Origin of the sequence: Brevundimonas fluminis (assembly GCF_003934285.1) — a bacterium.
GTDB classification, from domain to species: Bacteria; Pseudomonadota; Alphaproteobacteria; order Caulobacterales; family Caulobacteraceae; genus Brevundimonas; species Brevundimonas fluminis.
In genome coordinates this window covers 1-57,492 of record NZ_RQWJ01000006.1, presented here as the reverse complement: position 1 = coordinate 57,492, position 57,492 = coordinate 1, and the positions used below count along the sequence as shown (strand labels likewise).

The following is a 57,492-nucleotide window of genomic DNA, read 5'->3' as shown; positions in this document are numbered from 1 at the left end:
GTCCAGGGGTGCTGACCCTCAGCGGATGGACATGAACCAGCGCCCCTGAAGGTTCAGCCAGGTCCACGGCTTCCACAGCGAGGCGCCCGGCTTCCACGAGGCGACGACGACCTCGGCGCGGCCGATCAGGTTGCGGGCGGGCAGGAAGCCGACGCCGACCTCGGACGACCAGCGTCCGTCCAGAGAGTTGTCGCGATTGTCGCCAAGAACGAGGTAGCTGCCCTCGGGCACGGCGATCACGGGCGTGTCGTCGCCGGGCGCGCCCGGGCCGAAGTCGTGGATGGTCCAGCGGCGAGCACCGTCCGGCGCGGTCTCGCGGAGACGGGTCACGGGGCGGCCGGGATCCGAAGCGCTGCGGCCGGGGCCCAGCGAGGTCTGCGCGAAGGGCAGGCCATTGACGAAGACCCGACCGGCGCGGACCTGCACGCGATCGCCGGGCAGGCCGATGACGCGCTTGATCCACGGCTCGTCCGGCCTCAGCGGGTGGCGGAAGACGACGACGTCGCCGCGCGCCGGGTGGCGCCCGAACAGCCGGTCCTCGCCGAGGGGCGGGTTCATGGGCAGGGAGGCGCCGGACCAGCCGTAGGCCCATTTCGACACCACCAGATAGTCGCCCTCGATCAGTCCGGGCTCCATCGAGGCCGAGGGGATGGTGAAGGGCTGATACGCGACCGAGGTCCAGGTGACGGCGAGGGCGAGGCCGAAGGCGACGACGCGGGCGGTTTCGACCAGTTCATGGCGGAGAGAGGCGGGCTGGGTCATGGGTACAGTCGAGCCGCCTTCCCATGCGGGGGCCAGCGAAGCCGTGTCCGGACGTGGCCGGAATCGTGTCCGGACAGGATCAGCGCCGCGCGGCGGGGCGGTGCTCGGCCGGCTGGATGCCGAGGCGGGCCATCTTGTCGTAGAGCGTCTTGCGCGGGATGCGCAGGGCCTCGGTCACGCGCTTCATGTCGCCGGCATGGGCGGACAGGGCTTCGCGGATGAGCTCCGCCTCGTAGCGGGCGACGCGGTCGACCAGACCGGGCTCGTCCCCGGACGGCGTGCGTGACGGGCGCAGGCCCAGCGCCACCTCGTTGGCGTAGTTCGAAAGCTCGCGCAGGTTGCCGGGCCAGTCGTGGTCCAGCAGTCGGCGGCGCACGGCGTCGTCGATCGCGGGCAGGGGGCGCTCCAGCCGTGCGGCGGCGCGGGACAGGAAGCGGGCGAAGAGCAGGGGCACGTCCTCGCGCCGCTCACGCAGCGGCGGCACGCGCAGGCGCACGACGTTCAGGCGCCAGAACAGGTCCTCGCGCAGGTCGCCGCGCGCGACGGCCTGGGCGGGATCGCCCTTGGCGGCGGCGAGGACGCGCAGATCGAGGGCGCGCGGTTCGGCGGCGCCCAGCGGCAGCACCTCGCGTTCCTCCAGCACCCGCAGCAGCAGCAGTTGAACGGCGCGAGGCGCAAGGTCGACCTCGTCGAGGAACAGGGTGCCCCGATGCGACTGTTCGATGCGGCCCTCGCGGCGGCGCAGCAGGCCCGAGCCGACGCTGGACTCCTGTCCCATCAGCCGCGCCTCGGCGTCCTCGGCGGGCAGGGCGGCGCACGGCACGGCGACGAAGGGCCGGTGGCGGCGGCGACCGGCGGCGTGGATGGCGCGGGCGACCGCCTCCTTGCCCGAGCCGGTCTCGCCCTCGATCAACACGTCGACCTCGGCGGCGGCCAGTTCGCGCACGGCGGCGCGCAGGGTGGTGGAGGCGGGGCTCTCTCCGCTGAGGGGGATTGAGTCCTCGGTCTCGGCGGCGAGCGCCGTGAGCCGACGGTTGTCGAGCACGAGGGCGCGCTTCTCCAGCGCCCGGCCGAGCGTCTCGATCAGGCGCTCGGAGGCGAACGGCTTGGTCAGAAAATCGTAGGCGCCGCGCTTCATGGCCTCGACCGCGTCGGCGACGTCGCCGTGGCCGGTCATGAGGACGACGGGCAGGTCGGGGTCGAGGGCGGACAGGCGCTCGGCCAACTGGCGGCCGTCCATCCCGGGCATACGCAGGTCGCTGACCACCACGCCGTCGTAGTCCGCGCTCAGGGCCTTCAGGGCGGCCTCCGCCGAGGGGAAGGCGGCGACGTCGAAGTCGGCGAGCGTCAGGCGTTCGGACAGCGCCGCGCGGAACGCGTCGTCGTCTTCCACCAGGGCGACGCGGCGGCTCATTTCGCCCTCGCAAGGACGATGCGGAAGGCGGCGCCCTTCGCCGTTGCCTCGTGGGTCAGTTCGCCGCCGAACCCGGCGACGATGTCGCGGCTGATGACCAGACCGAGCCCCACTCCGTCCGGCTTGTCGGTGGTGAAGGGCGTGAACAGACGGTCGCGCACCTCCGGCGACAGGCCGGGGCCGTCGTCGGCGACGCGGAGCACGACCTTGCGGCCCTCGGGGCGGGCGACGACCTCGATGCGGCCCGGGCCGTTCAGCGCCTCGGCCGCGTTCTGCAGAAGGTTCAGGACGACCTGTTCGAGGCGGTTGCGTTCGGCCTTCACCGACAGGCCGGCCGAAACGTCGAGGCGGACCTCCACCCCCTGCTCGCGCAGCCGGGGCGAGACCAGCAGCAGGGCGCCCTCGACCGCACGGGCGACGTCGACGGCGACGACTTCGGAGCGGGTCTTACGGGAGAAGGCGCGCAGTTCCTCGGTGATCGCTCCGACGCGTTCGGTCAGGCGGCCGATGGCGTCGAGCGAGCGGGCCGCCGCGTCCGGATCGGCGCGGGTCAGGTATTGGCCCGCGACGTCGGCATGGGTGCGGATGGCGGCCATGGGCTGATTGATCTCGTGCGCCACGCCGGCGACGACCTGCCCCAGCGTGGCCAGCTTGTTGGCCTGGACCAGCTTGTCCTCGAGGTCCTGACGGTCGCGTTCGAGCCGCCGGCGCTCGTCGATCTCGCGGCGCAGTCGGCCGTTGGCCTCGCTGAGCTCGGCGGTGCGCTCGCCGACCAGCTGCTCCAGACGGGCGCGGGCCTCCTCCTCCTCCACGGCGCGGGCGGCGGCGCGCTGGCGACGACGCAGGACGACGCCGGAGAGAGCGGCCATGAGGGCCGTGGCGAGCGCAGCCAGGACGAGGGCCGCGCCGACCGCGCGGGAGAGGGTCTGGTCCGCGGGCTCCAGCAGGTGCAGGGTCCAGTCCAGGCCGGGAATGGCCTCCGCGGCATGGGCGTAGCTGCCGGGCGGGACGTCGCGCGTCGGGCGCACCAGCCCGGACGCGGGCACGTCGAAGGGGAAGGCGCCGGTGTCCGCGCCGGCGGTCTGCGCCTCGACCAGGGTGCGGCGACGTTCGGGGGTCAGCGGGCGGGTGGCGCGGAAGCGCCAGTCGGGCACGGTGGTGATCAGCACGACGCCCGAGGAATCCGTTACCCACGTCGGCTCTCCGGCGCGCCGCCACATGGCCTCGAGCTCGTCGAACTCGACCTTGGCGACGATGACGCCGACCAGCCGGCCGGCCGCGTCCTCGATGCGGCGCGAGAGGTAGAGGCCGGGGCGGCCGCTGACGGTGCCGAGGGCGAAGAAGGCCGCCTCTCCGTCGCGGACCGCATCCAGGTAGTAGGGCCGAAAACGGTAGTTGGAGCCGACGAAACTGATCGGCTCGCGCCAGTTGGAAGAGGCGAGCGCCGTGCCGTCGGCGTCCAGAACATAGAGGACGGCGGCGCGCACCTCGCGGGCAAGGGACTCCAGCTTCAGGTTGGCGGCGTCGCGGCGCGCGGCGGTCGGCACCATGACCAGGGTCTTGAGATCGGGATCGGCGGCGAGGACGGAGGGGACGGCCCGCACGCGCTCCAGTTCGCTGCGCAGAACGGCGCCGTGGAGGGCGGCGGCGGTCGCGGCCTGCCGGTCGACCGATTGTCGGGCGTCGCGCCGCGCCAGCCAGCCGGCCCCGACCACGGCGAGGACCGCGACGACGACCCAGGCGGCGGCGAAAAGGCGCCACTGGGCGGTCTGGCTGAGCGGGGGGCGGGTCATGGCGGCATTAGGGCGGAAATCCGCACGATTGGCGAGGGCTGTGTGCGGAATTCCGCACAACCGGCGGGCCTGCGGCGGGCGTGGTGAGATGGATTTCCTCGCAGAATCCGTGGGATGGTCCGTCAGCGGGAAATTTTCGCTCCGGCGCAAGTCATCGCCGAAACTGGCCCTTCGAGATCCCGCGTCAGACGGGGCCGAGCGTAAGGGGCGGGCCGAGAGCCCGCCGGGAGGAAGAGGATCGTGCTGATCACCACCGACGGCGGAGCCGCGCCCGGCGCGCGCAGGCCGATCTACAGGACGCTCTATTTCTGGGTGCTGTTCGCCATCGTGGCGGGCGGCCTCGTCGGGCATTTCTTCCCCGAGACCGGCGAGAGCCTGAAGCCTCTGGGAGACGGCTTCATCAAGCTGGTGAAGATGATCATCGCCCCGGTGATCTTCCTGACCATCGTCATCGGCATCGCCGGCATGCGCGACCTGAAGCGCATCGGCCGGGTCGCGGCCAAGGCGTTCGCCTATTTCCTGTTCTTCTCGACGCTGGCGCTGATCGTCGGCCTCGTCATCGCCAATGTGGTGCAGCCTGGCCGCGGGCTGAACATCGATCCGGCGACGCTGGATGCCGGCGCAGTGGCGGGCTACGCCGCCGCGGCGCACGAGACGACCATTCAGGGCTTCCTGCTGGGGATCATCCCGACGACCCTGGTCAGCGCCTTCGTCGAGGGCAACATCCTGCAGACGCTGTTCGTGGCGATCCTGTTCGGCGTGGCTCTCGCGCTGGTCGGCGATGTCGGCGCGCCGGTGCAGCGCGCGCTGGAGGCGCTGAGCCAGGTCGTGTTCCGGCTGGTGGCCATCCTGATGAAGGCGGCCCCGGTCGGGGCCTTCGGCGCCTTCGCGTTCACCATCGGGGCGTACGGCATCGGGGCCATCGCCAATCTGGCGGCGCTGATCGCCACCTTCTACCTGACCTCGCTGATCTTCGTGCTGGGCATCCTGGGCCTGGTGGCCTGGGCCAACGGCTTCTCGATCTTCCGGCTGATCGCCTATCTGAAGGAAGAGCTGCTGCTGGTGCTGGGCACCTCGTCGTCCGAGGCGGCGCTGCCCAGCCTGATGCAGAAGATGGAACGCGCCGGGGCCTCCAAGTCGGTCGTCGGCCTGGTCGTGCCCACCGGCTACTCGTTCAATCTGGACGGCACCAACATCTACATGACCATGGCGGCCCTGTTCATCGCCCAGGCGATGAACATCGAGCTGACGCTGTGGCAGCAGATCACCTTGCTGCTGGTCGCCATGCTGAGCTCCAAGGGCGCGGCGGGGATCACGGGCGCGGGCTTCATCACCCTGGCGGCGACGCTGGCGGTGGTGCCCGACGTGCCCGTCGCGGGCATGGCGCTGATCCTCGGCATCGACCGCTTCATGAGCGAGTGCCGGGCCCTGACCAACTTCACGGGCAACGCCGTGGCCACCTTGGTGGTCGCGCGCTGGGAGGGCGAGCTGGACGAGTCGGCCATGCGCTCGGCGCTGGCGGCGAAGCCGAAGGGTCTGGCCGCGCGGCCCGATCCGGCGGCCGGTCCGGGCGACGACAAGGTTCTGACGGCCGACTGAGTGCGGCTGACACACGAGGCTTCGGGGAGGAAGACGATGAGACATACGCGACGCAATCGCCTGCTGGGCGGCGCGGCCATGACGGCGGCGCTGGCCTTCGCCGGGGCCGCCATGGCCCAGGACGCCGCGCCCGGCGCGCAGGACCCCGAGGTCACCGAGGTCGACGACATCGTCGTGGTCGGTTCCAACATCCGCGGCGCCCGCACGACGGCGGCCCTGCCCGTCGTGGTCGTGGACGAGGCCCAGGTCGACGCCACGGGCGCGGTTTCGGGAGACGAGCTGATGCGCACGATCCCTCAGATGGGCGACGTGCTGTTCGACAGCTCCAACAACCCGCAGACCTCGAACGCGGCCCGGGGCGACGTGAACTCGGTCAACCTGCGCTCGCTCGGGGTCGGCAACACCCTGGTCCTTCTGAACGGCCGTCGGGTGGTGCAGCACCCGACCAGCCAGGGCACTTCGGACACCGGCACGGTGCCGGTGCTGAGCTACAACTCCAACGCCATTCCCGTGGCCGGCCTGCGCCGGACCGAGATCCTGCTGGACGGCGCGGCGGCCATCTACGGCGCCGACGCCGTGGCGGGCGTGGTCAACACCGTGCTGCGCGACAACTACGAAGGCCTGACCATCAGCGCGCGGTACGGCGGAGCCGAAGGCACCAGCATGGGGGAGCTGGACGTCAACCTGTTCGCGGGAAAGAATTTCGACCGGGGCAATCTGTCGGTATTCGTCAACTACACCGACCGCACGGCGCTGCTGGCGTCGGACCAGGAGTTCACGCAGAGCGACGATCTGCGCGGTCTGTTCGCGGAGTATCCCGATTTCGCCGGTGTGACCGCGCTGGACGGCCGTTCGTCGAACACGCCGTGGGCGCGTCTGAGCGTCGGCGCCCGGCCGACCATCCGCTCGAACGGCACGGCGGTGACCAACAGCTCGGGCCAGTTCCGCTTCCAGCCGTCGGCCTTCGGCTGCGGCGTGAACGTGGGCGGCGGGGTGTGCATCTCCAGCGGCAACCACAACTTCAACACCGTCAATCGCGAGATGCGCTACGACACGCGCTTCGGCACGACGGTGCGGCCGACGGTGGAGCGGCTGAACGTCTACTTCACCGGGACCTATGAGCTGGACGGCGGGGTCGAGGCGTTCAGCGAGGTCGGCTTCTACGCGGCCGAGAGCCGCGCGGTGCAGCCGCCGGTGGTGAACCTCAACCAGATCTGGATCCCGGCCAGCAACTACTGGAACCCGTTCGGGCCGGTGACCTTCGCAGACGGGAGCGCCAACCCGAACCGGCTGCCGGGCCTGACGGGCGTGCCGGCCGGCGGTCTGCCCGTGCTGATGACCAACTATCGCTACGTCGACGCCGGCTTCCAGGAGGTGAAGGTCGAGAACTATCAGTCGCGCTTCCTCGGCGGATTGCGCGGCGAATGGGGCAGCTACGACTGGGAGACGGCGCTGTTGTATTCCGAGGCCGAGGCCGAGGACACGTCGCCTAACGTCAACATGACCCTGCTGCAGCAGCAGCTGGCCCTGTCGACCCCCGACGCCTACAACCCGTTCGGCGGCGGCTGCGTGGACACCACCAGCTGGGGCGACTGCAACCCCAGCTCGCAGGCGGCCATCGACGCCGTGACCTTCGACCTGAAGCGGATCTCACGCACGACGTTGACGATGGCGGACTTCAAGCTGTCGCGGGCCGACATGTTCCAGCTGCCGGCCGGCCCCGTGGGCATGGCCTTCGGTCTGGAGGTTCGCCGCGAGACCCAGAGCGACGACCGCGACGAGAACCTCGACGGCACCTTCACCTTCACCGACATGGTGACGGGCGCGACCAACCTGTCGAATGTGGCGGCGGTCAGCCCGAACCCGGACACGGAGGGAAGCCGCACCGTGGGCTCGGCCTACGTCGAGTTCGCCGTGCCGCTGGTGTCGCCGGAGATGGGCGTGCCCCTGATCCATTCCCTGGACGTGCAGGTCGCGGGGCGGCTGGAGCACTATTCGGACTTCGGCTCGGTCACGAGCCCGAAGATCGCCATGGCGTGGGACGTGGTCGACGGGGTGCGGGTGCGGGCCTCCTATTCGGAGGGCTTCCGCGCCCCGAACCTGGAACAGACCAACGCCACCCAGTACGCGCGTCTGGCCAGCGGCGTGGACTACGTGCGCTGCGAGGCGGACCTGAGGGCGGGACGCATCTCGAACTTCAGCCAGTGCTCGCACAACACCTCGGGCCTGTCTCTGCTGGTGGCCGGCAATCCGGACCTGGAGCCGGAGACGAGCGTGAATCAGTCCTATGGTCTGGTGTTCCAGCCGACGTTCATCCCGCCGGAGTTCGGAAGTTTCACCTTCACGGTCGACCGCTGGAAGATCGAGCAGGAGGACATCGTCGGCCTGCTGGGCGTCCAGACGGCGTTGGCCCTGGACTACTACGAGCGCGTGAACGGCGGCGAGAATCCGCTGGTGAACCGCGATCCGGTGACGCCGGACGACCTGCTGCTGTTCGCCGGCACCGGGCTGACGCCGGTCGGGGAGGCGACGTCGGTCAACGACCGCTTCATCAACCTGCAGCCGCAGACCGTGTCGGGCCTCGACCTGGGCGCCTACTGGTCGATCGAGGACACGCCGCTGGGCGGGTTCGACGTCAGCGTGAACGCCACAAGGCTCGAGGAATTCACGCGTGATCCTGGGCCGATCGTGAACATGCTGTTCGAGGCGCGGGCCAACGGCGAGATCAACGCCGGAACCACCCTGCCGGACCCGTCGGACCTGATCGGCCAGAACGGCCGGCCGGAGTGGAAGGTGTCGAGCAGCGTGACCTGGACCGCCGGATCCTGGCGCGTCGGCGCCTCTGGCCAGTACGTCAGCGGCTTCGAGCAGCCGGGGCTGCTGGGCGCCTCCGGAGAGCCGTGGCAGGTGGAGTCGCAGACGGTGTACAATCTGTACGGCCAGTACGAGTTCCCCGACACCACCCGGATCCGGCTGGGCGTGCGCGACCTGACGGACGAGGGCCCGCCGCTGGCCGACGGCGGCTATCGAGGCTCCGTGCACCAGCCGTGGGGCCGCTACTGGTACGTCAATGTCCGGCGTTCGTTCTGATCCGAAGCCCCTGACGGAAGTCCGGGCCGCCCTGTGCGGCCTGGGCGCCGCCGTGGCGGTCCTGGGCGCGTGCGCGCCCGTGGGGGCGTCGCCGTCCCCTCCGGCCGACGCCCCCACCCCCATCGACTGTCCCCGGTCGGTCGCCCGCGAGGCGCGCTGCTTCACCTTGAAGGATGAGGCCGGCGCCTGGCTGGTGATCGCCATGCCGGTCGACTGGAACGGCCGGCTGATCGTGCACGCCCACGGCGGGCCGCGCACGGGCGAACCGGCCGCGGAGGACGGGCTGGAGGATCTGGACCGGTTCGCGGTGATGGTGCGGCGCGGCTATGCCTGGATCGGCTCGACCTATCGCCGGCCCGGCTACGGCGTGCGCTCCGCGGCCGAGGACGTCGAGCGCAGCCGGAAGGTCTTCTGGAGCCTGCATGGGCGGCCGGCGATGACGCTGCTGCACGGGCAATCGTGGGGCGGCAACGTCGCGGCCAAGACGGCCGAGCTGTACGGCCGTCAGGCCGACGGGTCCCTGACCTACGACGGCGTGCTCCTGACCAACGGCGTCGTCAACGGCGGAACGCGGGCCTATCAGTTCCGGGCCGATCTGAGGGCGGTGTACCAGTATTTCTGCGGCAACCATCCGGCGCCGTCGGACCCGCAGTATCCGGTCTGGCAGGGGCTGCCGGCGGGGGCGGCGATGACGCGCGCCGAGCTGCGGAGGCGGGTGGTGGCCTGCACCGGGATCGGCCTTTCGGCAAGGGACCGGACGGCGGCGCAGACGCAGCGGAAGCGGCAGATTCTGGCCGTGACCGGGCTGCAGGAAGACGAGCTGATCGCGCACCTGACCTGGGCGACCTTCCTGTTCCAGGATCTGGTGCAGGTGCGGCTGGGCGGGCGCAATCCGTTCGACAACTCGACGCGCGTCTATTCCGGATCCGACGACGACGCGGCCCTGAACGCGGGCGTCGAGCGGTTCACGGCGGACCCCGAGGCGGTGGCGAGGCTGGCCCACGACGCCGACCTGACCGGGGCCATCCTGGCGCCGACCCTGACGGTGCACGCCCTGCACGATCCCACGGTCTTCCATTCGGCGGAGGCGGTCTATGCCGAGACGGTGCGGGCGGCCGGCAAGTCCGACCTGCTGGTGCAGGTGACGACCGACGAGGACCAGCACAGCAGGCTGGAGGATGCGACCTATCTGACGGCGCTGATCGCTCTGGAGGAGTGGATCGGAACGGGGGTTCGGCCGGACGCGGGCGGTTTTCAGGCCCGGTGCGAGGCGCTGGGACTTAAGCCCTGCCGGTTCATTGTCCGCTGAGGGACGCGGGGCGGGCACATCCGGAGGGGGCCGACGGGCGTAGCTTCGGGGCCTGGGCCAAGGCCCGGATACCCGCCAGGCGAAGGAACCATGCCGAACTCGCATAAAGACTGGAAGATACGAACCCGCGTGACGATGCGGCCCGGCGAAATGGCGATCGTGTCGGTGGAGCTGGAGAACGGCCTGTACGGCGAGATGCCGGGCGTCGACCTGTTCGTCGCATGGCAGGACGGGATCACCGAGGCCGCGGCCGAACGCTTCGCCCTGCAGCAGATGACCGAGATGTGCGGAGCGCTGTCGCAGGAAGCCCGGCGGCGGCTCGAGTCCAGCGCCAACTGACGGCGTCAGGGCCGATCTGTTCGGCCAAATCCTCCGCAGCGGCATCATTTTCACTCACACGAGCGTGAATATTGACAGTCGGGCGAGCTCGTGTCCCACTCCGCTCCGGAGCGCTGGCGATCATGACCGGCGCCAGGGAGGGAAATGAGATGAGGGCGAAACTTCTCGCGACGGCGTGCGCCGTCGCCGTGCTGGCGCCGACCGTGGCACTTGCCCAGGAACAGACCCGCGAGCGCGACGACCAGCCGACCCAGGTCGAGGAGGTGATCGTCACGGCGACCCGCCGCGCCGAGCGCGTGCAGGACGTTCCGTTGAGCATCACCACCCTGACCCAGGGCGAGCTGAACGAGCGAGGCATCGTCAACTACGACGGCCTGGCCATGGCCACGCCGGGCGTGGTTCTGAACCGCGCCTCGGCCAACTTCAACAACTTCACCGCCCGCGGAATCGCCACCAACGGCTACGGCGCCAATCTGCAGAGCACCGTGGCCATCTACGTAGACGAGCTGCCGATCTCGTCGAACGGCAACTCCACCATCCTCGATCCGGCGCTCTACGACGTCGAGCGGATCGAGTTCCTGCGCGGACCGCAGGGGACGCTGTTCGGCTCGGGCTCGCTGGCCGGCGCGCTGCGTATCCTGACCCATGACCCGGACCCGACGGGGTTCGACGCCTCGGCCTTCGTCGACTTCGGCGTGATGAACGAGGGCGGCCTGCGCCAGCGCTACAACGCCATGGTCAACGTGCCGCTGATCGAGGATCAGCTGGCGCTGCGCGTGGTCGGCTTCTCGCGGAACGAGGAAGGCTGGATCGACAACGTCGGCACCGGCATCGAGGACGCCAACACCCTGGTCCAGTACGGCGGCCGGGCCATCGCGCAGTGGGAGCCGAACGACCGGTTCGTGGCGCGCGGGATGTACTCGCGCGAGATCTCGAACCCGCATGACGCCTCGCTGACCAATCCGACGCTGGGCACCTTCGTGCGCCGGACCGACCGGCCCGACCTGTTCCAGAGCGACATGGCCAACTACAACCTGACGCTGGAATACCAGTTCGACGGCGCGCGGCTCACCAGCTCGACAACCTATTCGGACTACACGGGCCTGTTCTACGTCGACCTGGCCGGCACCTTCGCCCAGGCCTTTCCGTTCGCGCTGGACGCCGACGCCTGGGACGAGACCTTCGTGCAGGAGACGCGTCTGGTGTCCGATCCGGGCGGCCGCGTCGACTGGTCGATCGGCACCTTCTATTTCAAGAAGCGCCGCGACGTGGACTACAACTACCGGTCCAGCGAGGCCTTCCTGACGGCACGGAACCTGACCGGGCTGCCCGACGAATATTACCAACGGTTCGGCAGCCACTTCATCAGCCACGAGATCGCGGCCTTCGGGCAGATGACCTATCGCTTCACGCCCGACCTGTGGGTGACCGGCGGGATCCGCTACGGCCTGACGGACGCCCAGGGCTTCACCGAGGCCGGCGGCTACAACTCCAACTATCTGACCCTCGCCCTGTTCGGCTTCAGCAACGTGCCGGTCACCATCACGCCGATCCCGGCGGCCGAAGGCGTCAAGGCCGAGGAGGAGGGGGCGTCCTATCGCCTCAGCCTGTCGTGGCGGCCGACGCCGTCGGTGACGACCTATGCGGCCGTGTCGACCGGCTTCCGCCCGCCCATCGTCAACGCCCGCGCCGGCGCGGTCAGCACCATCGACCCGACCGACATCGTGATCCCCTACGGCGCCACGTCGGACGAGTTGATCAACTATGAGGTCGGCGTGAAAGGCCGCTGGTTCGACGGTCGGGTCTATGCCGACGCGGCGGTCTACTGGATCGACTGGAACGACATCCAGGTGCAGGCCAACCGGGTTTCGGACTCGGTGCAGTTCGCCACCAACATCGGCGGCGCGACCAGCAAGGGCGTCGAAGTTGCGGTCACGGCCGTGCCGGCCGACGGCTGGACCGTGGCCGTGACGGGGTCGTGGAACCACGCCGAGGTCGACGACCTGACGGCTCAGAAGGCCGCCATCTCCGGCGCGGTGCTGGGCTCGCGTCTGGCAGGGCCGGAGTTCTCGGGCTCGCTGCGAGTGAACTACGAATGGCAGCCGGCCGCCGGCGTGATCGGCAACGCCTCGCTGGCGATCTCGCACGTGGGCAGCTTCCCCAACGCCTTCCCGAACACGCCGGGGCGGCCGCTGATCCCGCTGGCGACCTATGACGACACGGACGAGTACACGTTCGTCAACGGCGCCGTGGCCTTCGCCTTCGACCAGTTCACGGTCGGAGCATACGTCGAGAACCTGTTCGACGACGACTCGGTCAACTACGTCCACCCGGAGGCCTTCATCGACGGCCGTTACGGCCGGGTGAAGCCGAGAACGGTCGGCATCCGCATCGGCTATGAGTACTGACCGATGACGGAGTCCTCCTCTCACCTCGTCCCGGGCGCGCGCGTCGCGCGCCCGGGCGCAGGGGCCTGGTTCGTCCTGGCCGTGCTGTGCTTCGTCTACGTTTTGAACTTCCTCGACCGGCAGCTGCTGTCGATCCTTGCCAAGCCGATCCAGGACGATCTGGGCGTCACCGACGGCCAGCTGGGCATGTTGGGAGGGCTCTATTTCGCGGCCTTCTACTGCATTCTCGCCATCCCCGTGGGTTGGCTGGCGGACCGGACCAACCGGGTCCGGGTGCTGTCGCTGGCCTGCGCGCTGTGGAGCGCGGCGACCGCCGCGTGCGGGCTGTCGACCAACTACGGACAGCTGGCGGTGTCGCGCATGGCCGTGGGCGTGGGCGAAGCGGGCGGCGTGCCGCCGTCCTATGCGATCATCTCGGACTATTTCCCGTCGGGCACGCGGGGAACGGCGCTGAGCCTGTTCAACCTCGGTCCGCCGATCGGGCAGGCCTTGGGCGTGGCGTTCGGGGCGTCGATCGCGGCGGCCTATTCCTGGCGGGACGCCTTCATCTGGGTGGGCGTGGTCGGGGTCGCGACGGCGGTCGTCGTGTTCCTGTTCGTCAAGGAGCCGAAGAAGGGGGGGCTGGACCGGCTCGAGACCCATCCGCCCGCGGACGCGGCCCCGGTCCCGCGCGCAGGCTTCTGGGCGACCTGCAAGATGTTCTTCGCCAATCCGGTGCTGCGGGGCATGGCGCTGGCCTGCGCCGCGACCCAGTTCGTCACCTATGCCTTGCTCAACTTCGCCACCCTGTTCCTGATGCGCGAGAAGGGCATGACGCTGGAGCAGGTGGCGGTCTGGTACGCCCTGCTGGTTCTGGTCGGAACGGGCGCCGGCATGCTGGTGTCCGGCCGGCTCATCGACCGTCTCGCGAAGCGGTCCAAGACGGCCTACGCCTGGTTGCCGGCGGTGGGGCTGGCGCTGGCCGCGCCGCTGTTCGCGGCCTTCGTCTGGGCGCCGACGTGGCCGTTGGCGCTGATGTTCCTCCTGCTGCCGATGGGGCTGAACTACTTCTATCTGTCGCCGGCGGTGACCCTGGTGCAGGAGGAGGTGCGGCCGGATCAGCGGGTGATGTCGGGGGCCCTGCTGCTGCTGGTCATGAACCTGATCGGCCTGGGTCTGGGCCCGACCTATCTCGGCGCGGCCAGCGACTGGTTCCGCGCCAGCCATCCCGACAACTCGTTGCAGATGGCGCTGTACACCCTGCTGCCCTTCTACGCCCTGGCCATCGCCCTCTTCGCCGGGCTGGCCGGCAAGATCCGGCGTCAGGTCGGGGAGTCCGCCCGATGATGCGCGCCCTGGTTCTCTCGCTGGCGGCGCTGGTCGCCGCCTGCGCTTCCCTGCCGGCGTCGGCCCAGCCGGTGGTGCGCGCGCCCGCGGGCGCGGTCGGCGGGCAGGCGCTGGACGGCGTCGACGCGTTCAAGGGCATTCCCTACGCCGCCCCGCCGACCGGCTGGCGCCGCTGGAAGCCGCCGGCGGGGGCGCCGACGTGGCGCGGCGTGCGCGAGTCCATCGAGTTCGGACCGGCCTGTCCCCAGCCCCTCGCGCGCGGGACGAGCATTTATGCCGCCGCCGAGCCGCCCGAGATGAGCGAGGACTGCCTGTCGCTGAACATCTGGCGGCCGCAGGGCGCGGAAAAGGCGCCGGTGTTCGTCTGGATCCATGGCGGGTCGCTGACCTACGGCTGCAGCTGCGAGCCGATGTACGACGGCGCCCGGATGGCGGCGAGCCAGGGGATGGTCGTCGTCAGCCTCAACTACCGCCTAGGCGTGCTGGGGTATCTGGCCCACCCGGAACTGAGCGCGGAATCGCGCGGAAACGTCTCGGGCAACTACGGGCTGATGGACCAGGTCGCGGCCCTGAAATGGGTGCAGGCCAACATCGCGGCCTTCGGCGGAGATCCGGACAATGTGACGGTCGCGGGCGAGTCCGCCGGCGCGCTGAGCGTCATGTACCTGATGGCCTCGCCCGAGGCGCGCGGACTGTTCGACCGGGCGATCGTCCAGAGCGGCTACATGATCTCCACGCCCGAGCTGCGCTCCAGCCGGTACGGGGACGTGCCTGCCGAAGGTATGGGCATCTGGTTGCAAGGCAAGCTGGGTCGCGCCGACCTGGGCGGTATGCGGGCCATGGACGCGCAGGAGCTGGCCACGGCGGCGGTTCAGGCGGGCTATGCGCCGTTCGGCACGGTCGACGGGGTCTGGCTGCCCGAGCAGCTGGTGACCGTCTTCGACCGGGGAGAGCAGGCGCCCGTGCCGATCCTCATCGGCTTCAACGACGGCGAGATCCGCTCGCTGCGGTTCCTGATCCCGCCCGCGCCGCCGACCGAGGCCGCCGCCTATGAGGCCGCGATCCGCGAGCGCTACGGCGATCTGGCCGACGAATTCCTGCGGCTCTATCCGTCCGGCGACATCCCCGAGAGCCTGATGGCGACGCAAAGGGACGGGTTGTACGGCTGGACGGCCGAGCGGCTGGCACGGCGGCAGACGGCGCTGGGGCAGGGAGCGTATCTCTATTTCTTCGACCACGGCTATCCGGCCGCGGACGAGGCCGGGCTGCACGCCTTCCATGCGGCGGAGATCCCTTACGTCTTCACGGCCATGGACAGGCTGCCCCCGCGCTGGCCGGCGCCGCCCGAGACGGCGGAGGAGCGGGCGTTGTCCGACGCCATGATGGCCTACTGGGGCTCGTTCGCCCGCACCGGCGTGCCCACGGCGCCCGGCCAGCCGGACTGGCCCGCCTACGGGACGACGCAAGCCTACATGCGGATCGACGGAACCCCGCAGCCCGGCCACGACCTGATGCCCGGCATGTTCGAGCTGCAGGAGACGGTGGTGTGCCGGCGGATGAAGGCCGGGGGCGTGCCGTGGAACTGGAATTTCGGCGTCATCGCGCCGGTACCGCCGCCGTCCGCGACGGCCTGCCCATGATCCAGGGGGAGATGCAGGACTGGCCCCTGACCCTCGACAAGCTGCTGGACCACGCCGCCAAATGGTGGCCGGAGCGGCAGGTGGTGACGGCGCGGGACGGCGGGCGGACCGACCGGGTCGGCTACGCGGAACTGCGGGGCCGCGCCCGGCGCGTGTCGGCGGCCCTGGCGCGGCTGGGCGTCGTGCCGGGAAATCCGGTCGCGACCCTGGCCTGGAACACCCAGGCGCACGTCGAGACCTGGTACGGCGTCATGGGCATGGGGGCCGTGTGCCACACGTTGAACCCGCGGCTGACCGAGGCGCAGCTGTCCGCCATGCTGGTCCAGTCGCAGGCCGCGGTGCTGATCGCCTCGGCCGATCTGGCGCCGCTGGCTCGCCGGGTCATGGCGCGCACGCCGTCGCTGAAGCGGGTGCTGGAGATCGACGCCGACGCCTGGACGGACGGAGGGCTGGAGGCGCTGCTTGCCGGGGCAGACGGCGAGGTGGTCTGGGGCGACTTTCCGGAGACCGCTCCCTGCGGCCTCTGCTTCACGTCAGGCACGACGGGCGCGCCCAAGGGGGTGACCTACACCCACAGGTCCAGCTTCCTGCACACCCTCCGCCAGTTGCAGTCCGACGTGATGGGGCTGGGCGCGACGGATTCGGTGCTGACGGCGGTGCCGATGTTCCACGCCAACGCCTGGGGCCTGCCGTTCGCCGTGCCGGCGGTGGGAGCGAAGCTGGTCCTGCCGGGCAAGCATCTGGACGGCGCCAGTCTGGCGCGGCTGATCCGTGAGGAGGGCGTGACCGTGGCGGTCGGCGTGGCCACGGTGTGGCTGGGTCTGGTCGACCACCTGGAGACGCACGGCGGCGAGACGCCGACGCTTCAGCGGATCATCGTCGGCGGCGCGCCGCTGGCGCCCGCGCTGATGGAGCGGATCGAGGCGCGGCTGGGCGCGGCGATCCAGATGAGCTGGGGCATGACCGAGCTGTCCCCGCTGGGCGTGTGCGCGCCGCCGCAGGACCCGAGCCGCGCGGCGCACATCTCGGGCCGTCCGGCCGTGGGCGTCGACCTGCTGATCACCGACGCGGACGGGCGCGCGCTGCCCGAGCAGCGGGGCGTGGAGGGGCATCTGCGCGTGCGCGGCGCCTCGGTGATCCAGCGCTATTTCGGCGAGGAGAACAGCGCCGTCGACGCGGACGGTTGGTTCCCGACCGGCGACCTGGCGCGGCTGGAGGCGGACGGCGGCCTGGCCATCACGGGCCGGGCCAAGGACCTCATCAAATCCGGCGGCGAATGGATCAATCCGGCGGAGCTGGAGGCCGTGGTCAACGAGAATCCCGCCGTGTCGCTGGCCGTGGTCATCGGGCGGCCCGATCCGAAGTGGGGCGAACGGCCCGTTCTGGTGGTGCAGACGCGGGCGGATCACGACGTCGGCGACGAAGCCCTGTTGGCCCCATTGCGCGGAAGGGTCGCCCCGTGGTGGATTCCCGACGCGGTGATCCGGCTGGACGAGATGCCGCTGGCCCCGACGGGCAAGATCGACAAGATGCGGTTGCGAGTGGATTATGGCGGTTGCTGAGAAGAGCGTGGCGAAGACGGCGGCGAAGCCCGGCAGGGCCCCCGCGCCGAAGCCACGCGCGCGCCGCACGAAGGTCGAGCAGCGCGCCGACAAGATGGAGCAGATCCTCGACGCGGCCGAGCATCTGTTCTCGCAGCACGGCTTGTACGGGGTGACGCTGAAGGACGTGGCCCAGCGCGTCGGCGTGCACCACACGCTGTTGAACTACTACTTCACGGACAAGAAGAAGCTGTTCGACGACGTCATCGCCCGCCGGGCCGGCATCACCAGCGCCAAGCGGATGGAGGCGCTGAACGCCTACGACGCGGCGACGAAGGGCAAACCCACCGTCGAGGGGGCGCTGCGCGCGTTTCTGGACACCGATCTGGACCTGTACAGCCAGGGCGGCGAGGCGTGGAAGAACTACGGCGCCCTGGGCGCGCTGGCGTCGAACACCACCTACGGCGCCGAGTTGATGGACTTCCACTTCGACCCCGTCGTGCTGCGGCTGATCGAGGTGCTCAAGAAGGCCCTGCCCGACTGCGCCGAGGAGGACATTTTCTGGGGCTATCACTTCGTCACGGGCGCGCTGATGCTGACCCTGGCCCGGACCGGGCGGATCAATCGCCTGTCGGGCGGACTGTGCGATTCCGACGACTTCGAGGCGGTGAAGCAGCGCATGGCCAGCTTCATGGCCGCCGGCTTCCACGAAATCTGCAAGACCCGGGCGGGATCGAGCCGCTGAGGCGCGCGATCACCGCCGACATCCACTCACCATCGGAGAGAGAGCACATGTCGCTGAAAGGGCGCGTCGCCATCGTCACGGGCGCGGGCGGAGGGCTGGGGCGCGAGCACGCCCTGTATCTGGCCTCGCAGGGGGCGGCGGTGGTCGTCAACGACATGAACGCACACGCGGCCGGCGCCGTCGCCGGGGAGATCGCGGCCAGGGGCGGTGAGGCGCTGGCGGTCGCGGCCTCCGTCACGGACGAAGCGGCGGTGGCGGACATGACAGCGAAGACCATGGACCGTTGGGGCCGCGTCGACGTGCTGGTCAACAACGCCGGCATCCTGCGCGACAAGAGCTTCGCCAAGATGGACCTGGCCGACTTCCGGCTGATCGTCGACGTGCACCTGATGGGGGCGGTGATCTGCTCCAAGGCCGTTTGGGAGATCATGCGGACCCAGGCCCACGGCCGCATCGTCATGACGACCTCGTCCTCGGGCCTGTACGGCAACTTCGGCCAGGCCAACTACGGCGCGGCCAAGATGGCGCTGGTGGGCCTGATGCAGACCCTGGCGATCGAGGGCGAGAAGTACGGCATCCGCGTGAACTGCCTGGCCCCGACGGCGGCGACCGGCATGACCGAGGGCCTGCTGCCGCCGCAGGCCCTGGAGCGGCTGGACCCCAAGCTGGTCAGCCCGGCGCTGGCCCTGCTGTGCGGCGACGAGGCGCCGACGCGGGCGATCGTCTGCGCCGGGGCGGGGCACTTCGCCCGCGCCTACGTCACCCTGACCGCCGGCCGGTTCGTCGGCGGCGGCGAGGACGCGGGGCAGACCCTGATCGCCGCGTGGGATGACGTGTCGGATCCGGAGGGCGCGATCGTCCCCGCCTACGGCTTCACCCAGGCCGAACGCGAGGTCGTCAGCGCCGAGGCGAACGCGTCCGCTTCGGGCGGCTGACCGTGATCGGGACGACGCGGCGACAGGCGGTGCTGGGGGCGGCGGCGGCGACGCCGCTGCTGGCCGGCCCCGGCGCCGCGTCCGACCCGCTTCGGGCCGCGGTCGACGCAGCCTTCGCGGACGGCGCCACCGGCGTTCTGGTCTCCCGGCGGGGTGAGGTCGTGGCGGAGCGGTATGCGCCCGACTGGCCCGGGGGCCGGCCGCGGGAAGTCGCCTCCGTGGCCAAGAGCGTCCTCGCGGTGCTGCTGGCCATGGCGGTCGAGGAGGGAGCGATACGGAGTTTCGACCAGCCCGCGGCCGACTTCATCCCGCCCTGGCGCGCAGATGCGCGGTCGGCGATCAGCCTGCGCCACCTGATGAGCATGACGTCCGGGCTGGACGATGCCGGGCTGGCGCTGCGCGGGATCAGGGGAGACCAGTTCGCGATCAACGCCGCGGCGCCCTTGCGCGACCCGCCCGGCACGCGCTGGGCCTACAACACGGCCGCCTATCATCTGCTGTTCCACCTGCTGGCGCGAGCGACGGGCGAGACCGTCGACGCCTTCGCGGCCCGTCGACTGCTGGGCCCGCTGGGCATGGGCGGAACGGCGTGGGTCACCGGTCAGGGCGTCGGCGCCGACGGGCCGGTGACCAACTGGTACAGCGCCGCCTGCACCGCGCGGGATCTGCTGGCCTTCGGGCAGATGGTGCTGAATGGCGGCCGGGGGCTGGTTTCCGTCGAGGCCCTGACGACGCTCACCGCGCCCTCGCAGGAGCTGAACCCCTCGTATGGCCTGCTGTGGTGGAGCAATGCGCGGCCGGGCTTCGACGCGTCGGGCCGGGTCGGGGGCCGCCGCTTCCCCGACGCGCCGCATGACGTGGTCGCGGCCCTCGGCGCGGGCGGGCAGGCGGTGATGGTGGTTCCGTCGCGCGGCGTCGTCGTGGTCCGGCAGGGCGATCCCCCGCGGTCTGCCCGGAACCTCGGCGACCTGCTGAGGGCCGTGCTGGCGGCGACCGGCGACGCCTGATCGCCGCGGCTCAACGCCGCGCGCGCGCCGCCAGGACCCGCATCACCGCCTCGAGGTCCAGACCGCGGGCGTTCAGCAGCAGCGTCAGGTGGTACAGCAGGTCCGCGGCCTCGGACGTCAGCTCGTCGTCGGGGCCCGCGACGCCGGCCAGCGCGGTTTCGACCCCTTCCTCGCCCACCTTCTGGGCAATGCGCTTGAGGCCTTCGGCCTTCAGGCGCGCGGTGTAGCTCGACGAGCCTGAGTCCGCGGCGCGACCGGCCACCGTCCGCTCGAGCCGGCCCAGCCGGCCGACGCCCGGCGCGTCCTCGTCGCCGAAGCAGCTGATCCGATTCAGGTGGCAGGCGTTCCCCACAGGCCGAACCTTCACGACCAGGGCGTCGGCGTCGCAGTCCGGCGTGATCGACACGGTGCGCAGCCGGTCGCCCGACGTCTCCCCCTTGCGCCAACGGCCGCCCCGCGAGCGCGAGAAGAAGGTGGCCTCGCCGCTTTCGATCGTCTCCTCGAGCGCGGCGCGGTCCATGTACGCCAGCGTCAGCACCTGCAGGGTGTCCACGTCCTGAACGATCGCGGGGATCAGGCCGCCGCCCTTGTCGAAGTCCAGCGCGTCCGGGTCGATCATGGCCTCACCTCCACCCCCGCGGCCGCGAGCTCGCGTTTCAGATCGGGGATGCGCACCGTCCCGGTGTGGAACACGCTGGCCGCCAGCGCTCCCGAGACGTCCGCCCGCTCGAACACGTCGGTGAAGTGCGCCATGCATCCCGCGCCGCCCGAGGCCACCAGCGGGATCGTCAGCCGCGCCCGGGCGGCCCCCAGCTGCTCCAGGTCGTAGCCGCGCCGCACGCCGTCCTCGTCCATGCAGTTCAGGACGATCTCGCCCGCGCCCAGGCCTTGCGCCTCGACGATCCAGTCCAGCGTCCGACGTCCCGCGCCGCGGCTGGCGGTGGGGTCGCCAGTGTACTGGTGCACCATCCAGTCGTCGCCGACCTTGCGGCTGTCCACGCCCACCACCACGCATTGCCGACCGAGCCGCTCCGCCATCTCGGCGATCAGTTCCGGTCGCTCCAGCGCCGGCGAGTTGATCGACACCTTGTCCGCCCCGTGATCCAGGCATCGCGCCGCCTGCTCCACCGTACGGATGCCGCCCGCGACGCAGAAGGGGATGTCCAGCAGGCGCGCGACGCTCTCGACCCAGCCATAGTCCAGCGTCCGTCCCTGCGGACTGGCGGTGATGTCGTAGAAGACCAGCTCGTCGGCGCCGTCGTCGCGATGGCGCGCGGCCAGTTCGGCGGCGTCGCCCATGTCGACGTGACCCTCGAAGCGCACGCCCTTCACCACCCGACCGTCCTTGACGTCCAGACAGGGAATGATCCGCCGCGCCGTCATCGCAGGGCCTCCAGCGCCTGGTCGACGGTGAAGCGCCCCTCGTAGATGGCGCGGCCGACGATGGCCCCGGCGCAGCCCGCGTCGCGCGAAGCCGTCAAGTCGGAGACGTCGGCCACCCCGCCCGACGCCTGCACCTGAAGGTCCGGCCTCCGCCGCACGACGTCGGCCAGCAGCTCCAGATTGGGTCCCGTCAGGGCGCCGTCGCGGCCGACGTCGGTGACCAGAACGTGCCGCGCGGTCCCTTCCGGAAACCGGTCCAGCGCCGCCCACAGATCGACGGACGCCGGCTCAGTCCAGCCCTTCAGGGCGGGCATCGGCACGCCGTCGCGCACGTTGACGTCCAGGGCCAGGGCGATGCGCTCGGTTCCGAACTCCGCCAGCCAGTCCGCCACCGCCCCCGGCGCCGTCACGGCCTGCGAGCCGACGACCACGCGCGCCACGCCGGCGTCGAGGAGGGCGGCGACGTCCTCGCGCGACCTCACGCCGCCGCCGGACTGGACGCGGACGTCCGCCGAGCGCGCCAGCCGGCCGATCAGTTCGTGCTGCACCGCGCGCCCCGCCTGAGCCCCGTCGAGGTCGACCACGTGCACCCATTCCGCGCCCACGTCGACGAACGCCGCCAGCCGCGCGGCGGGGTCGTGGTCATAGCGCGTCACCTGATCGAACCGGCCGTGCATCAGCCGCACGCAGCCGCCGTCCTTCAGGTCGATGGCGGGATAGACGATCACGCGGACAGCTCCAGAAAGTTCTTCAGAATGCGGGCGCCGGCGGCGCTGGATCGTTCGGGGTGGAACTGGCAGCCCCAGCGGTTCCCCGCGCGCACCACCGCCGGCACCGGTCCGCCATAGTCGGCCCGGGCCAGCGTCGCCGGACCGTCCGGGCAGACGTAGCCGTGGACGAAATAGGCCCAGGCGTCGCCGCCGACGCCGTCCAGCAGGGGGTCGTCCTTCACGATCTCCAGCCGCGACCAGCCCATGTGCGGCACCGGCCGCGACGGACCGGGCTCCATGCGGCGGACCCGGCCGGGGATCAGGCCCAGCAATTGCGCCTCGCCCTCGTCGCTGCGCTCGAACAGCAACTGCTGCCCCAGGCAGACGCCCAGCAGCGGACGCGGGAACGTCCGAACCGCTTCGAACAGTCCCAGTTCGGCCAGACGCGCCATGGCGTACCCCGCCGCGCCGACGCCCGGCAGGATCAGCCGATCGGCCGCATCGATCTCCGCCGCCGTCGAGACCAACCGGACGTCCGCGCCCAGCCGCTCCAGCGCGAACCGGACCGAGGCGACGTTGCCGGCGCCGTAGGCGACGACGGCGACCGAACTCACAGCACCCCCTTGGTCGAGGGCACGGCTTCGCCCTCGACGCGGATGGCCTGACGCAAGGCGCGGCCCAGCGCCTTGTAGACGGCCTCGGTCTTGTGGTGGTCGTCCTGCCCCGTCACCGAGACGTGGATCGCCGCGCCCAGATGCTCGGCCAGACTGCGGACCACGTGCGCCGTCAGGTCGGTGCGGTACTCCCCGATGAAGGGCGTGGCGAAGTCGCCCTCGAACATCGGATAGGGCCTTCCGGACAGGTCGATCGACACCTTCGCCTCCGCCTCGTCCATGGGCAGGACGAAGCCGTAGCGGGCGATGCCCCGCCGCTCGCCCAACGCCTGCTTCAGCGCCTGGCCCAGGGCGATGGCGCTGTCCTCGACCGTGTGGTGCGGGTCCGTGTGCAGGTCGCCCTCGCACGACAGGCTCAGCGAGAAGCCGCCGTGCGCCGCCACCTGCTCCAGCATGTGGTCGAAGAAGCCGACGCCGGTCCGGATGCGCACGGGGCTGGCTGAATCCAGATCGACGGCGCAGACGATGCGCGTCTCCTTCGTGTCCCGAACGGCCTGTCCCGTGCGATGCGGCCGACCGACGGGCGCCAGGTCGAAGGCGGCCAGCGTCCGGTCGTTGAGTTCGGCCCGGGCGAAGACCGGGAGGCGGAGGCGGTCGCCCTCCACTTCGGCGGCCACGCCCAGCCGGGCCAGCGCCGCTCGCGCGCCGGCGAGGTCGCCGGGACGGGCGGCGATCACCGGTCCGACGCCGGGCTCGACCGACATCTCGCGAGAGAGGGCTTGAACCATGCGGGTCCGCTCGTCCCTGACGCGCGCGATCCGGGCCTCGGTCTCGACCACCCTCGATGGGTCGAGCGCCTGCAGCGCCAGCCTCAGGCTGGGCTCCGGCACGGGATGCGGTTCCAGCACTTCCGCGATGCGGGCCAGCGTCGCCGCGCGCGCGATGACGGCGCCGACGCGCGCGCCGGTCAGCCCGTGCGACAGCGACAGGCTGCGAACGACCACCAGATTGTCATGTTCCCCGACGAGGGCGACGATCGAGGGCTGGTCGGAGAACTCCACCCGCGCCTCGTCCACGACCAAAAGGGCCGGCGCGACGCGCGACGCCATCTCCGCGACCGCCTCGGCCGACCCGAGACCGCGCACGATGACCGCGAGCGTCCCGGCGCCTTCCTGCGCCGCCCGATACAGCTTCGCCAGTCCGTCGAACGGCGGCGCGTCCGGCGCCTCGACCCGCAGGCCGTCGCGGGCCGCCAGCCGGAAGATCAGCTCCAGCCCATGCGACGCCCCGCGCACCGGCAGGACCAACTCGACCGGCACGCCATAGATCTCGGCCATGCGGGCGGCGACGGCGCCCGTCGACGACGGCGCGCGGTCCAGCCCCTCGGCGCTGGAGACGAGAGGAGGGAAGGGGGCGGGCAGGGTCATGCCTCGCTCCTCAGGTCGGCGGCGCGGGCGTGGGCCTCCAGTCCCTCCAGACGGGCCAGTCGCGCCGCGACCGGCGCCAGTTCGGCCGCGCCGCCCGCGGTCACGGCCTGCACCGACATAGAGGTCATGAAGCTGGCGGTGGTGATGCCCCCCAGCGTGCGCGCCCCGCCGTCGGTCGGCAGGACGTGGCTGGGACCGGCGGCATAGTCCCCCAGCGTCTCCGCCGCGTGGCGGCCGACGAAGACGGCGCCCGCGGCCGTGATGCCGTCGACCAGCTCGTCCGCGTACTCGACCTGCAGGGCGAGGTGCTCCGGCCCATAGGCGTTGATGACCTCCAGAGCCGCGTCGAGGTCTCGCACGAGGATGGCCCGCGCCTCGGCCAGCGACGCCCGGGCCACGTCGGCGCGCGGCAGGTCGGCCAGTTGGGCTTCCACCTCGGTCAGGACGTAGTCGATCGTGGCGCGGCTGGTGGAGACCAGCACCACCTGGGCGTCGGCGTCGTGCTCGGCCTGGCTCAGCAGGTCGGCCGCCGCGATCTCCGGCGCGGCGTCGCGGTCCACGACGACCATGAGCTCCGACGGTCCGGCCGGCATGTCCACGGCCGGGCCGCCGGGCAAGGCCGCCGCCTGCTTCTTGGCTTCCGCCACCCAGGCGTTGCCGGGGCCGAACAGCTTGTCGCACGTCGGGATCACGCCGTCGTCGAAGCTCGCGCCGAAGGTCAGGGCGGCGATGGCCTGGGCGCCGCCGACCAGCCAGATCTCGTCCAGCCCCGCCTCCGCGCCGGCCAGGATCATGGCGGGGTGAATGCCCCCGTCCTTCGCCGGAGGCGTCACCGCCACCCGCACCGGCACGCCCGCCACCTCGGCCGGGATCGCCTGCATCAGCAGCGACGAGAACAGCGGCGCCGTGCCGCCGGGCACATAGATCCCCGCCGACCGGATCGGCCGCCAGGCGATCCGCGAGCGCACGCCGGGCGTCGTCTCGACCCAGTCGCCGTCCCCCGGTCGCGTGGCCTGATGGAAGACGCGCACGTTGTCCGCCGCGACGCGCAGAGCCCGCACGTCGGCGGGAGGCAGGGCGGCGCGCGCTTCGGCCACCGTCGCCACGTCCAGCACGATCCGGCGCGGCGCGTGGCCGTCCAGCTTCAGCGCCCACTCCGTGACCGCCGTCCCGCCGCGTGCCCGCACGTCGTCGAGCATGGCGCGGACGCCCTCGGTCACGCGGGCCTCGGCCCGGCGTGCGGGACGGGCAAGCGCCGCGCGCCGCCCGCCTTCGTCCAGTGAGGACCAGTCGAACCGCTTCATCACATCATCTTCTCGATCGGCAGGACGAGAATGGCGGACGCCCCCTCGGCCTTCAGCTTCTCCAACGTTTCCCAGAACACCGCTTCCTGGCACACGGCGTGGACGGCGACCGCGTCCTCGCGCCCCGAGAGCGGCATCACCGTCGGGGCGCCCGCGCCCGGCAGCAGGGCCGTGATGCGGTCCAGGTTGGCGCGAGGTGCGTTCAGCATCACGTATTTGGCCCCCTGGCTGGCCACGACGCCGGCCATCCGCTCGACGATGCTGTTCAGCAGGTCGGCCAGCTCCGGCTCCGGCGCGACGGGCGAGCGGATGAGCACGGCCTGGCTGTCCAGCACCGTCTCGCGCGCCTGCAGGCCGTTGGCTTCCAGCGTGGCGCCGGTCGAGACCAGATCGCAGATGGCGTGCGCCAGCTTCAGCCGGGGCGCCACCTCGACCGCGCCCCGCATGGTGACCACTTCGGCGGTCACGCCCTGATCCGCCAGCCAGCGCTTCAGCACGCGGGGATAGCTGGTGGCCACGCGGCGCCCCTGCAGCGAGGCGGGCCCGGCATAGTCCAGCGTCGGCGGCACGGCGATCTTCAGCGTGCACCGGCCGAAGCCCAGCGGCATGACGACCTCGGCGTTCGGCCCGCCGTTGCGCCCTTCTTCCAGCACGTTCTCGCCGACGATGCCCAGATCGCAGACGCCGTCCGCGACGAAGGTCGGGATGTCGTCGTCGCGGACGCGCAGCAGGTCGATCGGCGCGTTCTCGATCCGGTACAGCAGATCGTTCGTGCCCTTCACGACCCGCAGCCCGGCGTCGCGGACGAGGTCCAGGCTGCGTTCGGACAGACGGCCGGACTTCTGGACGGCGATGCGCAGCCGCCCCTTCACGGTACTCATCTTTTCAACTCAGCGTTCGGTGGCGAGACGGTCCAGCACCAGGCGGTATCCCTGATGCGGCATCTCCTTGAGGAAGCGGGCGACCCGCACGACGGTGGTCGGACTGGCCTGGGCCTCGGCGGCGATCTCACGATAGGACTTGTTGCCGGCGTCCAGCAGACGCGCCACCTCCCACCGCTCGGCGAAGGCGCGGACCTCGGCCGGCGTGCACAGGTCGGACAGGAAGGCGTCGACCTCGTCGCGCGTCCTCAGCGACAGCAGGGCGTCGTAGAGGGCCAGCCGGCTGAGCGCCGGAGCGGCCGCGTTTCGGGGCAGGGTCTCGATCATGGCGCGTTCCACTATGCTGTAACAATGGAACGGTCAAGAGGCGTATGCGGTTGCCCGCGGGGGTGAGGCGCGGCATGGTGTCTCAATCAGAGGGGGAATGCAGATGGACTATGCTGAGGGGCGACGCCCGCGGTTCGACGTCGGTCGGGTGATCGAGCGCACGTTCGGGGCGATCGGCGGCAATGCGGTGACATTGTTGTTGGCCGCCGCGATCTTCGTGGCGATACCGCAGGGCGTCTGGGGCGTGACCCAGGTGCGGCTCATGACGACCGACGGCGTCGATTTCGGTCCCGTCAATTTCCTGACGTGGGGCGTCGGCTGGATCGTCTCGCTGGTCTGTTCCGTGATGATGCAGGGGGTGGCCACCCATGCCGCCGTCAGCGATCTGCAAGGCCGCAAGGCGACCTTCCAGCAATGCCTCGGCGTGGCGTTCCGAACGCTGCTTCCCCTGATCGGCCTCGGGATCCTCGTCGGCCTGGGAGTGATGGCGGGGATCATCCTGCTGATCGTTCCGGGCATCATCCTGATGCTCATGTGGAGCGTCGCCGCCCCGGTCCTGATCGCCGAGCGCAAGGGCGTCCTGGCCTCCATGGGCCGTAGCCGCGATCTGAGCCGGAACAACCGCGGAATGATCCTGCTGCTGTTCGTGATCTACGTGGTCGTGTCGTGGGTGTTCGGCATGGTGTTCGGCCTGTTCTCGGCCGGAGCCATGGCCGCCTCGCAGGTCGACTTCCTGTTCCTGCAGGCGGTGATCCTTTCGCCCATCGCCGCGGCCCTGCTCTCGATCCTGAGCGCCGCCGGCGTCGCCGCGCTCTACGTCGAACTGCGGACGGTCAAGGAAGGCTCGGGCACCGGACGGCAGGAGATCGCCGCCATCTTCGACTGAGACGTCAGCCGCGATCGAACTTGTCCCGGCGGCTGCGGCCCATCAGCAGCCGCCCCTCCATCTGCCCGCGCGCGGCGTGATAGTAGGCCGACAGGAAGTCCGGCGAGGGCTGGTCGCCCAGTTCGTGACCGATCTTGCGGGCGACGCGGTCGGCGATGGCGAGCAGCGTGCCGGGATCGCCCATGCGCAGGGCCTGTTCCAGCACCTGAAGCTCCTTGACGCCGTAGACGTCGAGCTGGGCGGTGGTGAAGCCGAAGCCGGAGGCGCGTCCGGCCCCCCGCTCGGCCATGTCCCCGAGAAAACGCGCCGTCGGCGTCCGGATCACCCACGTGCCCGCCACCACGTCCCCCGCCCGGAGGCGGTCGCGGTTGAACAGGGGCAGGAAGACGAAGGCCGAGCACCACAGCACGCCGGCGACGTAGACCCAGATCGACGATCCGCCGCCGGGCGCCGAGGCCAGCAGCATCAGCGGCAGGAACAACTCCAGTTCGCGCATGGCGTTGCGGACGAAGACGGCGTCGGAGGTCAGCCGCCCGCCGTTCCGCGCAGCCACTCGGAGCCCCAGCGCGCGCTTGCCGGGCGTCGCCGCGCGCGGCGACAGCTCGAACAGCAGGAAGTAGGCGTTGCGAAGCAGGAAGACGCCGACCAGCCAGATCACCGCGATGGGTTCCGCCGCCGATCGTCCCGCCGCGCCGAGCGCGAAGAAGGTGACCAGCGTCAGGGCCAGGGCGATTCCCAGAATGACGGCGCCGTCGATGCAGAGGGCGGCGAAGCGCGGTCCGGCGCCGGCGACCTGCAGTGCGAGGGGCACCCCCTCCGGCGTGACCAGGCGACGCGCCGTGAGGCCCGGGACGGCGCTCATCGGCCGCGCCACGAGGCAGGGCGCGGGCCGTAGAAGTACAGCGCCCACACGACCAGAGTCGCGCCGGCCACGCCCCAGCGGGCCCAGTCGTCGACGATGAGCTGTCGGCCGAAGCCTTCCAGAAGGCCGGCGAAGAACAGCATGACGATGACGCCGATCATCATCCGGCCGGCCAGCCGGCCCGCCTCGGCCGCCGCGTCCAGCCGCGCCCGGTCGCCGGGGAAGGCGGCTGCGAGGCCGATCCTCAGGCCCGCCGCGCCGGCCAGGATCACCGCGCCCAGTTCGGTCACGCCGTGGATGGCCAGCCAGCCGGAGAACTCGAAGCCCAGCCCCTGGCCGAAGAAGACGGCCAGCATGGCGCCGAGCATTGCTCCGTTGGAAAGGACCAGGACCACGGTGGGCACGCCGAAGGCGAAACCCAGAGCAAAGGCCATGAGGGCGACCTGGGCGTTGTGGGTGAACAGGAAGGCGGCGAAGGCCGACAGGCCGCCTTGCTCGCCGCCGTCGTAGAGCGTGGCCCGCAGCGCCTCGCGGGAGGCGGTGGGATCACGGCCCGAGGCGAGGGCGGGGTCCACGAAGCCATAGAACCAGTCCGGATCGGACCCGACCAGCCAGGCGGCCACCCCGGCGCCCAGAACCATCAGCAGCGCCATGACCAGCGTCTCGCGCCACATCGCCCGTACGGCCGAGGGCCAGCCGGTGGCGAAGAATTCGGCCACCTCGCGCCACGGCTCGTTGCGCGCGCCGTAGACGAAGAAATAGGCCCGCGCCGACAGGGTCTCCAGAAAGGCGATCAGGGCCGCGTCCAGTGAGGTCGCCCGGGCGACCGAGAGCGCCGACAGGGTCGCTCGGTACTGCACGGGCAGGGCCATCAGCTCGTCCTCGGTCAGCGAGGCGAGGCCGCGCCGCTCCGCCTTGCCGACGATCTTTTCCAGACTGAGCCAGACGTCCTGCCGCTCTTCGCGGAAGCGCTGACTCTTCAGCCGCGGTTCGGCCATGTCGTCCTCCTCACAGCAGGTCCCGGCGCTTCAGGTCGAGGTAGGCGTTCAGCGCGGCGGGGCCGAGCGCTTCCGCCCTGGCCTGGACGACGTGGGCGCCCAGACGGCGCAGGCGGGCCAGGACCAGATCGCGCTCCCGCAGCAAGGAGGCCGCCACCACGGCCCGGGTCACGTCTTCCGACGTCAGCGGCTCGGCCTCGGCCAGCGTCTCCAGTTCCTCGTCCTCCATGACGGCGAACAGGACCAGATGCTTCCTGACCAGTCGGCTGACGGTCTCGATCATCAACTCGGCCGCGGTTGAATCGGCGAACTCGGTGAACACGACGATCAGCGACCGGCGGCCGAGCCCGGCCGAGAGCGTGGTCAGACCGAGGGCATAGTTGGGCTCCTGTTCGCCGTAGTCGATGCGCGCGGCCTCGCGGTGCAGCACTGTGAAGGCGCCGACGCCGGGGAGGGCGCCGGTGTTCAGGCGCGGGCGGTCGTCGAAGCCGTAAAGGCCGGCCCGGTCGCCCGCCCTCAGCGAGACGAAGGCCAGCAGCAGGGCGGCGTGGATGGCATGGTCCACCCGGGGCGCGGCGTTGACGGGCTCGCTCATGGTTCGCCCGCAGTCGATCGCCAGCAGGACCTGATGATTGCGCTCGGTCCGGAATTCCTTGGCCAGCAGGGCATTGTGGCGGGCGGACTGCTTCCAGTCGATCGCCCGGCGGTCCATGCCGGTCTGGAAGTCCCGCAGGGCCTGAAACTCCGAGCCCTCCCCCGCATCCAGTTGAACCTTGGCGCCGAAGTGGGCGTCGCGGGCGAACATGCGCAGGGCCTCGTCCTCCAGGCGTCGAATGTCCGATCCGACCGGGGTTTCGCCCGCGAGCGGAGTACGGGCCTGCCGCCAGGCCAGGCCGAGCGGACCGCGCCAACGCAGATGGACGGCCTCCCAGCGCACCAGTCCGCGGCGCGGCGGCGAGAGGCCGAAGACGAAGACGGCCTCGGCGTCGCCCCGTACGGCGGGCGAAGCGCGCGGCACGGTCAGGCCCAGCGGACCCTCCGCCTCCAGCGCCGCCTCGACACGGCCGCGCTTCAATCCCTGGACGTTGAGCGTGAGCCGCGCCTCGCCGGCCCGGCCGACGGCGAGATAGTCGGGCGGCTCGAAACGGGGGCGGAGGACCCGAAGGCCGGGGGCCAGCGCCGCGTCGAGCAGACCGAGGGCGAGCAAAGTCAGCGGCCATGCGAGGCCGATCGGCCACAGCGCCGGCATGGCCGCGCCCACGAGCAGCGCCACCGGCGCGCCGGCGGCGGCCAGTAGGATCAGCAGACGGGTGGGATAGGCGGTCGGCACCTCGGGTTCGGCGCGATCAGCGCGGGGCCGGGACGAGGTCGATCAGGCCGGAGACGACCGCATCGACCCGACGACCCTCGATCTCGGCTCCCGGCGACAGGATCACCCTGTGGCGCAGCGCCGGCAGGGCCAGCGCCTTCACGTCGTCGGGAAGGACGTAGTCCCGCCCCTCCAGGGTCGCCCAGGCGCGGGCCGCCCGGGCCAGCACGGCCCCGGCGCGAGGCGACGCGCCCATCTCCAGATCGGGCGACTCCCGCGTGGCGCGGATCAGATCGACCACGTAGGCGGCCACTTCGTCCGACAGACGGACGCGGTCCACCGCCGCCTGCACGGCCTCGATCGTGGGCGCGTCGGCGACCGTCTGAACGCCCAGCGCCGCGGGATCCGCCATGCTGGCGCCGTGGCCGTGCCGCGCGACGATCGCCAGTTCTTCCTCGCGTTCGGGATAGGCGAGGACATGCTTGAACAGAAAGCGGTCCAGCTGGGCCTCGGGAAGGGGGTAGACGCCCTGCTGCTCGATCGGGTTCTGCGTCGCCACCACGGTGAACCGTGCGCCCAGCGGATGGGTCTGGCCGTCGATGGTGACGGCCCGTTCCTGCATGGCCTGAAGCAGGGCCGCCTGGGTCTTGGGCGGGGTGCGGTTGATCTCGTCGGCCAGCAGCAGATCGCAGAAGATCGGGCCGCGGGTCAGGCTGAAGGCCGAGGTCTGGAAGTTGAACAGGTTCGATCCCAGGATGTCGCCGGGCATCAGATCCGGGGTGAACTGGATGCGGCCGAACTCAAGCCCCAGGGTCCGCGCGAAGCTCTGGGCGATCAGGGTCTTGGCGACGCCGGGCGGGCCCTCCAGGAGCACGTGCCCACCGGAGAACAGGGCCGTCAGCATCAGATCCACCGTACGCGTCTGACCGGTGACCGCCTTCGCGATCTCATCCCGGAACCGTTGCGCCAGCGCCTGCAGTTCAGCGACCTGCATGAGTGATCTTTCCCTTCCACCTGAATAGCGATTGAGCCAGCGTCACCAGATCGGCGGCGCTGCGGGTGTTCGAGGCGCGCGCGGCGTAAGCGGCCAGCGTCTGCGTCTCTCCGGCCCGTGCGGCCAGCCGGTCCAACACGGCGTCGGCGCGATCCGCCGCAAGCCCGGTCGGAACGGCCGCGCGGCGCAGGGCGGAGCGACGGATCACCTCGACGTAGGCCGGGGCCAGCCTGTGTTCCTTGCGCGCAAGGCGGGCGAGGGCGGCCGTATTGTCCGCCAGCGTCCGCTTGCCCGGCGCGATGGCGCGGGCCGATCCTCGCGCGGGGCCGAACCGGACGGCCGCCTGCCAGCCGGTCAGCAGCGCCGCGGCCAGCAGGCACAGGGTGAAGCCAAGCAGGGGCGGCTCTAGCAGCAGACGCAGCACGCTGCGCGGACGGCTGAAGCCGGCGAGCGTCAGGTCGAACATCACGGGTCCGCCCTGCCTGAGGTGGTCCAGGACGGCGACGGCGGTCCCGGCGCCGGAGATGTCCGCCAAGGCGTGGGTGGCCAACAGATCGGGCTCGGCGGTGACGTAGACGCCGTGATCGGGGTTGCTGACCACGAGGGCGCGCCCCTGATCGTCGACCAGCACCGGAAGCCAACCGGGGCCGGAGACGGTGCGGGCGCCGTCGATCTGACCGGTGGATCCGAGGGTTCGGCCGCCCGACCGGACGGCGACGCGGGACGCGCCGGCCCGCTCGTGAATGGCCAGCGGCGGCAGGCCGTCGGGCAGGACGCGCGCCGCCAGCGGCATGGGCAGCGGTCCCAGCCGCTGGACCCAGCCGTCGTGCCTCAGCGCGGGCCCGACCTGCCATTTCGGCAGGACGACCAGGATCGATCCGTTCGAGTTCAGCAGGCGATCGGTCTGGTCGGCGCGCGCCGGTTGGTCGGGCGTGAGGACCAGCAGGCCGCCCTGATCGACGTGCGGAGGGCCGCGGAGCAGGATCACCGGCCGCTGCATGCCTCTGAGCAGCCGGACGAGACCGGCGTAGCCGACGGCGGATTTCGACAGGGCGTGGCCGCGGCCGTCATCGCCGTCGCTCAGTTCCGGCGCATAGGCGGTCAGCACGGCGACGGCCCCCAGGCACAGGGCGGCGGCGGCGATCACGGCCAGGACGACGCGCGGCGAGAAGGTCGCGGGGCCGCCCTTCATGCGCGCCAGCCGTCGAACAGGGCGAAGGCTTCATAATCCCTGCGGCAGTCCGCGAAGGCGGCTTCGCCGACGGGGCGGCCGCCGAACCGGCTGGCCTCCACCACCGCCGCGATCCGGGCGAATGTGGGCCGGGCCGTGGCCGGAAGCGCGTCCAGACGCCCGATGTCCCGCGCCGTCAGCGCCGGCCGCACGACGTTGGGGCGACGCGCGCGCAGGTCCGCGATGGAGCGGAGCAGGATGAGGTGGGCGGCCTCGGCATAGCGGCCCTCGGCCGCGAGGGCGTCGGCGTCGGCCAGGAGGGCGCGCGCGTCCTCCTCCGTCGGTCGCCAGGGTTGCGCGGCGGCCGCTGATTCCCCCCGGGCGGCCCGGCGCTCGAGGCGGACCTTCACGACCTCGCGGACGATCAGCCAGCCGATCGCGGCGGCCCCGCCGGCGACCAGTCCCCAGAACACCCACTGCAGCACCGGGGAGATCGCCACGAGGAACTCCAGAAGACCGTCCAGCCAGCCCGGCGGCCTCGGCGGCGTCGCCGCCTCGAACCGGAATTGCAGATCGGCGTCCGCCCGCAGGGCCGCGTGCGCGTCGGCCAGGCTCGGGCCGTCAGGCGCCGCTGCGCCGGCTTGGGTCGGCGACTGCGCCAACGGGACTCCCCCACACGTTCGGGTGGCACCTTGCCCAATGCCGCGCGCCGCGTCGATGGCCAGACTCACCCTGAAGTCTCATGTCGTCGTCCAGATTTGCGGATCGCCCGGAATCTGCGGCGACGCCGACCGTCGCCTTGGCCGCGATCATCAGCCGGAGCCCCCTGCGCACCCGGGAGCGCAGGCCCACGCGGCCTGGAATGCGGCGGTCGCGTTGTGGGAAGGGCCGAAAGTCCCGGCGATGGCCGGGAGTGAAGATGACTGGACGGACGGACCGTGCCGATGCCGCTCAGTGCGCCCGCGCCCGCGCCGGCGCCCGCAGGCGGGCGTGCGAGCCGGGCACGATGCCTAGTCTTGGCGATCCCTCGAGAGTTCCGCTTCGTATCGCTGGCGCGGCAGCCAGTCACGGCTGCAAGCCTGGGCGTAAAGGCGCCCTTCGGCCCGACGCGCGAAGACGACGTGTTCGCGGTCCCGGTCGAACTGCATGCCGCAAAGGCTGCTGTCGCCGGATTGGTGACGAACGGCGACCCATGTTCCGACGTCGCCCTTGAGCGACCGTTCGACCCTGAAGATGGTGGCGCTGATCGGTCGGCCGCCAGCCTCGCCCACGCGTGCGGCTCGCTCGACCCTGCCGACGAAGATGACGTCGGCCGCGTCGACCTGGGCTGCGGGATCCGGGGGAAGGCAGGTGCATGCACACGCCGGGCCGGCAGGGGCTGCAAGGCCCAGTGCGATCGCCAGCACCGCAGCCTGGATCAGATGCGTTCGCGACATTCTCGTTCTCCCTGAGCAATCGGCCATTTACCCGGACCTTCCGGCGGCGTGTCCCTTCGCCCACGCCACGCAAAACACGGTACGGAGCATTGGGAACGTCCTGACGAGCGTTGGCGGGTTCCCGCCGGTGGTGGGGCTGTCAGCCGGATGAGAGCGCGTCCTCAATGCACCGAAGAGCCGCGTCGCGCGTGCCGCCCGACACGTCGGGTCTGGGGTGATCGAAATCCCGGACGTAGATCGACCGGCGATAGCCTTCGCTGAGCGGACCTATGCACTCCATTCTCTGATAGGAGCCGCGCTCGCGCGTGTCGCCGAGGACGATGACCACCAGCGGCGTTGCCGAGGCGCGCTCAGGAATGGCGGCCCGCACGCAGTCGCGGCGTTCGGTGGTGGGGTTCGGGTCTTCCGTCACGCAGTGTCGAAACACCTCGCCGTCGAAGGAAGGCCGGCCGTAAATGAGCCGGCCGTCGGCTTCGAGCGCCTCGATCAGTCGCACGGTCCGGTCGGCGACGGGGTCTCCGGGGCCGCCTGTGGCGAGCACGACGATCTCCGCCTCAGGAGCGCGGAGAGCGTCGGGCACCGGGGTCAGCGGGGGCTGGACGAGCACCAGGGCAAGAGCGGCACGGACCATCGCCTACTCCAGTTCCGGTTGGGGCCAGGCGACGGCGCCGATGAGCCGGTTGCCATGCCCTGTTCGCCACGCGCTGAGCCGCCGCATCGGTTGGCCCCGCTCGGTCATCTGAACATGGACGACGGTGGAGTCAGGAACGGGCGGAGTCGGAGGCGGCGGGGGAATCATGGGCACGCCCGGAGGGGGAGGCGGCGGCACGTATGGAACCTCGCCCGGCCAGAAAGGTCCCGCCGCGGTGCGGCAAGGATCCTCGAGGCTCGCCTCGATCGCCTGCGCGTTCTGCGCCCGAAGGCGGCCGCTCACGGGTTCCCACCGCTCGGTGTCCGATGCGGCCGAGGGCGCGGAGCCGGGCTGGGGCGGCTGCTGGACCACCCGCGGGTCACGGTCCTGTTTCCAGAACCACCAGGTGCCGTCGCTCTCCTGCCAGACGGCCGTCCAGATCGTGTTGCCGTAGAGGCCGCCAGGCGGCGCGATCGTTCGAAACAGCACGCGGGCGTCGGGAGGGGGCGATCGCCAAGGACCATCGGGAATGACGAACTCCGCGAACAACTCGTCCTCGTACGCGAGGTTGCGAGCGCGGGCGTCGGCATAGGCGGGATCGGTGCGGACGGCTTCGAACCCCGCGATCTGCTCGGGAGACGCGACGCGGCATTCTGCGGGCTCTTGGTCCCATGCCCCCCAGGCTTGGAGGTGAGCTGGAAACTCAAAGAACATGCGCGCCCTCTTTCCCCTGACGGCCAGGCCCGCGAACCAGACCGAACACGCCTCCGCCGACCGCTCCCGCACAGGTCGTCATCAGCAGCAGGACCCACCCGGGCTCTCTCTGGTCGTCGGGAGTGCCGCCGCTCCAGAGAAAAAGTGCGCCTGAGAGCAGCCCCACGATCGCGCCCGCCAAAACGAACCACGGCAGCTCGTCGCGCCGGACGGCCTTGAGGAAGAAGAAGGAGGCCCCGCCTCCGATCAAGGTCGCGGGCACGGTGAAGAGGAGCCCGAAGAGCCCGAACACGAGCGTGCCGAAGAGCACGGCCGTCGCATCGGCGCCTGACGAGGCGCTGAGCGCCGCGCCCAGGGTGAAACTGGAGGCTAACGGGGCCGCTGCGAAACCCAGAACAGTACGTTCCACCGACATTGGTCACCTCATCGAGAGCCGACTGAAACCGGCGTTTCCCGAACGGTCAAGGTCGATGGAGGCGAACGTCAGATTGCGTCACGCCAGCGTCGAGGAGGTCGAGAGGCATGGAGCGGTCTCAGCTTCAGGGCCGCCACCCGGGGATCGCGGCCGCCATGCGCCACATCATCTGGTCCAGCTTCAGGGTGACGTCCGAGCCAGGGCCGCCGGTGTTGGTCAGTGCCGCCATCACATAACCCGAGCGCGTCTTGCACATGAAGGCGGCCGTGCCGTGGATGATGCCCGTATGCCACCAGTTGTCCCACTGGTTGATCTGCCATCCGTGGCCGTAGGCCGCGCCGGCGAACGGCCCGGTGGCCATCAGCCTCGCCGAGGCAGGACGCAGGATTCGTCCCGGGCCCTCCGTCCCGTCGACGGCCGTCACGAATCCGACCAACTCCCTGGCGCTGGCGATCCAGCCGCCGTTCGCGTCCATGCGGCGCACGTCCACCGCGGTCGGATCATCGAAGATCGTCAGCGCGCGATACTCCACCTCGCCGACGCCCCGCGCGCGGTCCCCGACGCGCATGCCCGCCGCACCGCAACGGGACAGGACGTCGCGACGAACCCAGCCCTCATAGGGTTCCCCCGTCACCTGCTCGATGACCCTGCCAAGGATGAGATAGGCGAAGTTCGAATAGCTTTGCCGTGTGCCGGGCGCGGCTTCCAGTGGACGCTCGGCCAGGGTTCTGGCGATGAGCTGACGTTGATCGAGGTCGGGGTGGGCAAAGACCGGATCACGCCCGTCGTTGGTCCACCCTCCTGCCGTGTGGTTGAGCAGGTGACGCACACGAAGCGCCCGGAGCGGCCCGGAGGTCGGGCCGAACCGATCGCCAAGAATGGACCCCGGTCCGAAGATCGTGGAGTCCAGGGTCAGTCGGCCCGTTTCGATGAGCCGCATGACGGCCGCCGCCGTGATCGGTTTGGAAAGGCTGGCGATGCGGAACCGGTGATCATGCGTCAGCGGGGCGCCGGCCTGGTCGGCCCTCCCCCAGGCCCCGACGAAGCCGAGCGTGCCGTTGCGCGCCATCGCGACCTGCAAGCCCGGCGCGCGCGTCGTGGCGAGGAAGCTCGCGGCCTCGGCGTCGATCGCTGAGTTGGGCTGACGCGCCACGACCGGCGACGCCGTCGCCGCCAAGGCAAGCCCGCCCGCCATGGCGCTTCTGCGTGTGAAGTTCATCACCCCTCCCATCGGCCTCGCGGCAACACCTGCGGCGCTCCGCTCCCCACCTGCTCCCCGACGCCGTCGATCCCGCTCGAGAGCAGAGTGGCGGGTTGCGGAAATCACACGGACTGAATCCGTGGCCGATCGAACCGTCAAGCCCGAGGGTCATGACGTCAGATTGCGTCATCAAACTCGCCCATGGCGTCGCGCTGCCGTTCAAGGCGGGGCCAGGCGGCCGACCACTTCGGCGTGATGACCGAGGCCTGCACCATCGATGCGCGGGACTTCCGTCGACGGCGCCCCCGGACGTCCCGGCCAAGCGCGGTCGGGAAGTCGACGGCGCTCGTCAGCAGGCCGCCTCGGCTTCGGCCCGTCGGGTCTCGCAGTCGAGGATCGCGCGCAGCCGCCCGGCCAGCGCCGCCCGCTCATAGGGCTTCTCGATCACGTCGAACTCGTGGAGATCGTCCAGCGCCGCTTCTCCAACGTAGCCTGAGGTCAGCAGGATCTCGAGACGCGGATGCGCGGCCCGGGCGCGACGCGCCAGCTCGATCCCGTTGACGCCTCCCGGCATGACGACGTCGGAGAACAGCAGGTCGAACGGCCGCTCTTCCAGCCGCCCGAGCGCACCCGCGGCGTCCACCGCCACTTCGCAGCGGTAGCCAAGGCTCTGGAGCATGTCGAGGCAGACGCTGAGCACGGCGGGATCGTCCTCGACGATCAGGACCCGCTCGGAGCCGCCTTGCGCCCCGCTCGCCTCGGCCTCGGCCGGCGCGGCCTCCGGGCGCCGGTCGGTCAGGGGCAGGAGCAGACGGAAGGTCGATCCCTCGCCGACGGCGCTCTCGATCTCCACCTTGCCGCCGGACTGCTGCAGGAAGCCGTAGACCTGCGACAGGCCGAGCCCCGAGCCCCGGCCGACTTCCTTGGTGGTGTAGAAGGGTTCGAACAGACGTCGCCGGGTCTCGTCGCTCATGCCGGACCCGGTGTCGGACACAGTGATCACGCCTTGATCTCCCGCGGCCGCCACCGTGATGGTCAGGACCCCTTCACCCTCCATGGCGTCTCGCGCGTTGACCGCCAGGTTCAGCAGCGCGTTCTCGAGCTGGTTGGCGTCCGCCAGGACGAAGACCGGCGTCGGGTCTGCCGACAGGTCGAGGATCACTCCCTCGCCGATCGCCTGGCGGATCAGCGGTGAGAAGGCGCGCACCAGCTGATGCAGGTCGATCGCCTCGGGATTCAGCGTCTGGCGCCGGGAGAAGGCCAGAAGCTGCCGCGTCAGGGTGTGGCCCCGATCCGCCGCCAGTTTGATCGCCTCAAGCTGGCGCCGGGTCTTTTCGTCCTCGATCCGCCGCATCAGGATGTCGGCGTTGCCGAGCACGACGGTCAGCAGATTGTTGAAGTCGTGGGCGATGCCGCCCGTCAGCTGACCGACCGCTTCCATCTTGCGCGCCTGCGACAGCTGCTCCTCCAGACGGCGCCGGTCCGTGACGTCCAGCAGGGTGCCCAGGATCTCGCCCTCGCCCTCGGCCTCGCCGGGCACCCAGACGCCCTGGTCCAGGAACGAGCGATATTCGCCGTCGGCGCACTGCCACCGGTACTCGCAGGCATAGGCGCCGGTCTCGGCGGCCTTCATCAGGCAGTCGACCACGCCCTCCACGTCATCGGGATGAATGCGGCCCAGGCCGATTTCCGGATCCTCGATGAAGCGGGCCGGCTCGAAGCCCGTCAGGGGGGTGATGCTGTCGCTGACGAACAGCGCCGCGAAGGGATGCAGGGTCGCGCGCGACGTGAAGACCACGGGCAGGGACTTCAGGATGGCGTCCTGACGCTCGCGCGTCTGGCGCAGCGCCAGTTCGGCGTTCAGCCGCGCCTCCGCGTTGGCCGCGTTCTCGCGCAGCAGGCGATGGCGCTCCTCCGCCCGGCGCGCGATCTCTTCTGTCTTCAAATGCAGGTCGGCCAGCACCGCGACCTTGGCCCGCAGGATGAACGGGTCGACGGGTTTGAAGACCACGTCCACCGCTCCGACCTGATAGGCCTGGAAGATGTGCGCCTCGTCCCGGAACACGGCGGTGACGAAGACGATGGGCGTGTCCCGCGTGCGAGGATGCTCGCGGATCAGGCGCGCGGTCTCGTACCCGTCCATCCCGGGCATGTGCAGGTCCAGCAGGATGACCGCGAACCGCTGCGTCAGCAGCAGTCGCAGCGCCTCTTCCCCCGAACGGGCCACGACCAGTTCATGGCCCAGCACTTCCAGCGCCTCCGTGGCGGCGAAGGCGTTGCGCTCATCGTCGTCGACGATCAGCACCCTGGCGCGGGCCGGGTCTCCTGCGGGCTTCCGGGCGGCCATCAGACGGCGGCCGGTTCGCGCGCGCCCAGACGCAGGGCGTCGGCCCTCTGGATCGACACGCGCATGACCGAGATCAGATAGTCGATGTCGACGGGTTTGGACACGTAATCGGACGCGCCGGCCTGGATGCACTTGGCGCGGTCGCCTTTCATCGCCTTGGCCGTCACGGCGATGATGGGCAGGTCGGCGAACTGGGCGATGGAGCGGATCTCCCGCATCGTCTCGTAGCCGTCCATGTCCGGCATCATGATGTCGACCAGAGCGATGTCGATCTCAGGGTGCTGGCGCAGCAGGTCCAGCCCGGCGCGGCCGCTTTCCGCGTAGTGCAGATCGACCCCGAACTCCTCCAGGGCGCTCGCCATCGAGAAGATGTTGCGGATGTCGTCGTCGATCACCAAGGCCGTGCGGCCGGTGAGGATGGCGTCGTCCTTCCGCGTCTGGGCCAGGCTGGCGCGCGCCGCCTCGGACAGGCGATCGGTCGGCTCGTGCAGCAGGATGGCGGCCTGTTCCAGCAGCTGCTCGGGCGTCCGCGCCAGCCGGGCGTGGCCCGAGAACACGGCCAGACGCAGACGACGTTCCTCCGCCGGGGACAGCGGCCGTCCGGCGTAGATCACGGCCAGACGCTGCGCCGACTTCAGCCAGTCGATCAACTCGCCCGGCGGCGCCACGGTCGCGTCCATCACCAGACCGTCGGTGGTCTTCAGCTTCGCCTTGGCCAGGCCCTTCAGACCGTCGAGGCGCGTGACCTGGCCGAAGGCCGACTTCAGTGCGCCGACGGGCTCTCCGGCGGGACCGACGAAGACCAGACGCCGGTCCGGGACGGCGACGAAGTTCCGCACCTCGTCCAGGCTGGCCACCACGCCCTCGCGATCGATCGGTTTCGGCGTGAAGCCGAAGGCGCCGATGGCGATGCCCAGCCCCGCCTGGTCGTCCGCGGAGATGACATGAACCGGGATGTGCCGGGTCTCCGGCGTGCGCTTCAAAAGGTCGAGCAGGGCCAGGCCGTCCATGTCCGGCAGTCCGACGTCGAGCAGGATCGCTTGCGGGGCATAGCGCCGCGCCAGCGACGCGGCGGCCACGCCCTGCTGGGTGATGATGCCCTTGAAGCCGCCGTCGCGGACCAGTGCCAGGAGGATGGAGCCGAACCGCGGGTCGTCCTCCACGATCAGGATCACGGCGTCTCCGGGCGCGATCGCGTCCCGGTCGTCGGCGATCATCTCCACGACTTCGGTCTCGTCCTCCACGTCGAGGGTGCGGACGACCACCGACTTGCCGGCGTCCCGGCCCGCCGCCGGCGCGGCGGGCGCGAAGTTCAGCGGCAGATACAGGGTGAAGGTCGATCCCACGTCGGGCTCGCTCTCCACCTTCAGTTCGCCGCCCAGCGTTCGGGTGATCTCCCGACTGATCGAGAGGCCCAGCCCGGTGCCGCCGTACTTGCGGCTGGTGGTCCCGTCCGCCTGCTGGAAAGCCTCGAAGATGATGCGCTGCTTCTCTTCCGGAATCCCGATTCCGCTGTCGCGCACCGAGAAGGCGAGCACCTGTCCCGCCTTGTTCAGGTGGTCGTTCTCGGGGCTCCAGCCGCCCTGCACGCGCTCGACGCTGAACCGGACCTGGCCGGCCGCGGTGAACTTGAAGGCGTTGGACAACAGGTTCTTGATCACCTGCTGCAGCCGCTTGTCGTCGGTGTACATCGACGCCGGCAGGTCGGGCGCCAGATCGATGCGGAACTCCAGCTTCTTGTCCTGCGCGATCTGCGCGAAGGTCCGTTCCATCTGGTCACGCAGGCCGGCGAAGCTGGTCTCGCCGATGTCCAGGGTGACGGTGCCGGATTCGATCTTGGACAGATCGAGAATGTCGTTGATCAGGCCCAGCAGGTCCGAGCCGGCGGCATGGATGTTCTTGGCGAACTCCACCTGCTTGCCCGTCAGGTTGCCCTGGGTGTTCTCGCTGAGCATCTTCGACAGGATCAGCAGGCTGTTCAGCGGCGTGCGCAGTTCATGGCTCATGTTGGCCAGGAACTCGGACTTGTACTTCGACGTCAGGGCCAGCTGCTCGGCCTTTTCCTCGAGGGCGAAGCGGGCCTGCTCGACCTCGATGTTCTTGGCCTCCACCTGCTTGTTCTGGGCGGAGAGGAGCTGGGCCTTCTCCTCCAGCTCGGCGTTGGAGCTCTGCAGCTCCTCCTGCTTGGCGCGCAGCAACTCTTCGGACTGGCGGAGGGACGCGGCCTGCTGTTCCAGCCGGTCGTTGGTGGTCTTCAGCTCCTCCTGCTGGGCCTGAAGTTCCGCGGTCAGCAGCTGCGACTGGCTGAGCAGGCCCTCGGTCCGCATGTTGGCGGCGATGGTGTTCAGCACGATGCCGACCGACTCCATCAACTGGCTCAGGAACGACTGGTGGGTCTCGGAGAACTCGCCGAACGTGGCCAGTTCGATCACCGCCTTCACCTCGCCCTCGAACAGGGCCGGAAGGACGATGATGTTCAGCGGCGCCGCCGCGCCCAGGCCCGAGCCGATCTGGACGTAGTCCTTCGGCACGTTGGTCAGCAGGATCCGTTCCTTCTCCTTGGCGCACTGGCCGATCAGGCTCTCGCCGAACCGGAAGGTCGGCGACAGGCGGTCGCGCTCAGTCGAGGCGTAGGCGGCCGCCAGGACCAGCAGCGGCTGGTCCTCGACGTCCCGGTCAGCGACGTAGAAGACGGCGTGCTGGGCGTTGATCAGCGGCGCCAGTTCAGACAGCACCATGTTCGACACGGTGGCCAGATCGCGCTCGCCCTGGAGCATCCGGGTGAAGCGCGCCAGGTTGGTCTTCAGCCAGTCCTGCTCGGTGTTCTTGAGGGTCTGATCCTTCAGGTTGCGGATCATCTCGTTGATGTTGTCCTTCAGCGCCGCGACCTCGCCTGAGGCCTCGACGGTGATGGACCGCGTCAGGTCGCCCTTCGTCACCGCGGTCGAAACCTCGGCGATGGCGCGGACCTGGGTGGTCAGGTTGCCGGCCAGCTGGTTGACGTTGTCGGTCAGGTCCCGCCACAGGCCCGCCGCCCCCGGCACCCGCGCCTGGCCGCCCAGCTTGCCTTCGGATCCCACCTCGCGCGCCACGTTGGTCACCTGGTCGGCGAAGATGGCCAAGGTCTCGATCATGCCGTTGATGGTGTCGGCCAGCGACGCGATTTCGCCCTTGGCGTCCAGCGTCAGCTTGCGCTTCAGGTCGCCGTTGGCCACCGCGGTCACGACCTCGGCGATGCCGCGCACCTGACCCGTCAGATTGGCCGCCATCATGTTCACGTTGTCCGTGAGATCCTCCCAGGCGCCGGTCACCCCCGGCACCTGCGCCTGACCGCCCAGCTTGCCCTCGGTGCCGACCTCCTTGGCCACGCGGGTCACTTCGCTGGCGAAGGCGTTCAGCTGGTCCACCATGACGTTGATGGTGTTCTTCAGCTCCAGGATCTCGCCCTTCACGTCCACGGTGATCTTCTTGGACAGGTCGCCCTTGGCCACGGCGGTGGTGACTTCGGCGATGTTCCGGACCTGGCCGGTCAGGTTGCCGGCCATGAAGTTCACGTTGTCGGTCAGATCTTTCCAGGTGCCGGTCACGCCCTTCACCTGGGCCTGACCGCCCAGCTTGCCCTCGGTGCCCACTTCGCGCGCCACGCGGGTCACCTCCGATGCGAAGGCGTTCAGCTGATCGACCATGGTGTTGATCGTCGACTTCAGCTCCAGGATCTCGCCCTTCACGTCCACGGTGATCTTCTTGGAAAGGTCGCCGTTGGCCACGGCGGTCGTGACTTCGGCGATGTTCCGCACCTGACCGGTCAGGTTGTCGGCCATCAGGTTCACGTTGTCCGTCAGGTCCTTCCACGCCCCGGTCACGCCGGTCACCTGCGCCTGACCGCCCAGCTTGCCGTCGGTGCCGACTTCCTTGGCGACGCGGGTCACCTCGCTGGCGAAGGCGTTCAGCTGGTCAACCATCACGTTGATGGTGTTCTTCAGCTCGAGGATCTCGCCCTTCACGTCCACGGTGATCTTCTTGGACAGGTCGCCGTTGGCCACGGCCGTGGTGACTTCGGCGATGTTCCGGACCTGACCGGTGAGGTTGGCGGCCATGAAGTTCACGTTGTCGGTCAGGTCTTTCCAGGCCCCGCCGACGCCCTTCACGTTCGCCTGACCGCCCAGCTTGCCGTCCGTGCCCACCTCGCGGGCCACGCGCGACACTTCGGAGGCGAACGAGTTGAGCTGGTCCACCATGACGTTGATGGTCGACTTCAGCTCCAGGATCTCGCCCTTCACGTCCACGGTGATCTTCTTGGACAGGTCGCCGTTGGCGACGGCCGTGGTCACCTCGGCGATCTCGCGCACCTGACCCGTCAGGTTGGCCGCCATGGAGTTGACGTTGTCGGTCAGGTCCTTCCAGGCGCCGGTGACGCCCTCCACCTGGGCCTGACCGCCCAGCTTGCCGTCGGTGCCGACCTCCTTGGCCACGCGGGTCACCTCGCTGGCGAAGGCGTTCAGCTGGTCCACCATGACGTTGATGGTGTTCTTCAGCTCCAGCACCTCGCCGCGCACCTGCACCGTGATCTTCTTCGACAGGTCGCCCTTGGCCACGGCCGTGGTGACTTCGGCGATGTTCCGGACCTGACCGGTCAGGTTGTCAGCCATCAGGTTCACGTTGTCGGTCAGGTCCTTCCAGGTCCCGCCGACGCCTTCCACGCGCGCCTGACCGCCCAGCTTGCCCTCGGTGCCGACCTCCCTGGCCACGCGGGTCACTTCGCTGGCGAAGGCGTTCAGCTGGTCCACCATGGTGTTGATGGTGACCTTCAGCTCCAGGATCTCGCCCTTCACGTCCACGGTGATCTTCTTGGACAGGTCGCCCTTGGCCACGGCGGTGGTGACTTCGGCGATGTTGCGGACCTGACTGGTCAGGTTGGCCGCCATGAAGTTCACGTTGTCGGTCAGATCCTTCCAGGTGCCGGTCACGCCCTTCACCTGGGCCTGGCCGCCCAGCTTGCCCTCGGTGCCGACCTCGCGCGCCATCCGGGTGACTTCGCTGGCGAAGGCGTTCAGCTGGTCCACCATGACGTTGATGGTGTTCTTCAGCTCCAGAACCTCGCCCTTCACGTCCACGGTGATCTTGCGGCTCAGGTCGCCGTTGGCCACCGCCGTGGTCACTTCGGCGATGTTGCGCACCTGACCCGTCAGGTTGTCGGCCATGGAGTTGACGTTGTCGGTGAGGTCCTTCCACGCGCCGGCCACGCCCTTCACGTTCGCCTGACCGCCCAGCTTGCCTTCCGTGCCGACCTCGCGCGCCACGCGCGTCACTTCGGACGCGAAGGAGCCCAGCTGCCCCACCATGGTGTTCACGACGCGTCCGATGCGCAGGAACTCGCCGCGCAGCGGCCGCTCGTCGTCGTCCAGTTCCATCGTCTGGGACAGGTCGCCCTTGGCCACGGCGCCGATCACGCGCGCCATCTCGGCGGTCGGATGCATCATGTCGGCGATCAGGTCGTTCACCGCCTCGACGCTGTCGGCCCAGGCGCCCGAGGCGCCCGGCAACTTCGCCCGGGCGTTGATCCGGCCCTGGCGTCCAACGGTCTCGGCCAGACGTCCGAACTCGCGGCTCATCCGGTCGTTCATCTCGACGACCTCGTTGAACGCGTCCGCCAGTTCGCCGTCCACCCCGCCCAGGTTCACGGGCAGGCGCACCGAGAAGTCCCCCCTGCGGAAGGCCCTGAGGGCGGCGAGAAGCTGTCGGTTGTCGAGCGAATCGTCGGCGATCGAAGCCATGGACATTGTCAGTACCCGTACGAAATATCCGTCGGGGTGACCTCTCACGCCTCGCGTCGGAACGGACCGCTGGTCGGCCTCTCCTGACGTCGGCGCGCGTGTTGGCTCCCCCAAACCTAACCACACGGAATGTCCCGCGGCGCAGTTCGGTTCCGTACGCGAGAGGAGAATTTGACGAGTTGCCATTCAGGCCGGAGAGGCTAGGTTCGCGCGCCATGCAGACCTTCCGCCGACCTCCGGAAGCGCGGTGACCGACTCCGGGCGCACCTCTCTCGACCCCGACCTGACGCGCTTCATCGAGAGCGCGCTGCCGTCGGTCTGGGCGCTCGAGACCCTTTTGGTGATGCGGCGCGGCGGGGCGCGCGCCTGGTCTGCCGACGCCCTCGTCACCGAGACACGCTCCAGCCTCAACGTCATGAGCGACTGCCTGCGCACGCTTGAGCGGGCGGGACTGGTGGCCGTGAGCGACGACGGGCACCGGTACCAGCCCGCCACTCCTCATCTCGCCGATCTGGTGGAGCGCCTCGCCGCCACCTATGCGGAACGACCATTCAGCGTTACCGCTGTGATCATGGCCAAGCGCTCGGACGCCCTGAAGGGCTTCGCCGACTCGTTCCGGCTGGGAAAGTGGAAGTCATGAGCCTCGGCGCGCCCGCACTCGTCTATGGATTGTGCCTGGTCACCAGCGCGATCTGCGCCGCCCTGCTGATCCGCACGTGGCGACGCACGCGCCAGCCGCTGCTGATGTGGAGCGCGGGGTGCTTCAGCCTGTTGGCGCTCAACGCCGCCTTCGTGGTGCTGGACATGGTGCTGCTGGTGGGGATCGACTTCACCCTGGCGCGGATCGCGACCTCGTTCGCCGCAGTCAGCGTGCTGATCTACGGCTTCATCTGGGAGGTCGACCGATGACCCTCCAGGCCGTCATGACCGGCGCGATCATCATGGGATACGGGGTCGCCGCGGTCTTCTTCCTGAAATTCTGGCGGCGCACCGGCGACGCCCTCTTTCTGGCCTTCTCAACGGCCTTCCTGCTGCTGGCGGCCGTGCCGCTGCTGACGCTGACCCTCGAGGTCCCGCGCGAAGAGCAGAGTCCCTTCTATCTGCTGCGCGCCCTGGCCTTCGTCATCATCATCGTCGCCATAGTCGCGAAGTCGCGACAGCCGCGGGGCTGACCGTCGGGATCCTGACCGCTTCGGGACCGCTGTCCGGCGGGAGGGCTGGTGGAAGCGGTCCTCAATCCCTCTGTAGTCTTGCGCCCGGGCGGGATTTCAGTGAAGGCCGACCGGGGTCGGTCGACCGTCAACGCCAGACGGGGCGTCGCCGGGCCGGTGGACTCCCGGCTCCGGACAGGGTTGAGTTGTCCCAAGGGTGCGGCGTCGGCGACGGCGAAGGACGCCCGGCCATGTCTCCGGGGGGACTACACACGATGACGCGCGCGTTCCTGACCTCGGTCGTCCTGCTGGCCTGTGCCGGATCCGCCGCCGCCCAGACGCCTGAACCGATCCCGCCGGGCGGCGCCCCGGCGGCTCCGGCCGCCGGCGCCCCGGCCGAAGCGCCCAAATGGGACGTGCAGAATCCGCCGGGCCCGTCGCGAGAAGTCTCGATCGACGTGACCCGCGGCACCTGGATGTCGCTGGACGTCAGCCCCGACGGCCGGACCCTCGTCTTCGACCTTCTGGGGGACATCTACGTCATGCCGATCTCCGGCGGCGAGGCGCGCGCGATCGCTTCGGGCGTGGCCTGGGACATGCAGCCGAAATGGTCGCCGGACGGCCGCCACATCGCCTTCACCTCGGACCGGGCCGGCGGCGACAACATCTGGATTATGGAAGCAGACGGCTCGAACCCGACCCAGGTGTCCAGGGAGAGCTTCCGTCTCCTGAACCAGCCGGAATGGACGCCGGACGGCCAGTTCATCGTCGGGCGCAAGCATTTCACCTCGGCCCGATCCCTGGGGGCTGGCGAGATGTGGCTGTATCACCGCTCGGGCGGATCCGGCGTGCAGATGACCGAGCGCCGCACCCAGCAGAAGGACACCGGCGAGCCGGCCTTCTCGCCCGACGGCCGCTATCTCTACTTCAGCGACGACGCCACACCCGGCACGACGTTCGAGTATTCCAAGGACGTCAACGAACAGATCTACATCATCCGCCGCCTCGACCGCGAGACCGGCGAGGTCGAGCCCTACATCACCGGACCCGGCGGCTCGATCCGGCCGACCCCGTCCCCGGACGGCCGGTCGATCGCCTTCATTCGCCGCGTCCGCTACCAGTCGACCCTCTATGTGATGGACGTCGAGTCCGGACGGGAGACGCCCGTCTTCTCCGGGCTCGACCGGGATCTCCAGGAGACATGGGCGGTCCACGGCGTCTATCCGGCCATCAGCTGGACGCCCGACAGCCGGTCCATCGTCTTCTGGGCCGACGGCCGCATCCAGCGCGTCGACGTCGCCTCCCAGGAGGTCGCCGACATTCCCTTCCACGTCGCCGACACCCGCCGGGTTCAGGACGCGGTTCGCGTTCCGGTCGAGGTGGCGCCCGACGCCTTCGAGGTGAAGATGGTCCGCTGGGCCCGACCTTCTCCGGACGGCACGCGAGTGGTGTTCGAGGCCCTCGGCAATCTCTGGATTCGGGACCTGCCGACGGGGACGGCGCGGCGGCTGACGCGTCAGAGCGACCACTTCGAACTCTATCCGAACTGGTCCCGCGACGGCCGGTCGATCGTCTATGTGACCTGGGACGACGAGGCGCTCGGCTCGGTCCGGGTGGTCCCCGCCTCGGGCGGCGTGGGCCGGGTGATCACGTCGCGGCCCGGCCACTACGTCGAGCCTGTGTTCTCGCCCGACGGGCGCACCGTGGTCTACCGCGCGACGGGCGGCGGCTCGCTGATGCCGGCCCTCTGGACGCGCGATCCGGGGGTCTATCGCATCCCGTCCGACGGCGGGGACGCGGTGCTGATCACCGATGAGGGGACGAATCCCCAGTTCGGCGCCGAGGGCGACCGCCTGTTCCTGTCCGGTCGGGACGGCGACAAGCGCACCCTGTTCTCGGTCGATCTGGACGGCGACGAGGCGCGCACGCACCTGACCTCCGAGTGGGCCAATGAGTTCGCCGTGTCTCCGGACGGGAACTGGATCGGCTGGACCGAGCGGTTCAATGCCTACGTCGCCCCCTTCGTGGCGGCGGGTCGACCGATCACGGTCAGCGCCGACGGCAAGTCCCTGCCGCAGGCCCGGGTCACGCGCGACGCCGGCGACTGGCTGAGCTGGTCCGGCGACTCCCGCCGGCTGCAGTGGTCGCTGGGGCCCGAGCTGTTCACCCGCGACCTGAACCAGGCCTTCGCCTTCGTCGACGGCGCGCCGGAGGAGCTGCCCGAGCCCGCGGAGGCCGGGATCAATCTCGGCTTCCCGGCGCCGACCGACGCGCCCGATGGCCGGATGGCCCTGACCGGCGCGCGGTTGATCACCATGAACGGCGCCGAGGTCATCGAGAACGGGGTCATCATCATCGACGGCGCCCGGATCGAAGCCATCGGGCCCGCGGCGTCCACCCCGATCCCGGCGGGCGTGCCGGTCCTCGACATGGCGGGAAAGACCATCATGCCCGGCATCGTCGACGCCCACTGGCACGGCGCCATGGGTTCGAACCAGATCATCCCCGAGCAGAGCTGGGTCAACTACGCGTCCCTCGCCTTCGGCGTGACCACCATCTTCAACCCGTCGGCCGGCACCAGCGAGATCGTGGCCCACAGCGAGCTTGCCCGGGCCGGCCGGGTGGTGGCCCCGCGCATCTTCTCGACCGGCACCATCCTGTACGGCGCGAACACCGCGTTCACCGCCCAGGTCGACGACCTCGACGACGCGCTGTCGACCCTTCGGCGGATGCGGGCCGCCGGCATCACCACGGTCAAGAGCTACAACCAACCCCGCCGAGACCAGCGCCAGCAGATCATCGAAGCGGCGCGCCAGCTGGGAATGATGGTCGTCCCCGAAGGCGGCTCGCTGTTCCAGCACAACATGACCATGGTCATCGACGGCCACACGACGATCGAGCATGCGATCCCGCTGGCCAGGCTCTATGACGACGTGCACCAGCTCTGGCGCCAGACCGGCACGGCCTACAACCCGACCCTTTCCGTGGCCTATGGCGGCAGCTACGGCGAGAATTACTGGTACCAGGAAAGCGAGGTCTGGAACCATCCGATCCTGACGCAGTATGTGCCGCGCCGCCTTCTGGACGCGCGCGCGCGTCGGCCCGTCACCCTGCCGGACAACGAGTGGAACCACGTCTCGGTCGCGCGCGAGGCGCGGCGGCTCTCCGACCAGGGCGTCGTCGTCGCCATCGGCGCGCACGGTCAACGCGAAGGTCTGGCGGCCCACTGGGAGATGTGGATGCTGTCCCAGGGCGGGATGGCGCCGCTTGAGGCCATCCGCGCCGGCACCCTGAACGGGGCCAAGGCGCTGGGCATGGACCGCGACATCGGTTCGCTTGAGGTCGGCAAGCTCGCCGACATGGTGGTGCTGGACGGGAATCCCCTGGAGAACATCCGCAACACCAGCACCGTGGCCTTCACCGTCCTGAACGGCCGGGTGTACGACGCGGGCATGAACGAGATCGCCCCCCGCCGGCGACCGCGGGCGCCCTTCTGGTTCGTCGCAGCCGACGGCGAGGCCCTGCCGTCGGATACGGCGGCGGAAACGGAGACCGACGGGGATCACGGCCACTGACGTGACGAATGGACGTGCGGCGGAGTCGCACTCGCGATCGCCGGTCCCGGCTGCTGGCCGGTGTCGCGCCTGCGGGGACCCGACGCCGTCCGGCTGGCGGCTTCCGGAGGCTCCCGACCGGGAGTGCGTGGCGGCGCCGTCAGTCTGGCGACAGAAGTCCCCGCCGGCGCAACGCGGTTTCGCGCAGACCCGTTGACCTCTCGATAAGGCAACGGGAGCACTCTTGGGCCATGGCCGCAGGCAAGTCTTCGTTGCGTTCGACACGATACCGGTGGGGCCTGGCGGTGGCCGGGGGCCTCGTGCTGGCCATCCTCGTCGCTTCCGCCGTCGAACTTCGTCGCGAATTCGGCGGGGCGGCGCGGCTTCGCGCGGAGGTGGGGCGGTCTTACGACACCCGGAGCCGAATTCAGTCGGTGTTCTCGCTGATGCAGGATGCGGAAACCGGACAGCGCGGCTTCATCATCACCGGCGATGAGCGGTTCCTCGAGCCCTACGACCGCGCGCTTCGAGAGATGGACGGAGCCCTCGCCGAGCTTCAACGCCGCCTGGCCGACGATCCCGCACAGTCGCGCGAGGTCGTCGCCCTGCGGACCCTGGTCGGCCGCAAGCGCGACACCATGGAGCGTACGGTCGAGCTGAGGACGGACGGCGACGTGGGCGCCGCCATGGCGATCGTTTCCAGCGGCGAGGGGAAGATCGCGATGGACGGCATCCGCGAGGTGGTCGAGCGGATGATCCGGCAAGAAGCCGCCGCCCTGGATCAACTGGCCCAGCGATCCGAGGGGAGGACCCGCAGGACCGAGGCGCTGGTGGCCGCCCTGTTCGTCCTCCTGATCGCCACGGCCGCGATCATCGGCTTTCTGGTCTGGCGGTTCGTCACGACGCGCACCGCTCTGATGGAGCGGCTGGCGGCCTCGGCCGCGCGGCAACAGGCGACCCTGGACAGCGCCATTGACGCCATCGTGACGCTGAACCCCAGCGGCAGCGTCGAGAGCGTCAACGCCGCGGGCGAACGGATGTTCGGCTGGCCGGCTTCGGACCTCATCCGCCGCGACGTCGGCGTTCTGATCGATCTGGCGGACAACGGCGAGGGCGCTTTCCTGCGCCGCCTCGGCGAAAGCCAGGGCGCGCTGGAAGGGGGCATCGTCCGCGAGATGACGGCGCGACGCCGCGACGGGAGCACTTTTCCCGTGGACGTGGCGTTGGGAGCCATGGACCTGCCCACTGGACGGCACCTGGTCGCGGTGGTCCGCGACATCAGCGAGCGCCGTCGGATCGAAGCGATGAAGGATGCCTTCGTCTCGACCGTCAGTCACGAACTGCGCACGCCGCTGACCTCGATCGCCGGCTCATTGGGTCTGCTGGCCGGCGGCGCGGCCGGCGAGCTGCCGGAGAAGGCGTCCCGGCTGATCGGCATCGCCCATTCCAACAGCCAGCGGCTGGTGCGCCTGATCAACGACATCCTGGACGTGGAAAAGCTGGAGTCCGGCAGGCAGCCGATGACGATGGAGGTGCTGGATCTGCGCGACGTCGCGCGGCGCTCGGTCGAGGGGGTCCAAGGCTATGCCGACCAGCTGGGGGTGGTCCTGTCGCTGGGGGAGGGCGAGCCCGCGCCCGTGCGGGGCGATATGGACCGGCTGATCCAGGTCGTCACCAATCTGCTTTCCAACGCCGCCAAGTTCTCGCCGTCGGGGGGCGAGGTCAGCGTCGGGGTCAACCCCGAGACCCGGATCGCGCGCCTCAGCGTCGCCGACCGCGGGCCGGGCATTCCCGACGCGTTCCGCGCCCGCATCTTCGGCAAGTTCGCCCAGGCCGACGCCTCGGACGCGCGGGCCAAGGGTGGAACCGGCCTGGGCCTTGCCATCGCGCGCGAGATCGCCGAGCGGCACGGCGGCCGGCTGTGGTTCGAGTCGCAGGAGGGGGAGGGCGCCACCTTCCACCTCGATCTGCCGCTGTGGAGCGACGCCCCGAGGTCCACGGGCGCGGGGCGGCTGCTGATCTGCGAGGACGATCCGGACGCGGCGCGCGTCCTGTCGGACATGCTGGCGCTGGAAGGCTATGAGACCGATGTGGCCGCGACGGCGCGTGAGGCCTTGTCGCTGGCGAGGCGCGGCGCCTACCAGGCCGCCCTGGTCGACCTGCAGCTGCCCGACGCCGACGGCGTCGGCCTGATCCGCGCGCTGAAGGCGGACAGGTCGACCCGGGGCATGCCGGTGATCGTCGTTTCCGGCGACGTCGCACGCGGCAAGGTCAGGGGGCGGTCGCTGGAGGTCGTCGACTGGATGGAGAAGCCGTTCGATCAGGATCGGCTGAGGCAGGCCATCGCGGCGCTGCCCGGGGCGGCCCGTCCGAAGGTCCTGCACGTCGACGACGACCCCGACATCCTTTCGGTCACCGCGGAAGCGCTGGGGGACACGGCGGAGGTGACGCCCGCGCGCAGTCTCGGCGAGGCGCGCGACGCCCTCGGCCGGCAGCGACCCGACCTCGTCATCCTTGATCTCGGGCTGCCCGACGGTCACGGGCTGGATCTGCTGCCCGACCTGACCGACGAAGCCGGCGCGACCATACCGGTGATCGTCTATTCCGCACAGGATCTGGACGCCCGGATCGCGCCGTCGGTGCAGGCCGTGTTGACCAAGTCGCGGATGTCGCTGACCCAGCTCAGCCGCACCGTTCACCGGCTGGCCACGAACAGGGAGGGCGAAGGGTGAGCCTGCTGCGCCTGCTGCACGTCGACGATGAAGCGGACATCCGCGAGATCGCGGCCTTCTCGCTTGAACTCGATCCGGAGATTGCCGTGACTTCCGCAGCATCGGGCGATGCGGCGCTGGAAGTGCTCCGTGCCGGAGCCGCGATCGACGTCGTCCTTCTGGACGTGATGATGCCGGGCATGGATGGCCCCGAGACGCTGCGCCGGTTGCGGGAGACGGCCGGATGCGAGGCGATCCCGGTCATCTTCATGACCGCCCGGGCGCAGGAGGGCGAACTCGACCGCTACCGCGCGCTCGGCGCCCTGGACGTGATCATCAAGCCGTTCGACCCCATGACGCTGGCGCAGCAGGTGAGGGCGGTGCTGGCCGGGGCCGGGCAGTGAGCGGCGTTCCCGAGGCGCTGCGCGCGCGGTTCGTGGAGCGCTGCCGCAATGATCTCGCGGCGCTGGAAAGCTCCCCGTCGCAGACCGAGCTTCGCGCGTTGGCGCACGGTCTGGCCGGCGCGGGCGGCACGTTCGGGCATCCGGAGATCAGCGCCGCGGCCGCTGCGATCGAAGACGTCCTGCTCGCCGGGCGTGCACCGACCGACGCCGAGACCCAGGCCCTGCGCGACGCGCTGGAACAGGCGGTCAGGCCTGGGCGCTGAAGCCCTTGCGGGTCATCGTGCCCCATGACTGGCTGCGCCGCATCCACTGCCACAGGCCCCGCAGACGCCAGACGTTGTTGAGCTGGCGATAGCCGAAGTTTTCGAGCACCGCGACGGCGGTCAGGATCAACAGGTGCCGGGCCCGCGGGAAACGGCGCAGCTCCGATTCTTCCAGCGCCAGCGCGCCCACCGAGATCACGACGCCGAAGGTGAAGCTGACGGCGAGGAAGGCGAGGAGGTAGTCGATCGAAAGGAGGCCCAACGCCCAGAAGGCGGGGATCAGCAGATAGCCCAGCAGTTCGATCACCGGCCCCAGGATGTCGACCAGCAGGATGTAGGTGAAGCCGAGCGCGCCGAGCCGGCCGTAGCGGGGCTTGAACATGACGTCCCAGTGCCGTTCGAACGTCTCCAGGGCCCCGCGGTGCCAGCGCGACCGCTGACGGCCCAGAACGCGCAGGCTCTCCGGCGCCTCGGTCCAGCAGACCGGCTCCGGCACGAAGCCGACGCGATAGGGCAGCCGCTTGTCGCGCATCAACCGGTGCAGCTTGACCACCAGCTCCATGTCCTCGCCGACGGTGCCCCGCGTGTACCCGCCCGCTTCGATCACCCGCGCGCGGCGGAACAGGCCGAAGGCGCCGGAGATGATGGTCAGGGCGTTGATCCGGCTCCACGCCAGACGGGCCATCAGGAAGGCGCGCAGATATTCGACCGTCTGCAGCAGCGCCAGGAAGCTGCGCGGCAGGCCGACCTGGATGACCCGTCCGTCGCGGATCACGCAGCCGTTGGCGATCCGCACCGTGCCGCCGACCGCGATCGTCCGCTCGGGATCCTCGACGAAGGGCCGGACGGCGCGCAGCAGGGCGTCGGGCTCCAGCAGGGAGTCCGCGTCCATCGAGCAGAAGATCGGCGCCCGCGACACGTTGATGCCGGCGTTCAGCGCGTCCGCCTTGCCGCCGTTGGCCTTGTCCACGACGATCAGCCGGGGCTGGTGCTCGGCGCCGTAGATGCCGCGGATGGGTTGATGCTCCAGCGGCTGGTCGAAGTGGCGCTGGATCGGCCGGAGCCCGTAGGCGTCGATCAGCGTCCGCAGCGTCGCGTCTGACGAGCCGTCGTTCACGACGATCACCTCGAAGCTGGGATACCGCAGCGACAGCAGCGACCGCACGCTCTGCACGATGGTCAGGGCTTCGTTGTAGGCGGGCGCCAGCAGGGCGATCGGCGGCGAGGCCTCGGCATAGCGGCGCCACAGCACCGTCGACTGGGGGATCGAGGGCCGCTGGGACAGGGCGACGGCCGCCAATCCCAGCTGGACAAGATACAGCAGGTTCTGCAGCGCCCCCGCGCCGATGACGAACCAGGCGATGGCCTGGGCGTACCCGACGAGGGTCACAAGCGCGTCGCTCATGCCGACACCCCGCGTTCGGCCAGAGCCAGCGACGCGGCCCGGCGGACGACGTCCTGATCGACGCCGGCGGCAAGCCGCAGGCTGGCCACGCCCTTTTCGCCGAGCGCGCTGAGAGCCTCGCCCGACCGGAAACGCACCCACCAGACCCCGTCGGCCAGCGCCTGGACCAGCAGCGGGGCGGCGGACACCAGCCCTATGCGTCCGGCCGCCTCGGCCGAGGCGGCGCGGACCTCCCATGCCTGGTCCGACAGGCCGGCGATCACGGCAGGCTCCGCGGCCGGATGGGCGAGCACGCCCAGGGCGCGGATGCAGGCGATCCGAAGTTCCAGGTCCGCTTCGGGGAAAGCCGCCATCAGCGCGGGCACGGCCCGATAGTCGCCCGAACGCCCCAGTGCGTCGGCGACGATGGTCCTCATGACGACCGACGCGGCCGGGTCCCTGAACACCGTCAGCGCCTGTTCGGGAGAACGGGCCACCATGGCCCTGACCACGGACTCGTAAAGCAGGGAGTCCTGCAACCCCCGCGACGACACGTCGGCCAGCAGATCCCACAGGGGCGGCGCCTGATCCAGCGCCAGAAGGGCGTTCAGCGCCGCGACGCGGAATTCCGGATCACGCGCGACGGCCAGGGCCTGGCGAAGGGCGGCGGCGTTGGCGGGATTGGGGAAGACCGCGAGGGCCTCCGCCGCGGCGATCCTGCCGGCGCGGCTGCCGCGACGCAGGCGGCGGCGCAGCCGGTCTTCCACGCCCAGTCCGGCAAGCGCAGACGTGAGACGTTCGCGCTCGTGTCCGCGGACGAGGCCGGCGATGTCGAGGATCGCCTCGGCCGTGAGACGCGCGCGCCGACTGGGGCCGTTCAGCTGGCGCGCGGCCTCGACGTGGCCGTCCATGATCTCCAGGAACAGCCGGCGCATCCGGGCCTGATCCAGCCCCAGCCGGGCGTCCCGTCGCGCGCGGACCAGACGCGCGGTGATCAACCAGACCATCCACGCCAGGGCCGCGGCCCCGAGGACGATCGAGCCCCACCACAGGAAGCCGAGCAGACTCACCAGAAACGCCAGCCCAACCCGACGTTGATCGACCGCCGGCCATAGGCCCCGCGATCCTCGTCGAGGACGCCCAGCCGCAGGGACAGCCGATCGGTCAGATCCCACTCGCCGCCGAGGGCGACTGAGGAGACGTCGGTCACGACGCCTTCGCTGGTCTCCGGCGCGTCGGCATGATCGATCCGCAGCCGGAACCGGTCGGTGACGGCCCAGCGCGCCGAGACGGCATAACCGTCCTCTCGATCCCCGTTCTCGTCCCAGACGTTGATCCAGCGCCCGGCCACGGTCGCGCGACCGTCGAACAGGTCGATCGACAGGCCGGGCTGAAGCGACGAGACCTCGCCAGCGGTGAAACGGGCGACCGACCCGTCCAGGGTCGCGCTGACGGCCGGCGCCACGCGCCAGGCGCCGCCGGCCCGTACCGCGAGTTCGGGCCGGTGGTCCGCGTCCGGGGCGCCGCCGACGGCGATCCAGGCGTCGCCGCCGACGAAGCGTCGGCCGACCTGCCCCTCCAGATAGACGTCGGCACGATCGAAACGTTCGGTGCGTTCGACGGCGCCGGACGCCGTCCAGCGGTCGCCCACCGAACGGGTGAGCGCCACGCGCGCCTCGGTCCAGTCCGACAGCCCGGCGCCGAGACGGCTCCGTGAAAGGTCGACGTCGACGCGCCCGCGCGCCGGGTCTGCGGGTGAGGCGAACAGGGCGCGCACGTCGGGGCGCTCGGGGGCCAGACGGGCCGCCTCGGCCGCGTAGGCCGCCGCCGCCCGCGGGTCGCCCCGCCGCCGCGCGATCCGGGCGAGGGCGACATGGGCGTCGACGTATTCGGGCGCCCGTGCGACGACCTGCCGCAACTCGGCCTCGGCCTCTTCCAGCCGTCCCAGATCCAGCAGCGCCAGCCCTAGCTGCAGGCGTGCGTCGACGTCGTCGGGACGGGCGACGAGGGCCGACCGCAGCTTGTCGACCGCCTGCGCCGGACGGCCGGCCCGGCGATCGGCGACCGCGGCCTCGTAGAGCGCCGTCGGGTCCTGGCGGACCTCAGCGGGGACGTCTTGCGCGATCATCATCCTGCACCTGCTGGGGGACGGCCAGGCGACGCACGCGCTCCAGCAGTTCGTCGGGAATGAAGGGCTTCACCAGATAGTCGGCGGCCCCGAGCTGGAGGGCGCCCACGACGTCGGCCTCGCGCCGCAGCGCCGTCAGCATGATCACGGGGATGGACGAGGCCTGCGGATCGACCTTCAGCCGGCGCAGAACCTCGAAGCCGTCCATGACCGGCATCATGGCGTCCAGGACCACCAGGTCGGGGTGATGTTCGCGGATCAGGCCCAGCACCTCGCCGCCGTCCTCGGCGACGATCACCAGATGGCCGTCGCCGGCCAGCTTGTGCTGCAACAACCCCCGCAACAGGGGGTCGTCGTCGGCGATGAGGACGCGCGCCATGCGTCGACTCCCTACTCAGCGCCCCCGACCGGTGGATGATAGGGGCGCCGCGGTGAATCAAGCGCTACCGCAGCGATAAAGTTCGATACCGAAGTTCGGCCGAGCCGATGAGGACGCGATCGATCCCCTGCCTCCGTCAGTGCCCCGCGGGCGCGGCCACCGCGTCGGCGTCGGCGACTTTGGCCTTCGCGGCCATGACGGCGAAGGCGACGAGGATGAGGTAGCC

Annotated in this window: 47 protein-coding genes; 19 read left to right on the top strand and 28 right to left on the bottom strand. The window is 70.3% G+C overall.

The annotated features are described in order from the left end of the window. Positions 1-18: 18 nt before the first annotated feature. From lepB to EFJ44_RS13100, 3 genes are all read right to left on the bottom strand, one after another. Positions 19-762, bottom strand: a complete 744-nt coding sequence (gene lepB, locus EFJ44_RS13110) for a signal peptidase I (RefSeq protein WP_125257682.1) — start codon at positions 760-762, stop codon at positions 19-21. 79 nt (positions 763-841) lie between these two features. Beyond that, positions 842-2,176 (bottom strand): sigma-54-dependent transcriptional regulator, encoded by a 1,335-nt coding sequence (locus tag EFJ44_RS13105; protein WP_125257681.1) that lies wholly within the window; start codon positions 2,174-2,176, stop codon positions 842-844. After that, positions 2,173-3,969 (bottom strand): sensor histidine kinase, encoded by a 1,797-nt coding sequence (locus EFJ44_RS13100; RefSeq protein WP_125257680.1) that lies wholly within the window; start codon positions 3,967-3,969, stop codon positions 2,173-2,175. Before EFJ44_RS13100 ends, EFJ44_RS13105 begins: the two co-directional genes overlap by 4 nt. A 246-nt stretch (positions 3,970-4,215) precedes the next feature. On the opposite strand from EFJ44_RS13100, the gene EFJ44_RS13095 reads away from it, so the two are divergent. From EFJ44_RS13095 to EFJ44_RS13045, 11 genes are all read left to right on the top strand, one after another. Next, positions 4,216-5,568, top strand: coding sequence for a dicarboxylate/amino acid:cation symporter (locus EFJ44_RS13095; RefSeq protein ID WP_206426924.1), 1,353 nt, complete (start codon positions 4,216-4,218; stop codon positions 5,566-5,568). Between the two features lie 36 nt (positions 5,569-5,604). Continuing rightward, complete coding sequence (locus EFJ44_RS13090) at positions 5,605-8,658, top strand: TonB-dependent receptor plug domain-containing protein (RefSeq protein ID WP_125257678.1); 3,054 nt, start codon at positions 5,605-5,607, stop codon at positions 8,656-8,658. Next, complete coding sequence (locus tag EFJ44_RS13085) at positions 8,639-9,967, top strand: hypothetical protein (protein ID WP_125257677.1); 1,329 nt, start codon at positions 8,639-8,641, stop codon at positions 9,965-9,967. Before EFJ44_RS13090 ends, EFJ44_RS13085 begins: the two co-directional genes overlap by 20 nt. A 129-nt stretch (positions 9,968-10,096) precedes the next feature. Next, positions 10,097-10,306, top strand: coding sequence for a hypothetical protein (locus tag EFJ44_RS13080; RefSeq protein WP_125257676.1), 210 nt, complete (start codon positions 10,097-10,099; stop codon positions 10,304-10,306). Positions 10,307-10,455: 149 nt separating this feature from the next. Next, positions 10,456-12,714, top strand: coding sequence for a TonB-dependent receptor (locus tag EFJ44_RS13075; RefSeq protein WP_125257675.1), 2,259 nt, complete (start codon positions 10,456-10,458; stop codon positions 12,712-12,714). Positions 12,715-12,717: 3 nt separating this feature from the next. Beyond that, entirely contained in the window at positions 12,718-14,040 is a 1,323-nt protein-coding gene (locus EFJ44_RS13070; RefSeq protein WP_125257674.1) for a spinster family MFS transporter, read from the top strand. Beyond that, the gene (locus EFJ44_RS13065; protein WP_125257673.1) at positions 14,037-15,680 is read left to right on the top strand and encodes a carboxylesterase/lipase family protein; all 1,644 of its coding nucleotides are present in this window, start codon (positions 14,037-14,039) and stop codon (positions 15,678-15,680) included. The genes EFJ44_RS13070 and EFJ44_RS13065 overlap by 4 nt, the downstream gene beginning before the upstream one ends. Then, the gene (locus tag EFJ44_RS13060; RefSeq protein ID WP_338142295.1) at positions 15,617-17,242 is read left to right on the top strand and encodes an AMP-binding protein; all 1,626 of its coding nucleotides are present in this window, start codon (positions 15,617-15,619) and stop codon (positions 17,240-17,242) included. The genes EFJ44_RS13065 and EFJ44_RS13060 overlap by 64 nt, the downstream gene beginning before the upstream one ends. 94 nt (positions 17,243-17,336) lie before the next feature. Continuing rightward, positions 17,337-17,966 carry a TetR/AcrR family transcriptional regulator gene (locus tag EFJ44_RS13055; protein WP_241209814.1) on the top strand — a complete coding sequence of 210 codons (630 nt, stop codon included), beginning with the start codon at positions 17,337-17,339 and terminating at the stop codon, positions 17,964-17,966. Positions 17,967-18,013: 47 nt separating this feature from the next. Continuing rightward, complete coding sequence (locus EFJ44_RS13050; protein WP_125257671.1) at positions 18,014-18,901, top strand: SDR family NAD(P)-dependent oxidoreductase; 888 nt, start codon at positions 18,014-18,016, stop codon at positions 18,899-18,901. A 2-nt stretch (positions 18,902-18,903) separates the two neighbouring features. Then, complete coding sequence (locus EFJ44_RS13045; protein WP_125257670.1) at positions 18,904-19,908, top strand: serine hydrolase domain-containing protein; 1,005 nt, start codon at positions 18,904-18,906, stop codon at positions 19,906-19,908. Positions 19,909-19,918: 10 nt separating this feature from the next. On the opposite strand, the gene hisIE is transcribed toward EFJ44_RS13045, so the two are convergent. From hisIE to EFJ44_RS13005, 8 genes are read right to left on the bottom strand one after another with little or no spacing between them, the layout of a single operon-like run. After that, positions 19,919-20,527, bottom strand: a complete 609-nt coding sequence (hisIE, locus tag EFJ44_RS13040) for a bifunctional phosphoribosyl-AMP cyclohydrolase/phosphoribosyl-ATP diphosphatase HisIE (protein ID WP_125257669.1) — start codon at positions 20,525-20,527, stop codon at positions 19,919-19,921. Beyond that, positions 20,524-21,291: an imidazole glycerol phosphate synthase subunit HisF gene (gene hisF, locus EFJ44_RS13035; RefSeq protein WP_125257668.1), complete on the bottom strand. Its 768-nt coding sequence runs from the start codon at positions 21,289-21,291 to the stop codon at positions 20,524-20,526. The genes hisIE and hisF overlap by 4 nt, the downstream gene beginning before the upstream one ends. Beyond that, positions 21,288-22,019, bottom strand: a complete 732-nt coding sequence (hisA, locus tag EFJ44_RS13030; RefSeq protein ID WP_125257667.1) for a 1-(5-phosphoribosyl)-5-[(5-phosphoribosylamino)methylideneamino]imidazole-4-carboxamide isomerase — start codon at positions 22,017-22,019, stop codon at positions 21,288-21,290. The genes hisF and hisA overlap by 4 nt, the downstream gene beginning before the upstream one ends. Next, positions 22,016-22,615 carry an imidazole glycerol phosphate synthase subunit HisH gene (gene hisH, locus EFJ44_RS13025; protein WP_125257666.1) on the bottom strand — a complete coding sequence of 200 codons (600 nt, stop codon included), beginning with the start codon at positions 22,613-22,615 and terminating at the stop codon, positions 22,016-22,018. Before hisH ends, hisA begins: the two co-directional genes overlap by 4 nt. Then, a complete protein-coding gene (hisB, locus tag EFJ44_RS13020) occupies positions 22,612-24,042 on the bottom strand; it encodes an imidazoleglycerol-phosphate dehydratase HisB (protein WP_125257665.1) in 1,431 nt (476 codons plus the stop codon). The genes hisH and hisB overlap by 4 nt, the downstream gene beginning before the upstream one ends. Beyond that, positions 24,039-25,346 (bottom strand): histidinol dehydrogenase, encoded by a 1,308-nt coding sequence (gene hisD / locus EFJ44_RS13015; protein ID WP_125257664.1) that lies wholly within the window; start codon positions 25,344-25,346, stop codon positions 24,039-24,041. The genes hisB and hisD overlap by 4 nt, the downstream gene beginning before the upstream one ends. Beyond that, positions 25,346-26,227: an ATP phosphoribosyltransferase gene (hisG, locus tag EFJ44_RS13010; RefSeq protein ID WP_125257663.1), complete on the bottom strand. Its 882-nt coding sequence runs from the start codon at positions 26,225-26,227 to the stop codon at positions 25,346-25,348. The genes hisD and hisG overlap by 1 nt, the downstream gene beginning before the upstream one ends. A 9-nt stretch (positions 26,228-26,236) precedes the next feature. Next, positions 26,237-26,554, bottom strand: a complete 318-nt coding sequence (locus tag EFJ44_RS13005) for a YerC/YecD family TrpR-related protein (protein ID WP_125257662.1) — start codon at positions 26,552-26,554, stop codon at positions 26,237-26,239. A 97-nt stretch (positions 26,555-26,651) separates the two neighbouring features. On the opposite strand from EFJ44_RS13005, the gene EFJ44_RS13000 reads away from it, so the two are divergent. Next, positions 26,652-27,440: a YciC family protein gene (locus EFJ44_RS13000; RefSeq protein WP_125257661.1), complete on the top strand. Its 789-nt coding sequence runs from the start codon at positions 26,652-26,654 to the stop codon at positions 27,438-27,440. A 4-nt stretch (positions 27,441-27,444) separates the two neighbouring features. On the opposite strand, the gene EFJ44_RS12995 is transcribed toward EFJ44_RS13000, so the two are convergent. The 13 genes from EFJ44_RS12995 to EFJ44_RS12935 form a co-directional block, all read right to left on the bottom strand. Continuing rightward, positions 27,445-28,302, bottom strand: coding sequence for an RDD family protein (locus EFJ44_RS12995; protein ID WP_125257660.1), 858 nt, complete (start codon positions 28,300-28,302; stop codon positions 27,445-27,447). Then, on the bottom strand, positions 28,299-29,300 hold the full coding sequence (locus tag EFJ44_RS12990; protein WP_125257659.1) for a stage II sporulation protein M: 1,002 nt from the start codon (positions 29,298-29,300) through the stop codon (positions 28,299-28,301). The genes EFJ44_RS12995 and EFJ44_RS12990 overlap by 4 nt, the downstream gene beginning before the upstream one ends. Before the next feature lie 10 nt (positions 29,301-29,310). Continuing rightward, on the bottom strand, positions 29,311-30,630 hold the full coding sequence (locus EFJ44_RS12985) for a DUF58 domain-containing protein (protein WP_241209807.1): 1,320 nt from the start codon (positions 30,628-30,630) through the stop codon (positions 29,311-29,313). A 16-nt stretch (positions 30,631-30,646) separates the two neighbouring features. Next, a complete protein-coding gene (locus EFJ44_RS12980; protein ID WP_125257658.1) occupies positions 30,647-31,603 on the bottom strand; it encodes an AAA family ATPase in 957 nt (318 codons plus the stop codon). Then, a complete protein-coding gene (locus EFJ44_RS12975; RefSeq protein ID WP_125257657.1) occupies positions 31,590-32,795 on the bottom strand; it encodes a hypothetical protein in 1,206 nt (401 codons plus the stop codon). Before EFJ44_RS12975 ends, EFJ44_RS12980 begins: the two co-directional genes overlap by 14 nt. Further along, positions 32,792-33,436 carry a DUF4129 domain-containing protein gene (locus EFJ44_RS12970; protein ID WP_164511922.1) on the bottom strand — a complete coding sequence of 215 codons (645 nt, stop codon included), beginning with the start codon at positions 33,434-33,436 and terminating at the stop codon, positions 32,792-32,794. The genes EFJ44_RS12975 and EFJ44_RS12970 overlap by 4 nt, the downstream gene beginning before the upstream one ends. A gap of 348 nt (positions 33,437-33,784) precedes the next feature. Continuing rightward, a complete protein-coding gene (locus tag EFJ44_RS12965; protein ID WP_125257655.1) occupies positions 33,785-34,210 on the bottom strand; it encodes a hypothetical protein in 426 nt (141 codons plus the stop codon). 139 nt (positions 34,211-34,349) lie between these two features. Further along, a complete protein-coding gene (locus EFJ44_RS12960) occupies positions 34,350-34,841 on the bottom strand; it encodes a hypothetical protein (RefSeq protein ID WP_125257654.1) in 492 nt (163 codons plus the stop codon). Between the two features lie 3 nt (positions 34,842-34,844). After that, on the bottom strand, positions 34,845-35,555 hold the full coding sequence (locus tag EFJ44_RS12955) for a hypothetical protein (protein WP_125257653.1): 711 nt from the start codon (positions 35,553-35,555) through the stop codon (positions 34,845-34,847). Continuing rightward, the gene (locus EFJ44_RS12950) at positions 35,545-35,970 is read right to left on the bottom strand and encodes a hypothetical protein (protein WP_125257652.1); all 426 of its coding nucleotides are present in this window, start codon (positions 35,968-35,970) and stop codon (positions 35,545-35,547) included. Before EFJ44_RS12950 ends, EFJ44_RS12955 begins: the two co-directional genes overlap by 11 nt. Before the next feature lie 124 nt (positions 35,971-36,094). Next, positions 36,095-37,189: a serine hydrolase domain-containing protein gene (locus tag EFJ44_RS12945; RefSeq protein WP_164511921.1), complete on the bottom strand. Its 1,095-nt coding sequence runs from the start codon at positions 37,187-37,189 to the stop codon at positions 36,095-36,097. Between the two features lie 331 nt (positions 37,190-37,520). Beyond that, positions 37,521-39,518 (bottom strand): response regulator, encoded by a 1,998-nt coding sequence (locus tag EFJ44_RS12940; RefSeq protein ID WP_125257650.1) that lies wholly within the window; start codon positions 39,516-39,518, stop codon positions 37,521-37,523. After that, the gene (locus EFJ44_RS12935; RefSeq protein WP_206426921.1) at positions 39,518-45,292 is read right to left on the bottom strand and encodes a HAMP domain-containing protein; all 5,775 of its coding nucleotides are present in this window, start codon (positions 45,290-45,292) and stop codon (positions 39,518-39,520) included. Before EFJ44_RS12935 ends, EFJ44_RS12940 begins: the two co-directional genes overlap by 1 nt. Before the next feature lie 247 nt (positions 45,293-45,539). Here EFJ44_RS12935 and EFJ44_RS12930 point away from each other — a divergent pair, with 247 nt between their 5' ends. The 7 genes from EFJ44_RS12930 to EFJ44_RS12900 all read left to right on the top strand — a co-directional run bounded on the left by EFJ44_RS12930 (position 45,540) and on the right by EFJ44_RS12900 (position 53,375). Next, positions 45,540-45,932, top strand: coding sequence for a hypothetical protein (locus tag EFJ44_RS12930; protein ID WP_125257648.1), 393 nt, complete (start codon positions 45,540-45,542; stop codon positions 45,930-45,932). Then, positions 45,929-46,201, top strand: a complete 273-nt coding sequence (locus EFJ44_RS12925; protein ID WP_125257647.1) for a DUF5985 family protein — start codon at positions 45,929-45,931, stop codon at positions 46,199-46,201. The genes EFJ44_RS12930 and EFJ44_RS12925 overlap by 4 nt, the downstream gene beginning before the upstream one ends. Beyond that, complete coding sequence (locus EFJ44_RS12920) at positions 46,198-46,464, top strand: DUF5985 family protein (protein ID WP_125257646.1); 267 nt, start codon at positions 46,198-46,200, stop codon at positions 46,462-46,464. The genes EFJ44_RS12925 and EFJ44_RS12920 overlap by 4 nt, the downstream gene beginning before the upstream one ends. A gap of 254 nt (positions 46,465-46,718) precedes the next feature. Further along, positions 46,719-50,018, top strand: coding sequence for an amidohydrolase family protein (locus EFJ44_RS12915; RefSeq protein WP_206426920.1), 3,300 nt, complete (start codon positions 46,719-46,721; stop codon positions 50,016-50,018). 230 nt (positions 50,019-50,248) lie between these two features. Further along, a complete protein-coding gene (locus tag EFJ44_RS12910; RefSeq protein WP_164511920.1) occupies positions 50,249-52,729 on the top strand; it encodes a CHASE3 domain-containing protein in 2,481 nt (826 codons plus the stop codon). Next, complete coding sequence (locus tag EFJ44_RS12905; protein ID WP_125257643.1) at positions 52,726-53,112, top strand: response regulator; 387 nt, start codon at positions 52,726-52,728, stop codon at positions 53,110-53,112. The genes EFJ44_RS12910 and EFJ44_RS12905 overlap by 4 nt, the downstream gene beginning before the upstream one ends. Further along, the gene (locus tag EFJ44_RS12900; protein WP_125257642.1) at positions 53,109-53,375 is read left to right on the top strand and encodes an Hpt domain-containing protein; all 267 of its coding nucleotides are present in this window, start codon (positions 53,109-53,111) and stop codon (positions 53,373-53,375) included. The genes EFJ44_RS12905 and EFJ44_RS12900 overlap by 4 nt, the downstream gene beginning before the upstream one ends. On the opposite strand, the gene EFJ44_RS12895 is transcribed toward EFJ44_RS12900, so the two are convergent. From EFJ44_RS12895 to EFJ44_RS12880, 4 genes are read right to left on the bottom strand one after another with little or no spacing between them, the layout of a single operon-like run. After that, positions 53,359-54,780, bottom strand: a complete 1,422-nt coding sequence (locus EFJ44_RS12895) for a glycosyltransferase family 2 protein (RefSeq protein ID WP_125257641.1) — start codon at positions 54,778-54,780, stop codon at positions 53,359-53,361. The two genes, EFJ44_RS12900 and EFJ44_RS12895, sit on opposite strands and share 17 nt — an antisense overlap. After that, positions 54,777-55,829 (bottom strand): HEAT repeat domain-containing protein, encoded by a 1,053-nt coding sequence (locus EFJ44_RS12890; protein ID WP_125257640.1) that lies wholly within the window; start codon positions 55,827-55,829, stop codon positions 54,777-54,779. Before EFJ44_RS12890 ends, EFJ44_RS12895 begins: the two co-directional genes overlap by 4 nt. Then, entirely contained in the window at positions 55,826-56,887 is a 1,062-nt protein-coding gene (locus EFJ44_RS12885; protein WP_164511919.1) for a YaiO family outer membrane beta-barrel protein, read from the bottom strand. The genes EFJ44_RS12890 and EFJ44_RS12885 overlap by 4 nt, the downstream gene beginning before the upstream one ends. Further along, positions 56,862-57,266 carry a response regulator transcription factor gene (locus tag EFJ44_RS12880; protein WP_125257638.1) on the bottom strand — a complete coding sequence of 135 codons (405 nt, stop codon included), beginning with the start codon at positions 57,264-57,266 and terminating at the stop codon, positions 56,862-56,864. The genes EFJ44_RS12885 and EFJ44_RS12880 overlap by 26 nt, the downstream gene beginning before the upstream one ends. Positions 57,267-57,492 lie beyond the last annotated feature (226 nt).

What these genes read in the sequence shown, in the direction of transcription:
- hisD (WP_125257664.1), bottom strand. Translation starts at nt 25,346, where the DNA reads ATGAAGCGGTTCGACTGGTCCTCACTGGACGAAGGCGGGCGGCGCGCG.
- hisIE (WP_125257669.1), bottom strand. Translation starts at nt 20,527, where the DNA reads ATGATCGACCCGGACGCGCTGGACTTCGACAAGGGCGGCGGCCTGATC.
- EFJ44_RS13105 (WP_125257681.1), bottom strand. Translation starts at nt 2,176, where the DNA reads ATGAGCCGCCGCGTCGCCCTGGTGGAAGACGACGACGCGTTCCGCGCG.
- EFJ44_RS12940 (WP_125257650.1), bottom strand. Translation starts at nt 39,518, where the DNA reads ATGGCCGCCCGGAAGCCCGCAGGAGACCCGGCCCGCGCCAGGGTGCTG.
- EFJ44_RS12915 (WP_206426920.1), top strand. Translation starts at nt 46,719, where the DNA reads ATGACGCGCGCGTTCCTGACCTCGGTCGTCCTGCTGGCCTGTGCCGGA.
- EFJ44_RS12990 (WP_125257659.1), bottom strand. Translation starts at nt 29,300, where the DNA reads ATGGCCGAACCGCGGCTGAAGAGTCAGCGCTTCCGCGAAGAGCGGCAG.
- hisB (WP_125257665.1), bottom strand. Translation starts at nt 24,042, where the DNA reads ATGACCCTGCCCGCCCCCTTCCCTCCTCTCGTCTCCAGCGCCGAGGGG.
- EFJ44_RS12885 (WP_164511919.1), bottom strand. Translation starts at nt 56,887, where the DNA reads ATGATCGCGCAAGACGTCCCCGCTGAGGTCCGCCAGGACCCGACGGCG.
- EFJ44_RS13100 (WP_125257680.1), bottom strand. Translation starts at nt 3,969, where the DNA reads ATGACCCGCCCCCCGCTCAGCCAGACCGCCCAGTGGCGCCTTTTCGCC.
- EFJ44_RS13075 (WP_125257675.1), top strand. Translation starts at nt 10,456, where the DNA reads ATGAGGGCGAAACTTCTCGCGACGGCGTGCGCCGTCGCCGTGCTGGCG.
- EFJ44_RS13000 (WP_125257661.1), top strand. Translation starts at nt 26,652, where the DNA reads ATGCAGATGGACTATGCTGAGGGGCGACGCCCGCGGTTCGACGTCGGT.
- lepB (WP_125257682.1), bottom strand. Translation starts at nt 762, where the DNA reads ATGACCCAGCCCGCCTCTCTCCGCCATGAACTGGTCGAAACCGCCCGC.
- EFJ44_RS12950 (WP_125257652.1), bottom strand. Translation starts at nt 35,970, where the DNA reads ATGTCGGTGGAACGTACTGTTCTGGGTTTCGCAGCGGCCCCGTTAGCC.
- EFJ44_RS12945 (WP_164511921.1), bottom strand. Translation starts at nt 37,189, where the DNA reads ATGAACTTCACACGCAGAAGCGCCATGGCGGGCGGGCTTGCCTTGGCG.
- EFJ44_RS12965 (WP_125257655.1), bottom strand. Translation starts at nt 34,210, where the DNA reads ATGTCGCGAACGCATCTGATCCAGGCTGCGGTGCTGGCGATCGCACTG.
- EFJ44_RS13065 (WP_125257673.1), top strand. Translation starts at nt 14,037, where the DNA reads ATGATGCGCGCCCTGGTTCTCTCGCTGGCGGCGCTGGTCGCCGCCTGC.
- EFJ44_RS12895 (WP_125257641.1), bottom strand. Translation starts at nt 54,780, where the DNA reads ATGAGCGACGCGCTTGTGACCCTCGTCGGGTACGCCCAGGCCATCGCC.
- EFJ44_RS12980 (WP_125257658.1), bottom strand. Translation starts at nt 31,603, where the DNA reads ATGCAGGTCGCTGAACTGCAGGCGCTGGCGCAACGGTTCCGGGATGAG.
- EFJ44_RS12995 (WP_125257660.1), bottom strand. Translation starts at nt 28,302, where the DNA reads ATGAGCGCCGTCCCGGGCCTCACGGCGCGTCGCCTGGTCACGCCGGAG.
- hisG (WP_125257663.1), bottom strand. Translation starts at nt 26,227, where the DNA reads ATGAGTACCGTGAAGGGGCGGCTGCGCATCGCCGTCCAGAAGTCCGGC.
- EFJ44_RS13070 (WP_125257674.1), top strand. Translation starts at nt 12,718, where the DNA reads ATGACGGAGTCCTCCTCTCACCTCGTCCCGGGCGCGCGCGTCGCGCGC.
- EFJ44_RS12910 (WP_164511920.1), top strand. Translation starts at nt 50,249, where the DNA reads ATGGCCGCAGGCAAGTCTTCGTTGCGTTCGACACGATACCGGTGGGGC.
- EFJ44_RS13085 (WP_125257677.1), top strand. Translation starts at nt 8,639, where the DNA reads ATGTCCGGCGTTCGTTCTGATCCGAAGCCCCTGACGGAAGTCCGGGCC.
- EFJ44_RS13050 (WP_125257671.1), top strand. Translation starts at nt 18,014, where the DNA reads ATGTCGCTGAAAGGGCGCGTCGCCATCGTCACGGGCGCGGGCGGAGGG.
- EFJ44_RS12935 (WP_206426921.1), bottom strand. Translation starts at nt 45,292, where the DNA reads ATGGCTTCGATCGCCGACGATTCGCTCGACAACCGACAGCTTCTCGCC.
- EFJ44_RS12880 (WP_125257638.1), bottom strand. Translation starts at nt 57,266, where the DNA reads ATGGCGCGCGTCCTCATCGCCGACGACGACCCCCTGTTGCGGGGGTTG.
- hisF (WP_125257668.1), bottom strand. Translation starts at nt 21,291, where the DNA reads ATGACGGCGCGGCGGATCATTCCCTGTCTGGACGTCAAGGACGGTCGG.
- EFJ44_RS12955 (WP_125257653.1), bottom strand. Translation starts at nt 35,555, where the DNA reads ATGTTCTTTGAGTTTCCAGCTCACCTCCAAGCCTGGGGGGCATGGGAC.
- EFJ44_RS13005 (WP_125257662.1), bottom strand. Translation starts at nt 26,554, where the DNA reads ATGATCGAGACCCTGCCCCGAAACGCGGCCGCTCCGGCGCTCAGCCGG.
- EFJ44_RS13055 (WP_241209814.1), top strand. Translation starts at nt 17,337, where the DNA reads ATGGAGCAGATCCTCGACGCGGCCGAGCATCTGTTCTCGCAGCACGGC.
- EFJ44_RS12925 (WP_125257647.1), top strand. Translation starts at nt 45,929, where the DNA reads ATGAGCCTCGGCGCGCCCGCACTCGTCTATGGATTGTGCCTGGTCACC.
- EFJ44_RS12975 (WP_125257657.1), bottom strand. Translation starts at nt 32,795, where the DNA reads ATGAAGGGCGGCCCCGCGACCTTCTCGCCGCGCGTCGTCCTGGCCGTG.
- EFJ44_RS13090 (WP_125257678.1), top strand. Translation starts at nt 5,605, where the DNA reads ATGAGACATACGCGACGCAATCGCCTGCTGGGCGGCGCGGCCATGACG.
- EFJ44_RS12960 (WP_125257654.1), bottom strand. Translation starts at nt 34,841, where the DNA reads ATGGTCCGTGCCGCTCTTGCCCTGGTGCTCGTCCAGCCCCCGCTGACC.
- EFJ44_RS12920 (WP_125257646.1), top strand. Translation starts at nt 46,198, where the DNA reads ATGACCCTCCAGGCCGTCATGACCGGCGCGATCATCATGGGATACGGG.